General features: G+C 61.8%; 54 protein-coding genes (2 of these 54 cut by a window edge). 18 read left to right on the forward strand and 36 right to left on the reverse strand.

Features of this window, described 5'->3' with window-relative positions:
• On the reverse strand, positions 1-636 hold the 5' portion of the coding sequence (locus AACO21_RS11480) for a tetratricopeptide repeat protein (RefSeq protein ID WP_346192654.1). Its footprint begins 492 nt before the window's first position; only the first 636 of its 1,128 coding nucleotides appear in the window; it begins with the start codon at positions 634-636; its stop codon lies beyond the left edge, outside the window.
• Positions 637-740: 104 nt separating this feature from the next.
• Here AACO21_RS11480 and cysS point away from each other — a divergent pair, with 104 nt between their 5' ends.
• On the forward strand, positions 741-2,111 hold the full coding sequence (gene cysS / locus AACO21_RS11485) for a cysteine--tRNA ligase (RefSeq protein ID WP_346192655.1): 1,371 nt from the start codon (positions 741-743) through the stop codon (positions 2,109-2,111).
• A 69-nt stretch (positions 2,112-2,180) separates the two neighbouring features.
• Here cysS and AACO21_RS11490 read toward each other — a convergent pair whose 3' ends face one another.
• From AACO21_RS11490 to bfr (AACO21_RS11500), 3 genes are all read right to left on the reverse strand, one after another.
• Positions 2,181-2,384: a (2Fe-2S)-binding protein gene (locus AACO21_RS11490; RefSeq protein WP_346192656.1), complete on the reverse strand. Its 204-nt coding sequence runs from the start codon at positions 2,382-2,384 to the stop codon at positions 2,181-2,183.
• Positions 2,385-2,598: 214 nt separating this feature from the next.
• Positions 2,599-3,078 carry a bacterioferritin gene (gene bfr / locus AACO21_RS11495; RefSeq protein ID WP_346192657.1) on the reverse strand — a complete coding sequence of 160 codons (480 nt, stop codon included), beginning with the start codon at positions 3,076-3,078 and terminating at the stop codon, positions 2,599-2,601.
• 13 nt (positions 3,079-3,091) lie between these two features.
• Entirely contained in the window at positions 3,092-3,577 is a 486-nt protein-coding gene (gene bfr, locus AACO21_RS11500; protein WP_346192658.1) for a bacterioferritin, read from the reverse strand.
• 239 nt (positions 3,578-3,816) lie between these two features.
• Here bfr (AACO21_RS11500) and AACO21_RS11505 point away from each other — a divergent pair, with 239 nt between their 5' ends.
• Both AACO21_RS11505 and AACO21_RS11510 read left to right on the forward strand, forming a co-directional pair.
• Positions 3,817-6,351 carry a PAS domain S-box protein gene (locus AACO21_RS11505; RefSeq protein WP_346192659.1) on the forward strand — a complete coding sequence of 845 codons (2,535 nt, stop codon included), beginning with the start codon at positions 3,817-3,819 and terminating at the stop codon, positions 6,349-6,351.
• Entirely contained in the window at positions 6,341-8,557 is a 2,217-nt protein-coding gene (locus AACO21_RS11510) for an EAL domain-containing protein (RefSeq protein WP_346192660.1), read from the forward strand. The genes AACO21_RS11505 and AACO21_RS11510 overlap by 11 nt, the downstream gene beginning before the upstream one ends.
• Before the next feature lie 7 nt (positions 8,558-8,564).
• Here AACO21_RS11510 and AACO21_RS11515 read toward each other — a convergent pair whose 3' ends face one another.
• The 14 genes from AACO21_RS11515 to AACO21_RS11580 form a co-directional block, all read right to left on the reverse strand.
• Positions 8,565-8,807 (reverse strand): ferrous iron transport protein A, encoded by a 243-nt coding sequence (locus AACO21_RS11515; protein WP_346192661.1) that lies wholly within the window; start codon positions 8,805-8,807, stop codon positions 8,565-8,567.
• A 2-nt stretch (positions 8,808-8,809) separates the two neighbouring features.
• Complete coding sequence (feoB, locus tag AACO21_RS11520; RefSeq protein ID WP_346192662.1) at positions 8,810-10,744, reverse strand: ferrous iron transport protein B; 1,935 nt, start codon at positions 10,742-10,744, stop codon at positions 8,810-8,812.
• Between the two features lie 11 nt (positions 10,745-10,755).
• Entirely contained in the window at positions 10,756-11,250 is a 495-nt protein-coding gene (locus AACO21_RS11525; protein ID WP_346192663.1) for a TlpA disulfide reductase family protein, read from the reverse strand.
• 14 nt (positions 11,251-11,264) lie between these two features.
• Positions 11,265-13,400: a TonB-dependent receptor gene (locus AACO21_RS11530; RefSeq protein ID WP_346192664.1), complete on the reverse strand. Its 2,136-nt coding sequence runs from the start codon at positions 13,398-13,400 to the stop codon at positions 11,265-11,267.
• Positions 13,401-13,472: 72 nt separating this feature from the next.
• Positions 13,473-13,898, reverse strand: coding sequence for a biopolymer transporter ExbD (locus tag AACO21_RS11535; RefSeq protein WP_346192665.1), 426 nt, complete (start codon positions 13,896-13,898; stop codon positions 13,473-13,475).
• Between the two features lies 1 nt (position 13,899).
• Positions 13,900-14,634 (reverse strand): MotA/TolQ/ExbB proton channel family protein, encoded by a 735-nt coding sequence (locus AACO21_RS11540; RefSeq protein ID WP_346192666.1) that lies wholly within the window; start codon positions 14,632-14,634, stop codon positions 13,900-13,902.
• Between the two features lie 2 nt (positions 14,635-14,636).
• Positions 14,637-15,284, reverse strand: coding sequence for a TonB family protein (locus AACO21_RS11545; RefSeq protein WP_346192667.1), 648 nt, complete (start codon positions 15,282-15,284; stop codon positions 14,637-14,639).
• Between the two features lie 91 nt (positions 15,285-15,375).
• Positions 15,376-15,546 carry a hemin uptake protein HemP gene (locus tag AACO21_RS11550; RefSeq protein ID WP_346192668.1) on the reverse strand — a complete coding sequence of 57 codons (171 nt, stop codon included), beginning with the start codon at positions 15,544-15,546 and terminating at the stop codon, positions 15,376-15,378.
• A 75-nt stretch (positions 15,547-15,621) separates the two neighbouring features.
• Entirely contained in the window at positions 15,622-16,902 is a 1,281-nt protein-coding gene (locus AACO21_RS11555) for a DUF2325 domain-containing protein (protein WP_346192669.1), read from the reverse strand.
• Entirely contained in the window at positions 16,899-17,105 is a 207-nt protein-coding gene (locus AACO21_RS11560; protein WP_346192670.1) for a hypothetical protein, read from the reverse strand. Before AACO21_RS11560 ends, AACO21_RS11555 begins: the two co-directional genes overlap by 4 nt.
• Before the next feature lie 116 nt (positions 17,106-17,221).
• Entirely contained in the window at positions 17,222-18,001 is a 780-nt protein-coding gene (locus tag AACO21_RS11565; protein WP_346192671.1) for an EAL domain-containing protein, read from the reverse strand.
• Positions 18,002-18,007: 6 nt separating this feature from the next.
• Positions 18,008-18,625: a 30S ribosomal protein S4 gene (rpsD, locus tag AACO21_RS11570; protein ID WP_346192672.1), complete on the reverse strand. Its 618-nt coding sequence runs from the start codon at positions 18,623-18,625 to the stop codon at positions 18,008-18,010.
• Positions 18,626-18,645: 20 nt separating this feature from the next.
• Entirely contained in the window at positions 18,646-18,891 is a 246-nt protein-coding gene (locus AACO21_RS11575; protein WP_346192673.1) for a hypothetical protein, read from the reverse strand.
• A gap of 215 nt (positions 18,892-19,106) precedes the next feature.
• A complete protein-coding gene (locus AACO21_RS11580; protein WP_346192674.1) occupies positions 19,107-20,963 on the reverse strand; it encodes a DEAD/DEAH box helicase in 1,857 nt (618 codons plus the stop codon).
• 334 nt (positions 20,964-21,297) lie between these two features.
• Between AACO21_RS11580 and AACO21_RS11585 the strand changes: the two genes are divergently transcribed.
• Positions 21,298-24,210, forward strand: coding sequence for a response regulator (locus tag AACO21_RS11585; RefSeq protein ID WP_346192675.1), 2,913 nt, complete (start codon positions 21,298-21,300; stop codon positions 24,208-24,210).
• Here the strand turns inward: AACO21_RS11585 and AACO21_RS11590 are convergent.
• Genes AACO21_RS11590 through AACO21_RS11600 form a run of 3 tightly spaced genes read right to left on the reverse strand, consistent with a single transcriptional unit; the run spans position 24,176 to position 26,402 of the window.
• Positions 24,176-24,991 carry a ferritin-like domain-containing protein gene (locus tag AACO21_RS11590; protein ID WP_346192676.1) on the reverse strand — a complete coding sequence of 272 codons (816 nt, stop codon included), beginning with the start codon at positions 24,989-24,991 and terminating at the stop codon, positions 24,176-24,178. The two genes, AACO21_RS11585 and AACO21_RS11590, sit on opposite strands and share 35 nt — an antisense overlap.
• A gap of 6 nt (positions 24,992-24,997) precedes the next feature.
• On the reverse strand, positions 24,998-26,041 hold the full coding sequence (locus AACO21_RS11595) for an aldo/keto reductase (RefSeq protein ID WP_346192677.1): 1,044 nt from the start codon (positions 26,039-26,041) through the stop codon (positions 24,998-25,000).
• Between the two features lie 28 nt (positions 26,042-26,069).
• Positions 26,070-26,402 (reverse strand): hypothetical protein, encoded by a 333-nt coding sequence (locus AACO21_RS11600; RefSeq protein ID WP_346192678.1) that lies wholly within the window; start codon positions 26,400-26,402, stop codon positions 26,070-26,072.
• Positions 26,403-26,506: 104 nt separating this feature from the next.
• On the opposite strand from AACO21_RS11600, the gene AACO21_RS11605 reads away from it, so the two are divergent.
• The 3 genes from AACO21_RS11605 to AACO21_RS11615 are packed head-to-tail and all read left to right on the forward strand — an operon-like array spanning position 26,507 to position 28,326.
• Positions 26,507-27,145, forward strand: coding sequence for a DUF47 family protein (locus tag AACO21_RS11605; RefSeq protein ID WP_346192679.1), 639 nt, complete (start codon positions 26,507-26,509; stop codon positions 27,143-27,145).
• 11 nt (positions 27,146-27,156) lie between these two features.
• Entirely contained in the window at positions 27,157-28,164 is a 1,008-nt protein-coding gene (locus AACO21_RS11610; protein WP_346192680.1) for an inorganic phosphate transporter, read from the forward strand.
• Positions 28,165-28,176: 12 nt separating this feature from the next.
• Positions 28,177-28,326: a hypothetical protein gene (locus tag AACO21_RS11615; protein ID WP_346192681.1), complete on the forward strand. Its 150-nt coding sequence runs from the start codon at positions 28,177-28,179 to the stop codon at positions 28,324-28,326.
• Positions 28,327-28,329: 3 nt separating this feature from the next.
• Here AACO21_RS11615 and AACO21_RS11620 read toward each other — a convergent pair whose 3' ends face one another.
• Positions 28,330-28,551 carry a DUF465 domain-containing protein gene (locus AACO21_RS11620; protein WP_346192682.1) on the reverse strand — a complete coding sequence of 74 codons (222 nt, stop codon included), beginning with the start codon at positions 28,549-28,551 and terminating at the stop codon, positions 28,330-28,332.
• Between the two features lie 67 nt (positions 28,552-28,618).
• Here AACO21_RS11620 and AACO21_RS11625 point away from each other — a divergent pair, with 67 nt between their 5' ends.
• Together AACO21_RS11625 and greB are read left to right on the forward strand one after the other, a co-directional pair.
• Positions 28,619-28,927: a hypothetical protein gene (locus AACO21_RS11625; protein ID WP_346192683.1), complete on the forward strand. Its 309-nt coding sequence runs from the start codon at positions 28,619-28,621 to the stop codon at positions 28,925-28,927.
• Complete coding sequence (gene greB / locus AACO21_RS11630) at positions 28,927-29,484, forward strand: transcription elongation factor GreB (RefSeq protein ID WP_346192684.1); 558 nt, start codon at positions 28,927-28,929, stop codon at positions 29,482-29,484. The genes AACO21_RS11625 and greB overlap by 1 nt, the downstream gene beginning before the upstream one ends.
• A 33-nt stretch (positions 29,485-29,517) precedes the next feature.
• On the opposite strand, the gene AACO21_RS11635 is transcribed toward greB, so the two are convergent.
• Both AACO21_RS11635 and AACO21_RS11640 read right to left on the reverse strand, forming a co-directional pair.
• Entirely contained in the window at positions 29,518-30,402 is an 885-nt protein-coding gene (locus AACO21_RS11635) for a spermidine synthase-like protein (protein ID WP_346192685.1), read from the reverse strand.
• Positions 30,403-30,470: 68 nt separating this feature from the next.
• Positions 30,471-31,526 carry a sensor domain-containing diguanylate cyclase gene (locus tag AACO21_RS11640; RefSeq protein ID WP_346192686.1) on the reverse strand — a complete coding sequence of 352 codons (1,056 nt, stop codon included), beginning with the start codon at positions 31,524-31,526 and terminating at the stop codon, positions 30,471-30,473.
• A 136-nt stretch (positions 31,527-31,662) separates the two neighbouring features.
• Here AACO21_RS11640 and htpG point away from each other — a divergent pair, with 136 nt between their 5' ends.
• The gene (gene htpG, locus AACO21_RS11645; protein ID WP_346192687.1) at positions 31,663-33,585 is read left to right on the forward strand and encodes a molecular chaperone HtpG; all 1,923 of its coding nucleotides are present in this window, start codon (positions 31,663-31,665) and stop codon (positions 33,583-33,585) included.
• A gap of 139 nt (positions 33,586-33,724) precedes the next feature.
• Here htpG and AACO21_RS11650 read toward each other — a convergent pair whose 3' ends face one another.
• Entirely contained in the window at positions 33,725-36,901 is a 3,177-nt protein-coding gene (locus AACO21_RS11650; protein ID WP_346192688.1) for a cache domain-containing protein, read from the reverse strand.
• Positions 36,902-36,990: 89 nt separating this feature from the next.
• On the opposite strand from AACO21_RS11650, the gene AACO21_RS11655 reads away from it, so the two are divergent.
• The 3 genes from AACO21_RS11655 to AACO21_RS11665 all read left to right on the forward strand — a co-directional run bounded on the left by AACO21_RS11655 (position 36,991) and on the right by AACO21_RS11665 (position 39,970).
• Positions 36,991-37,239: a DUF3820 family protein gene (locus AACO21_RS11655; protein WP_346192689.1), complete on the forward strand. Its 249-nt coding sequence runs from the start codon at positions 36,991-36,993 to the stop codon at positions 37,237-37,239.
• Positions 37,240-37,296: 57 nt separating this feature from the next.
• Entirely contained in the window at positions 37,297-39,075 is a 1,779-nt protein-coding gene (locus AACO21_RS11660) for a GspE/PulE family protein (RefSeq protein ID WP_346192690.1), read from the forward strand.
• Positions 39,076-39,196: 121 nt separating this feature from the next.
• On the forward strand, positions 39,197-39,970 hold the full coding sequence (locus tag AACO21_RS11665) for an MBL fold metallo-hydrolase (protein ID WP_346192691.1): 774 nt from the start codon (positions 39,197-39,199) through the stop codon (positions 39,968-39,970).
• Between the two features lie 4 nt (positions 39,971-39,974).
• Here the strand turns inward: AACO21_RS11665 and AACO21_RS11670 are convergent, their stop codons facing one another.
• From AACO21_RS11670 to AACO21_RS11715, 10 genes are all read right to left on the reverse strand, one after another.
• Positions 39,975-40,406 carry a DUF1841 family protein gene (locus tag AACO21_RS11670; protein ID WP_346192692.1) on the reverse strand — a complete coding sequence of 144 codons (432 nt, stop codon included), beginning with the start codon at positions 40,404-40,406 and terminating at the stop codon, positions 39,975-39,977.
• The gene (locus tag AACO21_RS11675) at positions 40,399-41,415 is read right to left on the reverse strand and encodes an FIST C-terminal domain-containing protein (protein ID WP_346192693.1); all 1,017 of its coding nucleotides are present in this window, start codon (positions 41,413-41,415) and stop codon (positions 40,399-40,401) included. The genes AACO21_RS11670 and AACO21_RS11675 overlap by 8 nt, the downstream gene beginning before the upstream one ends.
• Positions 41,412-42,044, reverse strand: coding sequence for an endonuclease III (gene nth / locus AACO21_RS11680; RefSeq protein ID WP_346192694.1), 633 nt, complete (start codon positions 42,042-42,044; stop codon positions 41,412-41,414). Before nth ends, AACO21_RS11675 begins: the two co-directional genes overlap by 4 nt.
• Positions 42,045-42,052: 8 nt before the next feature.
• Positions 42,053-42,742, reverse strand: coding sequence for an electron transport complex subunit E (locus AACO21_RS11685; protein ID WP_346192695.1), 690 nt, complete (start codon positions 42,740-42,742; stop codon positions 42,053-42,055).
• Positions 42,739-43,398 (reverse strand): electron transport complex subunit RsxG, encoded by a 660-nt coding sequence (gene rsxG / locus AACO21_RS11690; protein ID WP_346192696.1) that lies wholly within the window; start codon positions 43,396-43,398, stop codon positions 42,739-42,741. The genes AACO21_RS11685 and rsxG overlap by 4 nt, the downstream gene beginning before the upstream one ends.
• Positions 43,395-44,423, reverse strand: coding sequence for an RnfABCDGE type electron transport complex subunit D (locus AACO21_RS11695; RefSeq protein WP_346192697.1), 1,029 nt, complete (start codon positions 44,421-44,423; stop codon positions 43,395-43,397). Before AACO21_RS11695 ends, rsxG begins: the two co-directional genes overlap by 4 nt.
• Entirely contained in the window at positions 44,420-46,135 is a 1,716-nt protein-coding gene (gene rsxC / locus AACO21_RS11700; RefSeq protein WP_346192698.1) for an electron transport complex subunit RsxC, read from the reverse strand. Before rsxC ends, AACO21_RS11695 begins: the two co-directional genes overlap by 4 nt.
• The gene (rsxB, locus tag AACO21_RS11705; RefSeq protein WP_346192725.1) at positions 46,135-46,710 is read right to left on the reverse strand and encodes an electron transport complex subunit RsxB; all 576 of its coding nucleotides are present in this window, start codon (positions 46,708-46,710) and stop codon (positions 46,135-46,137) included. The genes rsxC and rsxB overlap by 1 nt, the downstream gene beginning before the upstream one ends.
• Before the next feature lie 5 nt (positions 46,711-46,715).
• Entirely contained in the window at positions 46,716-47,300 is a 585-nt protein-coding gene (gene rsxA / locus AACO21_RS11710; RefSeq protein ID WP_346192699.1) for an electron transport complex subunit RsxA, read from the reverse strand.
• Positions 47,301-47,372: 72 nt separating this feature from the next.
• A complete protein-coding gene (locus AACO21_RS11715) occupies positions 47,373-48,416 on the reverse strand; it encodes a quinone-dependent dihydroorotate dehydrogenase (protein ID WP_346192700.1) in 1,044 nt (347 codons plus the stop codon).
• A 132-nt stretch (positions 48,417-48,548) separates the two neighbouring features.
• Between AACO21_RS11715 and AACO21_RS11720 the strand changes: the two genes are divergently transcribed.
• From AACO21_RS11720 to AACO21_RS11740, 5 genes are all read left to right on the forward strand, one after another.
• Entirely contained in the window at positions 48,549-49,034 is a 486-nt protein-coding gene (locus tag AACO21_RS11720; protein ID WP_346192701.1) for a hypothetical protein, read from the forward strand.
• Positions 49,035-49,097: 63 nt separating this feature from the next.
• Complete coding sequence (locus tag AACO21_RS11725) at positions 49,098-50,498, forward strand: TolC family protein (RefSeq protein ID WP_346192702.1); 1,401 nt, start codon at positions 49,098-49,100, stop codon at positions 50,496-50,498.
• A complete protein-coding gene (locus AACO21_RS11730) occupies positions 50,495-51,700 on the forward strand; it encodes an efflux RND transporter periplasmic adaptor subunit (RefSeq protein ID WP_346192703.1) in 1,206 nt (401 codons plus the stop codon). Before AACO21_RS11725 ends, AACO21_RS11730 begins: the two co-directional genes overlap by 4 nt.
• The gene (locus AACO21_RS11735) at positions 51,700-52,398 is read left to right on the forward strand and encodes an ABC transporter ATP-binding protein (protein ID WP_346192704.1); all 699 of its coding nucleotides are present in this window, start codon (positions 51,700-51,702) and stop codon (positions 52,396-52,398) included. The genes AACO21_RS11730 and AACO21_RS11735 overlap by 1 nt, the downstream gene beginning before the upstream one ends.
• 49 nt (positions 52,399-52,447) lie before the next feature.
• Positions 52,448-53,668 carry an ABC transporter permease gene (locus AACO21_RS11740; RefSeq protein ID WP_346192705.1) on the forward strand — a complete coding sequence of 407 codons (1,221 nt, stop codon included), beginning with the start codon at positions 52,448-52,450 and terminating at the stop codon, positions 53,666-53,668.
• A gap of 154 nt (positions 53,669-53,822) precedes the next feature.
• Here the strand turns inward: AACO21_RS11740 and AACO21_RS11745 are convergent, their stop codons facing one another.
• On the reverse strand, positions 53,823-55,344 hold the 3' portion of the coding sequence (locus tag AACO21_RS11745; protein WP_346192706.1) for a potassium transporter Kup. It continues 344 nt past the right edge of the window; the window shows 1,522 of its 1,866 coding nt (coding positions 345-1,866); its start codon lies beyond the right edge, outside the window; its stop codon occupies positions 53,823-53,825.

The following is a 55,344-nucleotide window of genomic DNA, read 5'->3' on the forward strand; positions in this document are numbered from 1 at the left end:
CGGTGTGGCTGCGGCAACCGGTGCCGCAGCGGCCGGCTTGGCGGCAACGGCCGGTGCTGTGGCGGCCGGTGCAGTCGGTTTGACGTTCGGCTTGCCGGAGGTGCTGATCAGATCGCGGATCAGGGCAAGCTTGTTCTGGGTGGCGGCATTGGCACCATCCAGCTGCAGTGCCTTGTCGTAGGCCTGGCTGGCGAGCTTGGCGTAGATGTCGCCAAGGTTTTCGTAAGCGATGGCATAAGACGGGTGAGTCCTTATTGCCATTTCCAGCGCCGTGCGCGCCTTGTCATACTGCTTTTGCTGCGCGTAGAGCACCGCGAGGTTGTTGTACGGCTCGGGGAGTTCCGGGAAGTCTTCGGTCAGTTTCGTGAACACGGCGATGGCTTCAGCCGGCTTGTTCATTTCGGTGAAGATCAGGCCCTTCAGGAAACGGCCTTGCGCATCCTTGGGTTTGCCGGAGAGGTAGGCGTCGACCTTTTCCATGGCCTGCGGCAGTTGGCCCTGTTTCATCAGGCGCTGCACTTCCGGCAGGTTGTCGGCGAAGGCGGGGGCGGTAAAGCCGATGGCCAGGCCGAGAGCCAGTGCGCGCATCGTCTTGTACTGCTGGAAACGGGGTTTGAGCAGGGAAGTTGAGGTCATCGCTGTGCTACAATTCTCGGGTTTTTACAAACAGCCGATTCTACCAAAAACCCTGCGCGATCCATAGGATCACCCCCCGGAACGGCGCCTTATTTTTCCTTGGTATGCTAAAAATTTACAATTCCCTGAAGCGGGAAAAACAAGCTTTTACACCCATCGAACCCAACAAGGTCCGCATGTACGTGTGCGGGATGACCGTTTATGACTATTGCCACCTCGGGCATGCCCGCGTGATGGTGGTATTCGACATGGTCTACCGTTGGCTGAAGGCATCCGGGTATGACGTGACCTACGTCCGTAACATCACGGATATCGACGACAAGATCATCAAGCGCGCAGCGGAAAATGGCGAAACCATCCTGCAACTGACGGATCGCTTCATTGCGGCCATGCATGAAGATGCAGACGCGCTGGGCGTGCTGCGGCCCGATCATGAGCCGCGTGCTACCGAATTTGTGCCGGAAATGCAGGAGATCATCGGCAAGCTGGAGGCCAACGGTCTGGCGTATCACGCGGCAGATGGCGACGTGAATTTTGCCGTGCGCAAGTTTGACGGTTACGGGAAGCTTTCCGGCAAGTCGCTGGATGACCTGCGCGCCGGTGAGCGGGTCGAGGTCGATTCTGCCAAGCAGGACCCACTCGATTTCGTGCTCTGGAAAAGCTCCAAACCCGGTGAGCCGTCCTGGCCATCGCGCTGGGGTGACGGTCGTCCGGGCTGGCACATCGAATGTTCGGCGATGAGTTCCAAGCTGCTCGGCAACCATTTCGATATCCATGGTGGCGGGCAGGATCTGCAGTTCCCGCATCACGAGAACGAGATTGCCCAATCTGAGGGGGCAAACTGCTGCACCTTCGTGAATTACTGGATGCACAACGGTTTTGTCCGGGTCGACAACGAAAAGATGTCGAAATCCCTGGGTAATTTCTTCACGATTCGTCAGGTGCTGGAAGAATACGATCCGGAAGTGGTCCGTTTCTTCATCCTGCGTGCGCAGTATCGCAGTCCGCTCAATTACTCCGATGCACATCTGGATGATGCCAAGCGCAGTCTGGACAGCCTGTATTTCGCGTTGCGCGATGTGCCGCCGGCAGCGGTGACCCTGGATTGGGATCAGCCTTATGCGGCCCGTTTTGCGGCTGCACTGAACGAGGATTTCGATTCGTCCGGCGCCATTGCCGTCCTGTTTGAGCTGGCTGCCGAAGTGAATCGCCAAAAGGATGCGCAACTGGCTGGGTTGCTGAAGGCGTTGGCCGGTGTGATTGGCCTGCTGGAGCGCGACCCTGTCGCTTATCTGCGTGCGGGTGCGGGCGCGGGGGGGCTGGATGAGGCTGCCATTGATGCCATGGTAACGGCACGGACTGAAGCCAAGAAGGCGCGGAATTTTGCGGAAGCCGACCGGATTCGTGACGCCCTGAAGGCGGAAGGCATTGTGCTGGACGACAGTCCGCAGGGAACTAGCTGGCGTCGGGCCTGATCGGGCCAGGATGAAAAAAAGGGCGGGAAGTGCAGACTTCCCGCCCTTTTTGTTTGTTGGGGGATGGCTTTAAGCGGTGAGTCGCGGTGCGCTGCCATGTCCCTGGCAACTGCCATGGGCTTTTTGCAGGCATTCCTTGGCACAGCTTGCACAGCGACCACAGTCGCGCGTCACGCCCAACTCCCGGCGCAGATCTTTGAGTGTCCGGGCGCCGCCCAGCGCGGCTTCATGAATCTGGCGGTCCGTGACGGCCTGGCAAACACAGACGTACATGCGATGACTCCAAATCGTGCTTAATGCGAATTGTTTGCATTCTATGTAAACGAGAATGACTGTCAATAGCATTTGCATCCATGATGATGAATCGGTATTCATCGAGATCGCCTGAGACGGAGTCGTACTGAGTTCGGTGAGGTCCTGCCCGGAAAATGGGCAAAAAAAACCGCAGCCGGGGCTGCGGTTTTGACAGGCTAGTGGGCCGGGGAGATCAGTCCCCGGATTCGATATGGGCCTGGAGATAGTTCGGGAGCGTCACGCTGTCGATGAGGCTATGCTGGGTCTCCAGCCAGTCAATCGCTTTTTCGCAGCCTTCCAGCAATTCTTCGAGCAGTTCGCGGCTGACGTAATCCTGTTGCTCTTCGCAAAAAGCGATGGCTTCCAGCAGCAGGGGACGGTGAATCTCCTGCTCGTATTTCAGGTCGCCTTCCAGGCATTCGACCACGTGTTCCCCGATGAGCAACTTGCCCAGATTCTGCAGGTTGGGCAAACCTTCCAGGAAAAGGATGCGCTCGATCAGTTCGTCGGCTTCCTTCATGACCCGGATCGATTGCTTGTACTGGTAGTCGTTGAGCTTCTCCAGGCCCCAGTTACGGAACATCCGGGCGTGCAGGAAATACTGGTTGATGGCGGTCAACTCGTTTTTGAGGACCTTATTCAGCATCTCGATGACTTTTTTGTTGCCTTTCATCGTGCGCTCCCGTTCAGGTGGGGCTGCCCGAGCCCATCTGGCTCTGCAGGTGGTTGGGAAGGCCGATCATCTCGATCAGGCGCAGCTGTTTTTCCAGGAAGTAGGCGTGATCCACCTCGGTGTCTTCCAGCTGGACTTGCAGCATGTCACGGCTCACGTAATCCTGGGCCTTTTCGCACGCGGCAATGGCTTTCTTGAGTTCGCCATCGACGTGGTATTCGAGACCGAGGTCCGACTTCAGCATGTCCGGCACGGTCTTGCCGACCTTGAGCGGGTTGCGTTTTTCGAGGTTCGGCTTGCCTTCGAGGAACAGGATGCGCTGGATCAGCGCACGGGCGTGCTGGCGCTCGTGTTCGGATTCGTGGATGGATTTGTCTGCGAGTTCATTCAGGCCCATGTCGGCATACATCTCGCCGTGAATCAGATACTGGTCGACGGCGGTCAATTCGCCTGCGAGGAGATCGTTGAGGATCTCGATGATTTTCTTGTCGCCTTTCATGGCTTTCTCCGTAATGAGGCATTGCCGGTCTGGCAACGGATAGCTGGATTCTAGGTGGTGCAGCGCGCGTTGACCAGCACTCGCCCGGGAGAATCACCGGGTTGCTTGCTCTGACTTTTGGCATAGTGCATGATCAAACTTGGCGAAACGTCATGGAGGCAGCATGGGTGCGGCAGTCTGGGCGGTGGCAAGGTGTGCGGGGCAGGCCGGTCACGGCTGTTCCCGCTGACGGCATGCCCATGGCCAATATCCCCGATCCGGTTTCGAGCCATGCCGCTTTGCTGCATGCCGCCATTCTCGATCATTCGGGTTACGGCATCATTGCGACCACGCCGGAAGGGGTGATCACGGTCTTCAACCGGGCTGCCGAGCGCATGCTGGGGTATCGGGCCGAGGAAGTGATCCATCAACTGACCCCGGCGCCCTTTCATGATCCGCAGGAAGTGGTGGCGCGGGCCGCCGAGTTTTCCGCAGAATTGGGTGTGACCATTGCACCGGGTTTTGAGGTGTTTGTCGCCCGGGCGCGGCGTGGGCTGCCCAATGAATATGAATGGAGCTACATCCGCAAGGATGGCAGCCGCTTCCGTATCCTGCTCTCGGTCACCGCCTTGCGTGATGAACAGGAGGTGCTCATCGGTTTTCTCGGGATGGTGGTCGATGTGACGGAGCGTCTGTGGGCGCGCCGTGAACTGGCCGAACGAGAAGCCCAGTATCGCCAGCTTTTCGAAGACAATCCGAATGCGATGTTGTTGTACGACATCGACTCGCTGTCCATCCTGGCGGTCAACGATGCGTTGTTGCAACTTTATGGATACACCGAGCCCGAGTTGATCGGCCAGCCTTTGCACCTGCTCTGGGCGCCGGATGAATGTGGCGAGTTGATGCGCCTGATCGGGTTGCTGCGCAACGATACCTCCGCCGCGACCTTTCATCAGCGCTGGCGGAATGTACGCAAGGGCGGGCAGGAGTTTCACGTCGAGACGACCTCGCGCCGACAGTCTGTTGGTGAGCGGCGTGCCCGTTTTGTACTCGTGCATGAAATCAGCGATACGGTTCGTGTGGAGCGTCTGGCCGAAGATCAGGCCCGCTTCCTGAACCAGTTGCTGGATGCCTTGCCGATGCCGGTTTTTTACAAGGATCGGGCGGGCAATTATCTCGGTGCCAATCCTGCCTATTTCAATCTGCTGGGGTTGTCACCCGAGCATTTCCTGGGCCGGACGGTCGACCAGATTGCAGGGCCGGAATTGGCGGCCATTTACCGCGCGGCGGATCAATTGGTCTTCGACCAGCCCGATGTCGCTCATGTCTATACCTCGCAGGTGAGGGATGGGGCCGGAGATTTGCGCGACGTGGTTTTCCACAAGGCCGCTTTCCGCGATCACCAGGGGCGGGTGGCCGGCTTGATCGGCATCCTGATCGACATCACCGAGCAGCGCCGGGCCGCACAAGCCCTGCGCGAGAGCGAGGCCCGCCTGATGCAGGTCTTGCATAACAGTCCGCTCCCGATTTTCGTCATCGATGATCAGCATCGGGTGGTGCTCTGGAACCTGGCCTGCGAGCGGGTGATCGGCATTCCCGCGGCAGAAATGCTGGGGACGCGCGATGCCTGGCGGGCTTTTTATGCCGAGCCGCGCCCCGTGATGGCGGACTTGATTGTCAGCGGCGGCGATGAAGGCAATGTGCGCGCCTTGTATGGCCTGCAGTGTGCCCGTTCTGCCCTGAACCCCGAGGCTTTTGAAGCGGAAGGTTTCTTTCCGACCCTGGCGGAGGGTGAAGGGCGTTGGTTGTATTTCAGCGCATCCCCCCTGCGCGATGCCGAAGGCAGCGTGGTCGGTGCCATCGAGACGCTGGTGGACATTACCGAGCGCAAGCGGGCCGAAGCCGAAGCCCGCCTGTTGACCGAGGATCTGGAGGCGCGGGTACTGGCGCGTACCAACGAACTGGCACGGGCAAACGAGGAATTGCGGCAGGCCATGGGGCAACTTGTCCAGGCCGAGAAACTGGCTTCTTTAGGGACCTTGGTTGCCGGTGTGGCCCACGAACTCAATACGCCGCTCGGCAACATGCGGACTGTTGCCAGCAGTTTTGAGCACCGTCTGCAGGCGTTTGCGGCTGCCCTGGCATCGAACAGCCTGCGTCGCTCCATGCTGGATGAATTTGTGGCGGCGGCGCGCGATGCGGCCGGGATCATTGAACGCAATGCGCAGCGGGCAACGGAACTGATCGGAGATTTCAAGCAGGTGGCGGTGGATCAGACGAGTACGCGCCGACGCGAGTTTGATCTGGCCAAGGTGATTGATGAAATTCACGGCGCCTTGCGCCCACGACTGCGCCAGACACCGCATCAGCTTGAGATGAGCGTCCCGAGCGGGATCATGATGGACAGCTACCCCGGCCCGCTTGAACAGGTTTTGCTGAATTTCTTCAATAATTCACTGATGCACGGCTTTGCCGCCGGCGAGGCCGGACTGATCAGCCTCCGCGCCGGCGTATTGGATGATGGGCGGGCTGAATTGGTGTATGCCGACAATGGTCAGGGCATGGATGAGGCGACGGCTGCCCGTGCCTTTGATCCGTTTTTCACGACGCGGTTGGGCAAGGGTGGGAGTGGCCTTGGGCTGTATATTGTTTTCAATCTGGTCACCGGGGTGCTGGGCGGTGAGGTCGTCATGGACAGCCGACCTGGAGAAGGAACACGTTTCCGCCTGGTGCTGCCGCGTGTGGCGCCGGTTCAGCGCGTGACGGATGGGGAAGGGGAAGCGCATGCAGGATGATGATCTGATTACCGTGCTGGATGATGAGGGGGAGGGGGCGCTCGCCCCGGTCGAGACGGGCTGGCCTGTACTGATCGTCGATGACGACGAGGAGGTTCATCTGGCGACCCGCTATGCGATGCAAACCTTCCGTTATCTGGATCGTGCCGTTGCCTTGACGCATGCCCATTCGGCCGCGGAGGCCCGGGCCATTCTGGCCAGTCGCCAGGATTTTGCCGTCGTCCTGCTCGATGTGGTGATGGAAACCCAGGATGCCGGCTTGCAGATGGTGCGCCACATTCGCGATGACCTGGGCATGTCGGAGGTGCGCATCATCCTGCGTACCGGGCAGCCGGGATATGCGATGGAACTGGAGGTGTTTACCAGTTATGACATCAACGATTACCGCACCAAGAGCGAACTGACCCAGACCCGTCTCTTCACCGCCGTGATCTCGGCGCTGCGCTCTTACCAGCAGATCCGGACCATTGCGGAAAACCGGCGCGGTCTGGAAAAGATCGTGCATGCTGCCTCGGACCTCATGGAGTTGCGGGCCCTGGGCAGTTTTGCCGAAGGTGTGCTGATCCAGCTGGCCGGCCTGTTGCGTTTGCCGGTCGACGGCATCGTTTGCGCCCAGCGGGGGGCGCCAACCGGTCCTGCCGATCCGCAAGGCCTGTACGTGATCGGTGCCGCCGGACGCCACGCTGATTTGGTGGCTTCCCCCTTGAGCCGTGTCGATGCGCCGGGCGTGGTGTCGGCGATCGAGCAGTGCATGCAGGCCAGGCAGCACCTGTTCGCGCCGGCCCTGACCGTGCTTTACATCCGGAGCGGTGAGAGCGAAGGGGCGGTCTATCTGCAAACGGATTCGCCGCTGGCAGCCACCGACCAGCAGTTGCTCGAAGTGTTTGCCGCCAATATTTCCTCCTGCTACGGCAATGTCCGCCTGGTCGAGCGCCTCAACTATGTGGCCTACCACGATGGCCTGACGGGCTTGCCCAATCGGAGCTGCTTCATTCGCGATCTGGATGCCGTGGCGCGCGCTGGCGAACAGGTTGTGATCGCGCTGCTCGATCTGCGCCACTTTGCCGATCTCAATGACGGTCTGGGCCACGATGTCGGAAATGCCTTGCTGAAAGGCGTGGCGGCCCGTCTCCTGGAGCGGCTGGGCGGCGCGTGTCGGGTGGCGCGGATCGGCGCCGATGTCTTCGGTGTGGTCGGGCCGGAGGCGGCAGTGAATCCGGAAAGCTTGTTCGAGGTCTTCGCGCAGCCGGTGGATGCGGCGGGTAATCACTTGCCGCTCTCGATTACCTTGGGCTTTTGCCGTGTGCTGGGCGAGGAGCGCTCGGGACTGGCCCTGCTCAAGTCGGCCAATATCGCCTTGAACCGCGCCAAGCGCAGCTTGAGCGAGAGCTACCAGTACTTCGTGCCGGAGATGGAGGACCGCTCACGCTGGCGTCTTGAAATCATCAACCGCCTGCGTACTGATTTTCGAGAGGGCCTGCTGGAGGTCTGGTTCCAGCCCAAGGTGCAGCTACGCGGCGGGGTTTGTGTCGGGGTCGAGGCCTTGCTCCGCTGGCCCGGTCCGGAAGGGGGCTTTGTGCAGCCGCCGGATGTGTTCATTCCGCTGGCGGAATACTCCGGGGTCATCGTTGATCTGGGGCGCTGGGTGCTCGATAGTGCGGCGGCCATTTATCCGGCCTTGCGCCAGTCGATTCCGGGTGAGCTGTCGATTGCCGTGAATATCAGCATGCCGCAGTTTCTGGGCGGCGGTTTTGTCGATGAGGTGCGCGAGGTCATGGTGCGCCATGGTTTGCCGCGCGGTGTGCTGGAACTGGAGGTGACCGAGAGCGTGGCCATGGAAGAGCCGAAGGCGGTCATCGGCAGCCTGGCCGCCTTGCGTGATGCGGGCGTGCGGGTGGCGATCGATGACTTTGGTACCGGCTACTCCTCGCTGGCGCATCTGCGCGAGTTGCCGATCGACTGTCTGAAAATCGATCGGGCCTTCATCAAGGATATTGCCGGCGGCGAGGGGGGCATGTTTGCCGAAACCATCGTCGCGCTGGGCAGCAAACTCGGTTTGACCATCGTGGCCGAAGGCATGGAGACAGAAGAGCAGGCGGGCTTCCTGCGTGGCCTCGGCTGTGGCGTCGCGCAGGGCTACCTGTATGCGCGGCCGATGCGCTTGCCGGATCTCCTGGCCTGGCTGGCCAGTCGTCCGCGCCACTGAGCCGGTTTCAGCGTTCGACCCAGATGTGACGGGCGATCTGGTGCTCAAGCGCCAGTTCGACCTCGTCGGCCAGGATCACGGTCATCGGCTTTTGCTGCAGGACAGTCAGCGGGCGGTGTTCGGCCAGGCCGTAGGCGGTGAGCTGTTCGCGCTGATGGGCATCGATCTCATCGCCGAGGGCGGCCAGACGGACGGTTTGACCGGGCTGGATGAAGGCCAGCGGCAGGCGGGCATCGTGTTTGGGGGGCATGCTCAGCTCCAGAGGGCCCGCAGGGCGAGGTTGAACAGGCCGCCAATCAGGAAAGCGAAGGGCACGATCAGGCCAACCATGGTGGCGGCCGTTTTCGCCCCTTGTTCCTTGACCATCATCATCAGGCTGGCGAAGCAGGGGATGAACAGAGTAATCGTGATCATGCCGACCACGGCCTGAATCGGGCTCAGGCTGCCGGCCATGGCGAAGAGGCCGGTTGCGCCGAAGTCGCGGCGCAGGAAACCCATCACGAAAGCGGCGGACGCCTCCTTGGGCAGGCCCAGCCAGCCGGTGACCAGCGGTTCGCCGGCTTCGATGATGGCGGGCAGCGCGCCGATCTTGTCGAGTGCAAACATGATGAAGGTCCCGAGCAGGAACAGCGGGATGACTTCGATCAGATACCACTTGAGTCGGCCGCCGGTCTTTTTCAGCACGTTGCCGAGGATCGGCAGGCGCATCGGCGGCATTTCGGTGACCAGCGGAATGCGCCGGCCTGGAATCAGTCGGGCGGCCAGGAAACCGGCCAGCAGCAGCACGCCGACCATGGCCAGGGCCCAGATCAGCACAGCCTGGAAAGACACGCCGCCCAGCATGCCGAGCACGACGCCCAACTGCGCTGAGCAGGGAATGGCCAGGGCAAGCAGGAAGCTGGTGATCAGGCGTTCGCGCGGTGAGTGCAGGATGCGGGTGGTCAGCGTGGCCATGGTCACGCAGCCGAGGCCGAGCACCATGGGCAGGACGGCCCGCCCATTCAGGCCAATCGCGGCAAAGAGGCGGTTGGCGATCACCGTCAGGCGCGGCAGGTAGCCGGAGTCTTCGAGGACGCCGAAGGCGAAGAAGAAGGTCGTGACGATGGGCAGAATGAGGGCAAGCGCATAGGTCATGCCCATGGTCCACAGACCGTATTGCCCGACCAGCATTTCGGCCAGCCAGGGGAGGTTGACCGTCGACTGCACGAAATCGGTGAAGGCCGGGTTGAGGATGCCTTCAAACAGGTCTTCCTCCATCAGGCCGACCAATGTGGTGGCGCCGAAAACACCGACGAATTCATAGACGGCAAACAATACGCCGAGCAGGATGGGCCAACCCCAGGCCGGATGCACGACATATTGGCCGATTCGTTGCGACAGGAGCGGGCTGCTCTTGGGGGCGCGCTGGATGACGCTGCCAGCCAGGGCATCAGCGGCCTGCGTCCGTTCGCGGGCCAGGCGCGGTGGCAAGGCCTGCGGGCCGGTGCCGGCGTGGGCCTGGCGCAAAGCCTGCAATTCGGCAAAGTGTTCGCCGGCCTGGGCGGCCAGCCACTGGCTGACTTCGTCGTCGCCACCGAGAAAGAGGATGGCCAGACCGCGTGCTGCCAGATGGGGATGCGGGGTCCGGCGCGTGATGGCGGCAGTGGTCTGCGCGATCAGGCTTTCGATTTCTGGATCGTATTGCAGCAGGGTGTCGGGGCGGCGGGCGGCTTCGATGGCCTGCGTCAGTTCGCCCATGCCCTCGCCGCCGGTAGCAACGGTGGTGACGACCGGAATATCCAGGGCTTGCCCGAGGGCATCGACATCGACGGTGACGCCGCGGGCGGCCGCCTCGTCGTGCATGTTCAGGGCGAGCACCATGGGCAGGCCGAGTTCGGCCAGCAGGGCGGTCAGGGTCAAGGTCCGGCGCAGATTCTTGGCATCGCCAACCTGCACCAGACAGCGTGTGGATTCGTTGAGCAGGGCGCGCATGGTGGCGCGCTCGTCATCGCTGCGCGAGGGCAGCGCCAGCACGCCCGGTGTGTCAAGCAGCACCGCTGTCTTGTCGAAGCGGGTATTGGCGCGGGTCACCTCGACCGTGGTGCCGGGATAGTTGGAAACGTTAACGTAGGCGCCGGTGAGGCGATGGAAGAGAACGGATTTGCCGACGTTGGGGTGGCCGACAAGAAGTAGTGCGTTGGGCGTCATGGTGAGTCGTGTCAGGTGGCCTGGCAGCGTTGTAGTGCTGTGCTGAGCCAGGTGGCGTCGACTTCGCCGGTGCGCTGAGCGCAGGGGCGACGGTCGCGATCGAGAAGAACGGTGTGGGGTAGCGCGCCGCTTCGGTTTCCAAAGCGTGCGAGCAGGCCCTGTGGCGTACTGGGTCCGTGGAGCAGAAGGGTTGGTGAACGCAGGGCAGCCTGCACATCAACGGGGCTGCCGGCTGTCTCCTGGGGGCGTTGCAGGGCAACGGCGATGAGACGCAGGCCGGTCTGACGGGCTGTGTCTGCCAGTAGCGGCAATTCGCGTACACAGGGGGGGCAATCGCTGCGCCAGAAATTGACCAGGGTGAGCCCCGGAGGCAGTGCTGCCAGGCGGATAAAACCCTCGCGACCCGGAAGTTCAAAATCCAGCGCGTTTTTGGCCTGTTCGGCGGCGTTGACCGTCGGACAAGCAAATGGCCCCGCCAGGAGGGCGAGGCCAAGGCTACGGAGCAAACGAAGGCTTGGTGTCACAGGGTGAACTTTACGCCACCATAGACAAAGCGACCACGGTTCGGGCCCCAGATGTGGGTGACATCGTAATTGCCGGCGCCGTCGATCCAGAGCATGCTTTCTTTGTCGGATTGTTTGAAATCGAACGCATTGTCGATACCGAGATAAGCTGACCATTGTTTGTTCAGCCGGTATTCGCCGCGCAGATCGATGACCCAGTAAGAAGGACTCTTGTCCATTTTCTTCGTGCCATCGAAGTTGTAGCGCTGATTATTGGCGTAATCGTAAAACTTGGCGAGATCCATCGGGCCGGTCCAGGTACCGCGCAACATGCCGGTCCAGGGGCCGCTCTCGTAGTCCAGGCGCAGATAGGCGCGTGTCTCCGGTCGGGCAAAAGCAAGCGTGCCTGCTTCGGAAAAGCGGTAGCTGAAACGCTCTGCGGCGACCGTGGCTTCCAGTTGCGGCGTCAGCTTATAGGTGACGGTCAGGTCACCTCCGACTACTGTGACGGGTTTCTGGGCCGACGTGAAACGGGTGATGGCCTCGCCGGTCAGCGGATCGGTGGCGCCCGAGTCGAGCAGGGCCATGTTTTTGATCCGGTTGTAGTTCAGCGAAGTCACCCAGGCCAGACGGTCGCCCGCGTAGGACAGGGCGTAGGAGGCGTTGTCGGCAGTTTCCGGTTTCTTGATCTCGCGGACGATGCGGGTGGTGTCAAGGATGCCGTGATCCTGCTCGAAGAACGAGGTCGGCGCCCGGTAACCATGACCAACGGCAAAGCGGCTGTTGAGTTCATGCGAATGGTGCCAGAGGGCGCTCAGACGCGGGCTGGTGATGCCGCCAAAGATGTTGTGTTCGTCATGACGTACAGAGCCGTTGAGTTCCAGGTCGCCGTCGAAGAGGGCTCGGTAAGCCTGAACGAAGGCACCCGGCGTGCGATAGACGTAGTTGTCGATCCCATCATTGATACGGCCGCTGGCATCGGTGCCCCGGCTGCGCAGGTCTTCGTAACGGTAGCTCAGGCCGGTGGTGACCAGGGTCTCTCCCAGAGGCTGCTGAGTGCTGGCTTCCAGGTAGTACTGGTCTTGCTCGGCACGATACGTTGCTTTTTCGTAGAAGGAGTCCTGCTTGTGGTTCGCGTAGCCAAAAGCCAGGCGCAGGCTGCCTTCGCCCAGCCGACGAGTGGCGCTGCTGACGATCTGCTTGCGGTCGGTAAAGATGATCTCGGACATGCCAGCCAGGCCATCGTTGTAGAACTTGCCGGCCTGACCATTGCTCAGGGTGTCGCTGCCGCTGCCGTCCGGGGTGACCCAGCCGCGGGCGTCAGGGGAGCCGTGCGGACCGGCGCGCCAGTTGAAAGGATTCCCGCTGCCATCTGCTTTGACGCCGCTGTAATCCTTGCCCATGGCGCCGCCCATGCGCTTTTCGTCGACCAAATCAAGGCGGCCTTTGACCTTGAAACCACCCAGGTCATCCACGAAGAAGCCCAGACCGGCGATGTTCCGCTTGAAGCCGGTGTATTCGGAAACGCCATTGCCGTCGGCGTCGACCGTATCGTGTGTGTTGTGCTGGAAATTGGCGGTCAGTGCGCCGCCTTCGAAGGCTTTGGCGCCAAAGAGGTCGGTGCTCCATTGGCCGTAGCGGCCAAATTGCTGGTTGGCGATGAACTCATCCTTGCTCGGGCGGCGGGTGACGATATTCACCGAGCCTGCGAGGGCTTCCGGTGCGATCAAGCTGGTGCCGGCGCCACGTGAGATGTCGATACGTTCGACTCCGCCCAGATTCACGCTGTCCAGACCATAGGCGGTCGACACAGAGGAAAAAATCGGAATGCCATCAATGAGCAGGGTGGTGTAGCGACCCGGCAGGTTGTTCAGCACCACGTTGCGTACGTTGCAGATCGAACATTCAGCCTGGACGGCAATCCCCGGGCGTTTGTCCAGGACTTCGGTCAACATCGTTGCGCCAGTTTTTTCGATTTCGCGGGCACCGATTGATTCGGTGGCGACGATTTCGTCGCGCAATTTCGCCTTGGCGGCAGCGCTGTTGCCCCCCGAAACCGTGACTTCACCGAGTTGTTTTTCCGCCGCCATCAAGGGGGCGGCGAAGGCGAGGAGCATGGCCGCCAGTAGGGGCGTAGGACGATACGCGTGCATGTGATCTCCCTGGTCTGCTTTTTTGTTTTCTGCTGTGTGATGCAGGCCGCCGGGGCGGCCTGCCGGAAGGTTTTAGTGCGCCCCATCTCCCGGCTGGGTGACGAAGCCGATTTTGGACAAACCGGCACGCCGGGCGGCACTCATGGTTTCGGCAACGGCTTCATAGCGCGTGGCACGATCGGCCTTGAGGTGCATTTCGACGTTGGCGTCCTGGTCGACCGCCGCCTTGAAGCGGGCTTCGAGCTGGCTACGGTCGACGGCGTCAGCACCGATGAAAACGGCGTTGTCGGCATTGATCGCCACCTGCAGCGTGGTCGGTTTCTGTTCGCTCGGCGTGCTGGCGGCGCGCGGCAGATCGACCTTCACCGAGTGCGTCATCAGGGGCGCGGTGATGATGAAGATGATGAGCAGGACGAGCATCACATCGACCAGCGGCGTCATGTTGATTTCGGCCGTCGGCATCTGGCTGCCGGCCGAGTTGAAGCTGCCCATGGCCATGTTATACAGCCTCCGCGGCGGCACGGGCGCGCATCGGGTGAATCTGGGCGCTGTTGGCGACGAAGGGTTTGCCGACGGTGAAGAAGGCGTGCAGATCGTGGGCAAAGGCATCCAGATCGGCCAGCACGACACGGTTGGCGCGGGTAAAGGCGTTGTAGGCAAAGACGGCAGGCAGGGCGACGGCGAGGCCGGCGGCAGTCATGATCAGCGCTTCGCCAACCGGACCGGCGACCTTTTCCAGCGCAGCCTGACCGGACAGGCCGATGGCGACCAGGGCGTGGTAAATCCCCCAAACGGTGCCGAAGAGGCCGACGAACGGTGCGGTGGCGCCCGTCGTGGCGAGCAGGGTCAGGCCGTTTTCCATGCCGGCCTGGGTGGTCGACAGCTGCTGGCGCAGGGCGCGTTCCATTTGCTCGGCCGGGTCGAAACGGGAAGCCAGGCGGCCGGTCACGGACTCACATTCGTGATTGCAGCAATTGGCCTGCTCGGCCAGTTGGGCGTAGGGGCTGTTGGCATCCGCATCACGCAGGCGCTCGATGCCTTCGGCCACGCTGGTGGCAGCCCAGAATTTGCCGATGGCACGGGCGGCACGCCGCATGGTCCACCAGTCCCAGGCCTTGGCCAGAATCAGGTACCAGCTGGCCATGGACATCAGGGCCAGAATGACGGCGACGGAATGCGAGACGGTGTCGCCGGCAGCCCAGAGGTGACTAATGCCGAATGCGTTTTCCTGCATGCTTACTGCTCCAATTTGAAAATGATGGGAACGAGGACCCAGCTCTGGACGGCGCTCTCGCCGCGTTTGGCCGGGATGAATTTCCAGGTGCGAACGGTTTTCTGCGCCGACTCATCGAGGCGCGGGCTGCCGGAAGAAGTCTTGATCTCGACCACGTCGGCGCTGCCTTGCGGCGTGACCGAAACGCGCAGGATGACCTTGCCTTCTTCGCCCATGCGGCGCGCCATCGGCGGATAGGCCGGGGCCGGGTTTTTCAGGTAGTCGGCATCGAAACGAGCCTGACTGACCGATTCGCTCGCGGCGGTGCTGGGGGCGGCAGGGGCCGGCTTGCTCTCGGCCGGCGCTGCAACAGGAGCGGCTGGTGCCGGAACGGTGCTTTGCGTGGTTTCCAGTGCCGGCGTGGCCTGCTTGGGCGTGCTGACCGGCTTCTGTGGCGTGGGCTTGGCCGGCTGGGGCTGCGGTTTGGGCTGCGGCTGCTTCATTTCAACCGGGGCCGGCAACATGTCGACGACCAGGGGCATTTCCATGATCTGGGGAACGACGGTTTTAGCGGTGACCACGATCAGGCCGACGGCAACATGCAGGCCAATCACTGCGCCCAGCAGACCGCTACGCTGGAAGGGGGAAGGACGGGAAAGCGCGTAGCTCATGAAAATCCAGAGTGTGGCTCGCGAAAAAAATCCCTGGCTGGCTGAGGTGAGCCTGGCTGGCTAAGGGCGCGAGAGGTGACAACGGAGAAACTTATTTGGTCAGGATCAGCTTGTTTTCGCGGGTGACGCGCAACAGGTAGCGCTGGCCTGCATGTTCGATCTCGATTGCGGTATTGCCGCGCAGGATGTCATTGCTATCAACGCGGGGACGCTCGGTATCGAGAGTGGGCAGAGGATGTGGGGTGTTAGGCAGAGGATTCATCAGTAAAAATGAATACAAACAAGAATTGATCTCATTTTGTTGTAAACGAGAATTGTTGTCAATAGAACAAAAGGGTTAATCTGCTTCGAGCGGTACGTCACAGACGCTCCGGATAATGCGTTCGAAGCTGCTCGTACCGGCGGCTTTCAGGTAGATGCAGGGTTTGCCGCTGCGTTTGCACTGCTCTTTGACGCGCCAGTAAGCGTTATGGCTGATGCAGCCCGCCTGGCAGATCACCAGGTCGGCAGCCGCCAGGGCCGCGTCGATCCGGTGCAGGCTTTCCTCGATTCCGCCATCGTGGTGCAGGAAGCGGCCACCATGCTGCTCCACCCGTTCGCGATAGGCGTCGACGCTGCCGCTTCGGCCACCGACGCAGAGGATGCAGCGTCCGTCGAGATGCGCAGGCTCCGGTGTGTGCCCCGGGCAAGGGGAAGGCGGAGAAAGTTGGGGGGGAAGAGGGCTTGGGCGTTGCTGGCTGGCAAGAAGGTTCTCAAGGGTCCTGACCTGCTGGGTCAGCGTGCTGGCACGTGCTTCGGCGTCGCGCATACGGCGGGCCAGTTGCTGGCGGTCTTTCAAATCCGGCAGCGTCTCACGCAGTCGGCTCAGTTCGCTGCTCAGGTTGGCGATCATGGCGTCCTTGCCGGTGCTCTCGATGCGCAGGGCCGTGATGCGGTCGGCCAGATTGCGGGTTTCCCGCGACTTTTCCTGACGCAGCACCGCATTTTCCTGGCGGCTTGCCTCGAGTTGCCGCTGCAATTCATCGCTGCGCTGTTGCAGGCGCCGCAGTGTGTCCAGATCGGCCCGGGCGCCACTGCCAATCTGGTGCTGCAGCATGTGGATATCGCCGTAGAGGGTGTGCTCCAGGGCGCTATCGCATGCCGGATGGGTCCAGATGCTCCAGAGCAGGCCGGGGATGTCCTGGCCTTTGCTGAGCGCAGCTTCCCATATGGCGGCCAGTTCGTCCGGGGTGCGCAGGGATTTTAGGTCCTGGATGTGACGTGCATAACGCTTTTCCAGCGCCTTGTGCAGCAGTTCGGCAAGGGGGGTACGCTCCTCGCAGGCACCGACTGCCGTGGTATGCAGGACAAAGTCGCTGGTGTCGCGAGGAAAATGCATGACCCGGGCCATGGTCTGGCGTAGAGCATCGACTTCAAAGCAGGTGCCGATCAGGGGACAATGGCATTTATGGGGCAGGGCCCAGAGCTTGCGGCGCTGATGCGTGCGTTTTTCCAAGGGTGCTGTAACAGGGAAGCGCGGTGCGGGGGGCGGGGGGAGGGCCGTGGCAGGGGGCGTGATGGCGGCGCTGCTTCCCGGAAAGAGGCCGTTCAGTCGTGCGAAAGGAAAGGGGGCGTTCATGCGGGGCGTCCTTCCGGGCGTGCATCCCGGCTCAGGCGCTGGCTGGCGCGCTCGCACAGATTGCGGGTGTCCGGGTCGATGCCTTCCAGATCGCCGAGGCGTTCGAGCAGGCGTGAGGCGTTGAGCGCCGAGTGGGGGCAGGCGGTCTCGGCGTGAATGAGCACAAGGCTCAGGGCGGCAGCCCAAAGTTCCGGGGCGGGCATGAGCGACTCCTTGGCAGACGTGGGGTCAGGTAGGGATGCCGGAGAGCAGCATCCAGAGGAGGCATCCGGCAAGCGTGGTATTCAGGAACAGACTGTGCATCGTGATGCTCCGGCAATCAGGCTGGGCACGGGCTTGCCAGGCTTTTCGCCTGACAGCCGCGCCGGATAAAACGGTCACGGAAAAGGAAGCCCTGAGCGAGGTCGAAGCCGTATTGGCGGGCCATGGCCAGGTGTTCCTGGGTTTCCACGCCTTCAAGAATGGTCGTCAGACCGAGGTCGACCGCCTGAGCCAGTGCCCAGGTCAGGATGGTGCGTTGCTTGGCCGAGAGTTCGCGGGCCAGCCAGGAACGGTCGAATTTCAGGAAGGTGGCATTCATCAGGGCCGCGTAGGAGACCAGGCCGCGTGACGACGAGAGATCGTCGATGGCCTGACGGATGCGCTGGCGATCCAGGTCGGCCATCATGCGTTCCGAGCGGTCGACGTCCTGCAGATGCAGGTTTTCGATGACTTCGACAACCAGGCGCTGACGCTGCTCGCCCAGCAGGGGCAGGAAGATGTTGTCGCCTTTCTCTGCCTCGCCGACGGCATAACTGTCCGGATCGAGATTGACGAAGAGCAGGCCGTGCGTCGGCGCTTCGGCCAGTTGCAGCCGCTTGGTTTCCAGTTCGGCATGCAGCAGCAGAAGCGGATTGTCGTGCAGGGCTTCGAACACGCGATCCGGTGGCAGGGCGCTGCCATCGGCTGCCACGAAGCGGGCCAAGGCTTCATGGCAGCGCGTTTCCCCGGTCTGGAGGCAGATCATCGGCTGGTATTCGACGCCAAAGCGCTGCCGGATCAGGCAATCCAGAATGGTGTGCGGGTGAATCTCGGGAAGCGCTTTCCGGGGTGTGGTCATGCTGGCTTACATCCGGGTGGCGTAGTACTCGACCACCTTCGGCAGGTCGAGCGGGAAGGCCGCGGCATCTCCTCCGGGCAGGTGACTCAGGGTGGCGGCCAGTTGATTGCCATCGAAAGCGATCCATTCCGGGCGCAACAGCGCCGGGTCGGCCAGATTCTGCTGGATGACCGGATGCTGGCGGGCGCTTTCGCGCGGGCCGAACTGGTCGCCAGCCTTGACCCGGATTGACGGAATGGTGACCCGTTTGCCGTTGAGCCGGATATGTCCGTGCGAAATGAGCTGGCGGGCGGCCGGAATGGTCGGTGCGAAGCCGGCGCGGAAAACCAGATTGTCGAGGCGGCGTTCGAGCAGTTCGACCAGTTTTTCACCCGTTGCGCCGCGATGCTTCTTGGCATCGGCAACGACGCGGCGCAACTGGCTTTCGGTCAGGCCGTAGTTGTAGCGCAACTTCTGTTTTTCCAGCAATTGCAGGCCATAACCGGATTTGCGGGCGGTCAGTTTGCGCGCGCCGTGTTGCCCGGGGGGCTGTGGGCGATCCTGCATCGATTTGCGGCTGAGGCCGGGCAGGTCGACGCCGAGGGCGCGGAGGACTTTGAGGCGGGGGCCGGTGTAGCGGGACATGGGAACACTCCTGGAAGCAATTAGTGAAGGGTGGCGACCAGCCGGTGGCTTGGGGTCTCGTCTGCGATCGCGGCGTGGAGGATGGTCCACTCCTCGCGCAGCAGGGGCAGGGAATGCCGGATGCAGGTCGGCAGTTGGCCGTCGGGCAGGTGGGCGAGGTCGTCCAGCGACTGACAGATCTGGGCGGCCAGTTCCGGGCTGCCCAGGCAGGAAAAGCGCGTCATCTGCGCCAGCAGGCGGGCAAGTGCGGTGGGGGTGTCGTTCATCAGCACAGCGACTCCGTATCCTGGAGAGGGCGGCGTCAGGAGAGTCGCCATCTCATGGTTGAGAAAGATGGCTGGCTGGCAAGGGTGCTGGCTGGCTGTTAATGAGAATTATTATTATTTGAGCGCATGGTGTCAAGCGGGATTGACGGGGTTGGCCCGATAGACGAAAAAAAAGCCACGCAAATGCGTGGCTTTGGGTGGGCGATGAGAATGACTCAGCGGTCGCCGTAAGGCTTTTTCTTGAACTTGCGTTCGCCGTCAAAGCGACGTTCCGGGCGATCGCCATTGAACTTGCGTTCGCCATCGCCGCGCGGGGCGAAGCTGCCGGCCGGGCGGCCTTCGTCTGGGCGCAGGTTGATCGGCACGCCACGGATGCGCGTACGCTTCAGCGCGTTGGCGGCTTCGGCCGGCATGCCGGCCGGCAATTCAACCGTGCTCGACTCGTCATAGAGGCCGATGCGACCGATAAAACGGCTTTCGATACCGGCTTCGTTGGCGATGGCACCGACGATGTCACGGACTTCAACACCGTTGTCCCGGCCCACGTCGATGCGGTAGCGCACCATGTCACCTGCCGGTGCGCCGCGCTGCGGGCGGTCTTCGCGACGCGGGCGTTCGCCACGGTCTTCGAAGCGCGGACGATCACCGCGTTGTTCGCCATCACGCTCGAAGCGGGGCTTGCGCTCACGGTCGCCGAAACCCGACGGTCGACGGTCGTTGTTGTCGAAATTGCGCGGCGGCGGGGGATCTTCGCCGCCAATCTGCAGCGGCTTGCCGGACTGGGCCATCATGGCGAGTGCTGCTGCGACTTCCTCGGCGCTGACGTTCTGCTCTTCGGCGATCTGGGAAACGATGTTGGCGAAGAAGTCCAGGCCTTCGGCGTTGAGCACCTCGGCGACTTTTTCCTTGAAGCTGGCAACGCGCTTGTTGGTGACGTCTGCACGCGAGGGCAGGGTCAGCGGCGCGATTGCCTGGCGCGTGGCGCGCTCAATGGTGCGCAGCATGCGTACTTCGCGCGGGGCGACGAAGAGGATGGCGTGGCCGTTACGGCCGGCGCGGCCGGTACGGCCGATGCGGTGCACGTAGGCTTCGGTGTCGTACGGAATGTCGTAGTTCACCACGTGGCTGATACGCGGCACGTCGATGCCGCGGGCGGCCACGTCGGTGGCGATGACGATGTCCAGCGTGCCCGACTTGAGCTGTTCGATGACGCGTTCGCGCATCTGCTGGTTCAGGTCGCCGTTCAGGGCGGCGGCGGCATAGCCGCGGGCGTTCAGCTTGTCGGCCAGTTCCACCGTGGCGGTCTTGGTGCGCACGAAGATGATGGCGGCGTCGAATTCGTCCTCGACTTCCAGGATGCGGGTCAGCGCATCCAGCTTGTGCATGCCGGAAACCTGCCAGTAAACCTGACGGATGGCGGCGACGGTGGCCGTGGCAGCCTTGATTTTCACTTCCTTCGGATCGGCCAGGTATTTCTGGGCAACGCGGCGGATCTGCTCCGGCATGGTGGCGGAGAAGAGGGCGGTCTGATGCTCTTCCGGGGTGTGTTCGAGAATCCACTCGACGTCGTCGATGAAGCCCATGCGCAGCATTTCGTCGGCTTCGTCCAGCACCAGGGTCTTCAGGTTGTCGAGATTGAGGGTCTTGCGTTCCAGGTGATCCATGACGCGACCCGGCGTGCCGACGATGACGTGGGCGCCGCGTGCCAGCTGCTTCAGCTGGATGGTATAGCTCTGGCCGCCGTAGATCGGCAGGACGTGGAAACCGGGCAGGTTCTTGGCGTAGCTTTGCAGGGCTTCGGCCACCTGGATGGCGAGTTCGCGCGTCGGGGTCAGGATCAGCGCCTGCGGCTTGTTGACCTTGATATCGATGGTTTCCATCAGCGGCAGCGCAAAGGCGGCAGTCTTGCCGGTGCCGGTCTGGGCCATGCCCAGAATGTCATGGCCATCGAGCAGGATGGGGATGCACTGGGCTTGAATCGGGGAGGGGGTTTCGTAACCGATTTCGGAGAGTGTCTTGAGGAGCGACTCGCTCAGGCCGAGATCGGCAAAGCTTTCGACGGTGGTCGACATGGTGTTGTTTCCTTTCCTCGTCGCGTGCACGGAATTGTGTTCCGGCGGACGTGCGGAATAAGTGCCCGAGTGGCGGGCGGCCTGGAGAACCCCGATGCAGCCTTACCGGGGAATGAATCAATGGGGTGAAACCTGCAAAAGCTGGAACTGCGCACAAAAAACCGGGGGCTGCTCAGTGGAACTGCGGGCGATGCAATCAACGCATTGATAACATTAGTTTACTCGATTTTGGGGCCGCCGTGAATCCGGGAGGTCCGCAGGTGGCAATTCCCCTGGGTCTGAGGCATCATCGATGCTGCCAAAATGGCACGCTCAAGCGGGGTAAATAAAAATAATGAAATTGCAGATCGGGAGAACGCTGCGCACCATGGGAGGGGTCTCCCTGCGCGCGCGAATGTCCTTGCTCGCCTCGGTGCCGCTGCTGGCTTTCCCGTTATTGGCGATCATTCTCTTCCTGTTTGCAAACAGCTATTTCGATCGCCTGATGCTGCACAAGGCGGATGCGGATTTGGTGCTGGCCAGGACACATTTGCAACACATGCAGCAAGAACTGGCCGAAGAGGTGGAAAGTCTGGCCGCATCTCAGCGTTTGCAGAAGCTGAAGACAGGGGTACATACGGATATCGGGCTGGGCGATGTGCTGCATTCACGGGCTGAAAACCTGAAATTCGATTTTCTTGCCGTGCTGGACGCCGAGGGGCATGTTGCCGGGGCGGCGCATGGGGTATCGGAAGGGGACTCGTATCCGTCCTTGCATGTGGCCGGCGAGGCACGTGCCAGTGCCCGCGCGTTGGTTGGCCTGGAGGTCCTTGATGTGGCGGCCATGGCGCGTTTGTCACCGAATCTGGTGAATAAGGCGCGGATTCAACTGGTGCCGACGGACAATGCAACGCCGACAGACCGAACGGAAGAGACGCGCGGCCTGTTCATCGTCAGTGCTGCGCCGATGAAGGATACGCAGGGAAAGGTACTGGGGACGGTGGTCGGCGGTCGCCTGCTCAACCGGACAACGGATTTTGTCGATTACCTGTCGCGTGCCATAGCGGCGGCCAGTCTGTTGAAGCGTGACGGCGAAGGCTGGGCAACCGTTTTTCTCGATGATGTACGGATTGCGACCAGCGTGGGCGGTGTTCACGTTCGCAAAGTGGGCACTCGGGTATCCCGGGAAGTGAAGGCATCCGTACTGGATCAGGGGGAGCGCTGGGTGCAGCGTGCATTTGTCGTCGACCAGTGGGCCTATTCCGCCTATGAACCCTTGCTGGATCTACGCGGACAACGGATTGGCATGCTGTACGTCGGTTTTCCGGAGGCGCCTTTCGTCGCCATGCGTTGGCAGGCGCTGACCTGGATTCTGCTTGGTATCGGCTTGGCGGTGTCTGTGGCGACCTGGCTGGCCTGGCGTCTGATGCAGTCCATCCTGAATCCGCTGGGTCGCCTGGAGGGGGCCATGCATGCCGTGTATCAGGGGCAGGTCGAGGCGCGGGTTGGTGCAGTCGAGGGCGATGATGAACTGGCCCGCATGTCGCGCCTCTTTGACCGCTTGCTCGATACCATCGATCAGCAGACGAGCGCCTTGCGTACCTGGGGGGAAGATCTCGACCATCGCGTTGCCGAGCGCACCGAAGATCTGGCGGAGGCCAATCTGGCACTTGCCAAGGCCCGCGATGCGGCCGAGCAGGCCAGTCGCTCGAAGAGCGCGTTCCTGGCCAACATGAGCCACGAAATCCGCACGCCGATGAATGCCATCGTCGGCCTGACGCATTTGTTGAGCCGGGAACTCACGCAACCCGCTCAAAAGGAGCGCCTGGCAAAAATCAACGATGCGGCCCACCACCTGCTGTCGGTGATCAACGACATTCTCGATATCTCGAAGATTGAGTCCGGCAAATTGCATCTGGAGTCGGCCAGCTTTGAAATCGAGCGGGTTTTTGAGGCTGTCTCGGGCATGGCGGTGGAGCGGGCGCATGCGCGGGGCCTGGAACTGGTCTTGGATATCGCGCCGGAGGTGAGCGGGGTTTTTCGCGGGGATGCTTTGCGTCTGCGCCAGATACTGCTCAATTTTGTCGGCAATGCGCTCAAGTTCACTGAGCGGGGCAGTATTGTGCTGCGGGCCCGTCAGTTGTCCTGCGAACGAGGCCAGGCGATGCTGCGTTTTGAGGTGGCGGATACCGGGATCGGCATTCCGGAGTCGGTCATGCCGCGTTTGTTCGAGGCATTCGAGCAGGCGGACAGTTCAACCACACGCAAATATGGCGGCACCGGGCTCGGTTTGGCGATCAGCCGTCGTCTGGCCCGCATGATGGGTGGCGAGATCGGTGTCGAGAGTGCGCCGGGTAAAGGCAGCACCTTCTGGTTTACGGCACGCCTCGGGCATGATGATTCGCGCCTGCCGGTTCGCCCGACGGTGGCGACCCTGCAGGGGAAGCGCGTGCTGGTGGTCGATGATCATCCGGAGGCGCGCCAGGTGCTGGTCGATCTGCTGGCCCGTCAGGGCATGCGGGTCAGCGAGTGCGATTCCGGCTATCTCGGCTTGCAGCGGATTGCCGAGGCTGATGCAGCCGGGACGCCTTTTGAAATTGTTCTGTTCGACTGGCGGATGCCAGGTATGGATGGTGTTGAGGCGGCCCGTCGTCTGGGGGCAATGCCTTTGCAACATCGGCCGCATTATCTGCTGGTGACGGCCTATGATGCCGATTTGATGGACGATACCTGGTCGGGTGCCGGGTTTCATGCAGTCCTGAGTAAGCCGGTGTCGGCGTCCAGTCTGTACGACACGCTGGTCGATGTCGTCGGGCGCCCAATGGCGCCTGCGTTTGCTGCCCTGCCCGGGATCAGTATCGAAGCGGCCTTGCGCGAAAGCCATGCAGGTGCTCGCATCCTGCTTGCCGAGGATAACGAGATCAACCGCGAAGTTGCGATGGAACTGCTGAGCAACGTCAATCTCGAGGTCGAGACTGCCGAGGATGGGGCGCAGGCCCTGGCCAAGGTGCAAGCCAAGACCTATGACCTGGTTTTGATGGATGTGCAGATGCCGGTCATGGATGGCCTTGAGGCCACCCGGCGCATCCGCGCCCTGCCCCAAGGGCAGGGCTTGCCCATCCTGGCCTTGTCCGCCAACGCCTTCGAGGAGGACGTCGAAGTGTGCAAGGCGGCCGGGATGGATGGGCATATTGCCAAGCCCGTCAATCCGGAGAAGCTGTACGAAACCCTGCTTACGTGGCTGTCTGCCGCTGCGGACGCGCGCTGATCAGGGTATTCAGTTCTGTTTCGCTGAAGCCGGCCGCCAGGCGGGCAGCGGTATTCATCGGCGCCTGTGGCCACGGCGCGTCGTAGCGTTCGAGCAGGGTGCGGTAGGTGATTTCGGCATCCAGACCGCGTTGACCGCAGAAAAAGCGGAACCAGCGGTCGCCCAGGCCGACATGGCCGATTTCGTCGCGCAGGATGATGTCGAGGGCGGCGGCACTTTCTGTGTCGCCGGCTTCGAGCAGACGGGCCTGAATGGGGGGCGTGGCGTCGAGGCCGCGTGCTTCGAGCAGCCGGGGAACCAGTGCCATGCGGGCGACGATGTCATCCGCCGTCTTTTCTGCCATGGCCCAGAGGCCGGCATGGGCCGGAAAATCACCGTAATCGTGGCCCATCGTCTGCAGGCGGCGGCGCAACAGCGTGAAGTGATCCGCTTCTTCCGCGGCGACGCCGATCCAGTCATCGTAATAGGCTTTGGTTTGCCCCGGGAAGCGGGCAGCGTGGTCGAGTGCCAGATTGATGGCTGAAAACTCGATGTGCACGATGGCGTGCAAAAGGCGGGCACGGCCTTCGGGGCTTTTCGGATTACGGGTCGGTACCTTGCGCGGGGAGACCAGTTCGGGCCTGGCCGGGATGCCGCACACCAACTCAGGCGGCTCGCCTGACTCATGGGTCAGCGTCCCGGCCTGCCAATCGGCGGCCAGGGCGGCGGTCAACCGGATTTTTTCATCGATATCCGGCGTGGCCAACGCGGCTGCCAGCCGGGGAAAAACGGAATCAGTCATGGTGGATCAAGGGGCCGGGTTCGGGCAGCGCAGATGAATGGCATCGATCTCGGCGAGGAGTTCATCCGGGATCGGCGTATCGAGTTTGGCAAGGATGCTTTCCAGTTGTGCCAGGGAGGAGCAACCGATGATGGTGCTGGCGACAAACCACCGCGAACGGACAAAGGCCAGGGCCAGCTGGGTTGGAGTCATGTCGTGGCGCTGGGCAAGTTCGACGTAGCTGGCGACAGCCGGGGCAACGCCCGGTTTGGCGTAGCGCTGACCAAAGAAAGGCCATGTCGTGAGGCGGCCCGGTGCTTGCGGATCAGCCAGGTATTTGCCGGTCAGGTGGCCGAATGCGAGGGGTGAATAGGCAAGCAGCCCGACCTGTTCGCGGTGGCAGACTTCGGTCAAGGTGCTTTCGAACGTCCGGTTGAGCAGGCTGTACGCGTTTTGTGTCGAGGCAATCCGTGGCAACCCCAGTTCATCGGCCAGGCGGACAAACTGCATGATGCCCCAGGGGTGCTCGTTGGAGACGCCAACGGCACGCACTTTGCCTTCCTTGACCAGCTCTGCCAGCGCTTCCAGTTGCTCGCGGATCGGCGTGGCGCCGCGCTCGGCCTTGGGGTCGAATTGCCATTGACCGAACATCGGCTGGTTGCGCTCGGGCCAGTGCAATTGATAGAGATCGATGTAGTCGGTACGCAGGCGTTTCAGGGAAGCTTCGACCGCTGCACGGATATTGGCGCGGTCCATGGCCAGCGGGCCGTTGCGCAGCCAGGTCAGGCTGCGGGCTGGTCCGGCGACTTTGGTGGCGATGATGACTTTGTCGCGCGGCTGGCGAGCCAGCCAGTTGCCGACGATGCTCTCGCTGGCGCCGCAGGTTTCGGCGCGGGCGGGCACGGCGTACATCTCAGCCGTGTCGATGAAATTGATGCCGGCGGCCAGCGCGCAATCGAGCTGGGCATGCGCATCGGCTTCCGAAGTCTGCTCGCCGAAGGTCATCGTACCCAGGCAAATGTCCGGAATGTTCAGGTTGCTGCTGCCCAGGGGGCGACGGGGATAAGCCATGTCGATACTCCGCAAAAACAGGCAAAAATCAGGGTTGACCGCAGAGCACGCCGTAAATCAGGACATGCCGTTCAAGAAATGTGTCGTAGCCCAGCGGCACGATGGCCAGATGATGATCGTCGGCGCCGGTTTCCCGTGTCTGCAGCCAGGCTGCCGCTGCGGCATGTGCTTCGTCAAAGCGGGCAAACCGGCAGGCCAGTCCCGCTTCGCGTACCGGCACCAGTCGCCCCTGTCGGGGGTCGAGCAAAGTATCGGTATCGAGTCGTTGTACCCCGTAGCCGACTGCTGGACGTGGCAGGGGCAGGGCGTCAATTTCGAAGGGGTCGCCAAATGCGTCGGCGGGAAAGCTGTTGCTGTGCATGCCACATTTTAACGGGAAGCACCGATTGGCGGGCTGTTGTCAGGGTGCAGCATGGGGGCGCGTGCTAGAATGTGAGGCTGTAACATAACTTAAACAGGACTGTCATGTTCGGACGGCTGATGCCCAAAGAGGGCAAGTATTTCGATCTTTTCAACGCACACGCGGAACTCATCACGAAGGGCGGTAAGGCCCTCTCCGGTTTGGTCGGCGCCTTGTCCAAGGGGTCGGACGATGTGGAAAAGTATTCTGCAGAAATCGATCTGCTGGAGCGTAAGGCTGATCAGATCACCCACAGCACCCTTGAGCAGTTGCATACCTCCTTCATCACCCCGTTCGACCGGGATGAGATCCATCAGCTGATCAACCAGATGGATGACATTCTGGACATCATCCAGGATGTGGCCGAATCGGTTTCCCTGTACGACATCCACAAGGTGCCGCTTGATATCGTCAATCTGGCCGATGTCACCGACCACTGTTGTGCCACGGTCGAAGCCGCCGTGAAACTCCTGCATTCGATGCAGAACGCCCCGGAAATCCTGAAGCGCTGCCACCAGATCGACGATCTGGAATCCGACGCCGACCGCATGCTGCGCGAGTCGATGTCCAAGCTCTTCCGCGAAGAACCCAATGTCCTTCAGGTCGTCAAGCTGAAGGAAATCTACGCTTTGCTGGAGGCTGTGAGCGACCGCTGCAAGGATGTTGCCAGCACCATTGAGGCCATTGTTCTCGAAAACTCCTGATCGAGTCCTCCATGGATACCCTGCAAATCAGCATGGGGGTGATCGTCACCCTCGTTATCGTGGCGCTGCTGTTCGATTTCATGAACGGCTTCCACGACGCGGCCAACTCGATCGCCACCATCGTGTCGACCCGGGTTCTGAAGCCGCATCAGGCGGTCATCTGGGCGGCCGCATTCAACTTCCTGGCGTACTTCCTGTTCCAGCTCAAAGTGGCGACGACCATCGGCAAGGGGACTATTGATCCCAGCATTGTCGATCACTACATCGTCTTTGGCGCCCTGGTCGGGGCGATTATCTGGAACATCATCACCTGGTACTACGGCATTCCCTCTTCCTCTTCTCACGCCCTGGTCGGCGGCTTGGTGGGGGCGGCGGTGTCGAAGGCCGGCTTTGGCGGCTTGATTGCCTCCGGCGTGCTGAAGATCATTGCCTTCATCTTTGTCGCCCCGCTGCTCGGTTTCCTTATCGGGGGCGCCCTGATGGTGATCGTGTCGTGGATTTGCCGGCATATGGCGCCACGTAAGGTGGACAAGCACTTCCGTCGCTTCCAGTTGCTCTCCGCTGCTGCTTATAGCCTGGGGCACGGGGGGAATGATGCCCAGAAAACGGTCGGGATTATCTGGATGCTGCTGCTGGCCGCCGGTATTTCTCATGCCGGCGATCCGATTCCGGGCTGGGTGGTGTTCTCGTGTTATGCAGCGATGGGCCTGGGGACCATGTTCGGTGGCTGGCGTATCGTGAAGACCATGGGCAATCGCATCACCAAGCTGAATCAGGCACGGGGTTTCTGTGCCAACTCCGGCGGTGCGATCACCCTGTTCTTGGCGACGGCCTTCGGTATTCCGGTATCGACGACGCATACGATTACCGGCGCCATTGCCGGGGTCGGTTCCACCCGCGGCGCGCGGCGCGTGCGTTGGGGCGTGGCCGGCGGTATCGTCTGGGCCTGGATTCTGACCATTCCGTGCAGTGCTGCCATGGCAGCCGTGGCGTGGTATTTCGGTCGTATGGTGCTCTAAGCCGGCACCCTCGTGCTGTTGAAATGGGCCGCCTTTCTGCTCCTGCTGTGCTGTCTGGCAGGGGTGGTCTGGCGGTTTCCTTTTTTGTGGGAACTGGGAATTGCCGGGGTGATCGGCGGTGTCTGGTGGCTTTTCTTCCGCGATCCGGGCGTGTCGCGTTGAATCTCAGGCCGGGATATCGGGGACGAGCGTCTGTTCCAGTTGCAGGATGCGGTCTTTCAAGGCCAGTTTGCGCTTCTTCAGCCGCCGGATCAGCAACTCGTCCGGGGGCGGTGTTTGCGCCAGATGCGTGATGACCTGATCCAGGTCCCGGTGTTCAACCTGTAATGCCTGCAGTTGTTGGCGGAGATGCTCGATTTCCGTGTCGCTGAGCGGATGAAGGGCCATGGGGACTTCCTGACGGCATGGGATGTTTTGTTAGAATACCCGAACAATCACAAACGAGGAGATAGCCATGCCGCATCACGTGATCGTGTCCTTCGGGCGCGACCAGGAATTTGAATACAAGCTGGCCGCTGCGCCGGCGGCAGAAGAAGCACGCAAGTGGTTCGATCATGAGTTCACCGCACTGGAATGCGATGTGGCGACGCCGACCGGCAAGATTCTGGCCGTTGATCGCATCCTGAGCGTGGCGAAGTACGCCGGGATTGACCGTTTCCGCAATCAGACTGCCTGGGCGGAGCAGTTCGCCAAATATGCAGCAGCCTTGCTTGGGCGCGATCTGATCCGCGTCGATGTCGATAGCTATACCATCGGCTATTGATGAACAAGGCGTTTGTCCGGGAGTCCGACGGGGACGATGATGAAGATCTGTCGCCGTCCCTGAAGCTGCCCCCGGGCACGCGCAACTACATTTCGCCAGCCGGCCATCGCCGGCTGCGCGACGAACTCGAATTCCTCGTCAAGACAGAACGGCCGCGCATTGTTGACGTGGTGGCTTGGGCTGCCTCGAATGGTGACCGTTCGGAAAACGGGGATTACATCTACGGCAAGCGTCGTCTGCGGGAAATCGATCGGCGCATCCGTTTTCTCTCCAAGCGTATCGACAATGCCGAAGTGGTCGATCCCCTGCGTCAGGGCGACAACGATCAGATTTTCTTCGGTGCGCGGGTCACCCTGGCCGATGAAGACGGGGTGGAAAACACCTACACCATCGTCGGTGTGGATGAGGCCGATGTGACGCGTGGCCGCATCAGCTGGGTGTCGCCCCTGGCGCGCGCCTTGATCAAGGCGCGGGAGGGCGAGAGCATCCGCTTTCAGAGCCCGGTCGGGGTGCGCGAGCTCGACATCCTTGAAGTCGTTTACGCCGAAATCGACTGAATCCGACGGTCGACCGTCGGCCAAGCCCGAAAATCAACGACCGCGAATAGCTTCCCGCCGGGCCAGCCCGAGTTTGGCTGCGCGTTCGATTTTCTGTACGAAAGCCGGGAAATCCAGCCCGAACTTGGCCCGTAACTCCTTGGCATGGTTATGCAACCACCGCCAGCGCGGTTCGAAATAGGGCGCGCGGAATGCCAGCAGAATGTGGTTGCCGTCCTCCGGCACCGAAAAAACGATGACCTGTTCGTCGAAGGCATCCATGGCCAGCCCGATCAGGCCCGCATAGCTTTCCTTTTCGCCTGCGAGGTTGATGACGAGGACGCCATTGCCGGAGAGCTTGCTGAAAATGCTGTCGAGAAAGGCGCGATTGGCCAGCGGCGGCGCGAATCCATGTTCGTCAAAGGCGTCGACGAGGACGACATCGAAGCCTTTCTCAACATCCTGCATGTACGCCGCACCGTCCGCTTCCAGAATGCGCAGGCGCGTATCGTCCGGTGGCAGTTGGAAAAGATCGCGAAAGGCGATCACATCCGGGCTGATTTCGACCGCCGTGAAGTCGACCGAAGGCAGGCGCGTCGCACAGAATTTCATCAAGGAGCCGCCGCCCAGGCCAATCAGTACGATCCGGCGCGGATGCGGCAGGAAGAGCAGGAAGCTCATCATCTGCTGTGTATAGGCGAGATCCAGCGCATTCGGATCCGCGAGGCGCATGGCGCTCTGCATCAGCCGGGTATTGAAATAGAGATAGCGCCGTTTGTCGTCCTCGACCACGAAGGGCTTTGCGTAGCTTTCATCGAGCAATTGCGCGCGCAGGACGCTTTCATTGCTCCAGGGCGGCTCGTGGAGCAGGACGGTGCCGCTTTCCAGTTCGAATGGGCTGGGCAGCGAGAACAGTTGAGGTGAGCGGGGCGGCGGCATGGGCGGGCATTGTACCCGTCCAGGCCGGCTTGCTGCTAAAACGGTGCTGCTACAGGCCAGTCAGGGGTTCAGGCGGCGCCGGGAGGCGCGGTGTAGAGCATGACCTGATTCCGACCGGCCCGCTTGGCGGCGAGCAGGGCTTGGTCGGCGCGCTCAATCAAGGTGGTCATTTCCAGTGTTTCGTCTGGATAGTGACTGGTTGCCAGACCCAGGCTGGCCGTGACGTTGATGGCCTCTTCGCCGGCGATGAAAGGGGCGAGCGTGATGGCCTTGAGCAGGCGCTGCGCTAAGGGCAGTGCTGCACTGGCATCGGTTTCCGGCAGGATGATCATGAACTCATCGCCGCCGTAGCGTCCGATCACGTCATAGGCACGGGTCAGGCTGCGCATGCGCTTGGCGAATTCGATCAGAACGGCATCGCCTGCAGGGTGCCCCAGATTGTCGTTGATGGCCTTGAAATGGTCGATATCGACCATGAGCAGGGAGAGCGGTCCCTTGTTGCGAAAGGCGCGCTGGACCTCGCGATCGAGCATTTGCATCGCCGCGCCGCGATTCCAGATGTTGAGCATGGGGTCGAGCAGGCTGGTGCGCCGGGCTTCGTCGAGTTCTTCGAGCATGGCTTTTTCAGCCTCGCTCAGTTCCCGGTTGGCAAATACGGTCTCCATCCAGTAACCCAGATCATTGAGCGCATCCCGGTCCTTGTCGGAGAAGGGGCGAGGCTGATGATCGATGATGCAGAGCGTGCCGATCCGGTGTCCGTCTGCGTTGTGCAGCGGACGTCCGGCGTAGAAGATCACGTGAGGGTCGCCGGTGACCAGCGGATTGTCGGCGAAGCGGGGATCTGCCGTGGCGTCTTCGACGACGAAGAGCGCATCGTCCATGATGGCATGGCCGCAGAAGGAGACATCGCGCCCGGTTTCGCGCACCGGTAGGCCGATACAGGACTTGAACCATTGCCGCTGGCTGTCGATCAGCGAGAGCAGGGCGATGGGGGTGTTGAACAGGCGCTGCGCCGTCCGGGTCACGCGGTCGATGGCTTCTTCGTCCGGGGTGGACAGGATCAGCATCCGGCGCAGCGAGGCGATGCGCTCGGATTCGTTATTGGGGATCGGGGCGGGCAACATGAGCGGTATCTTGAAGCGGCTATAGGGGGATGCTAACAAAAGTAATAGGTGAAAGACATGATTTTCAGGGCTTGAAATTACTGACAGGACCCCCATATGGTGTTTCACCTGTCTCTGCATAACTGGAGTTTCAAGCATGTCCGAGTCTGCAACCGCCAATCGTGAAACCCTCGGCTTCCAGACGGAAGTCAAGCAACTGCTGCACCTGATGATTCATTCCTTGTATTCGAACAAGGAAATTTTCCTGCGCGAACTGGTCTCCAACGCGTCCGACGCCTGTGACAAGCTACGTTTCGAGGCACTAAACAATGCTGCCCTTTACGGCGACGACGGCGAACTGAAAATCCGCGTCAGCGTCGACAAGACGGCCCGTACCATCACCATTTCCGATAACGGCATCGGTCTGACCCGGGATGACGCCATCGCGCACCTCGGTACCATCGCCAAGTCCGGCACCAAGGAATTCTTCTCCGCCCTGACCGGCGACCAGGCCAAGGATGCCCATCTGATCGGGCAGTTTGGCGTCGGCTTCTATTCCTCCTTCATCGTGGCCGACAAGGTCACGGTCATCTCCCGTCGGGCCGGCGTCAATGCCGATCAGGCCGTGCGCTGGGAGTCGGCCGGTGAAGGCGACTACAGCGTTGAGATGGTCGAGAAGGCCACGCGCGGCACGGATGTCATCCTGCATCTGCGCGATGGCGAAGACGATTTCCTCAATGGCTGGAAGCTGAAGTCCATCATCCGCAAGTATTCCGACCACATCACCCTGCCCATCGTGATGCAGAAGGAGGAGTGGAACCAGGAAAAAGGCGAGCAGGTCGCGACCGACGAGGACGAGACGGTCAACCAGGCCAATGCGCTCTGGGCCCGCAGCAAGTCCGAGGTCACCGATGACGAGTACAAGGCCTTCTACAAGCATGTCGGCCATGATTTCGAAGATCCGCTGGCCTGGACGCATGCCAAGGTCGAGGGCAAGCAGGAATACACCCAGCTGCTCTACATCCCGGCCCGCGCGCCGTTCGACATGTGGGACCGCAACGCCCGCCATGGCGTGAAGCTCTATGTGCGCCGCGTCTTCATCATGGACGATGCCGAAAAGCTGATGCCGCTCTATCTGCGCTTCGTGCGCGGGGTGGTCGATTCCGCCGATCTGCCGCTCAATGTGTCGCGCGAGATCCTGCAGGAGTCGAAAGACATCGACAACATCCGCAACGGCTGTACGCGCAAGGTCCTGTCGATGCTGGAAAGCCTGGCCAACAGCGACGAGGCTGCCGACAAAGAGAAGTACGCCCAGTTCTGGGAAGCCTTCGGTGCGGTGCTCAAGGAAGGCGTGGGCGAGGATTTTGCCAACAAGGACAAGATCGCCGGCCTGCTGCGTTTCGCCTCGACCCATGGCGATGGCGACAAGCAGATCGTCTCGCTGGCTGACTACATCGGCCGCATGAAGGAGGGTCAGGAAAAGATCTACTACGTCACCGCAGATACCTTCAACGCCGCCAAGAACAGCCCGCATCTGGAAATCTTCAAGAAGAAGGGCATCGAAGTCCTGCTCTTGTCCGATCGCGTCGATGAGTGGGTGGTCGGCCATCTGACCGAATTCGAGGGCAAGCAACTGCAGTCCGTGGCCAAGGGCGGCCTCGATCTGGGCAAGCTGGAAGATGAAGCCGAGAAGCAGGAAGCCGAAAAAGCGGCTGACGAATACAAGGACCTGCTGGAAAAAGTGAAGACCGCACTGGGCGAGAAGGTCAAGGATGTCCGTGTGACCTACCGTCTGACCGATTCGCCGTCCTGTCTGGTGGCCGACGAGCACGATCCGTCCGGCAACCTGGCCCGCCTGCTCAAGGCGGCCGGTCAGAAGGCGCCGAACGCCAAGCCCATTCTGGAAATCAACCCGCAGCATCCGGCCGTGATGCGTTTGAAGTACGAAGAAAACCGCTTCGACGACTGGGCTGCCCTGCTGTTCGAGCAGGCCACGCTGGCCGAAGGCGGTCAGCTGGACGATCCGGCAGGCTTCGTGAAGCGCATCAATGACTTGATGCTGGCGCTCTCAGGAAAGTAAGCCCGCAGGGTTTTGGGCCTTGGCGACGGTCGACCGTCGCCAAGGCAGAAAAACGCCAGGTCCGGTTAAACCGGCCTGGCGTTTTGCTTGGAGGCTTGCTGGTCCGCTTCGGGCAGGCTTGAGGCTGTTTGGGACGCGTTCAGTGCGCTGCCGGTTTCAGCCAGCGCAGCAGGGTGGCGTACAGCGTGTCCGGATCGACCGGCTTGGCGATGAAGTCATTCATCCCCGCATCGTCGCAGCGGTGCTTGTCTTCGGCGAAGGCGTTGGCGGTCATCGCGAGAATGGGGGTGCGTGCATAGCCGGGCAGGGCACGGATATGGCGCGTGGCCTCCAGGCCATCCATGACGGGCATCTGCATGTCCATCAGGATCAGGTCGTATTGCTTGGCGCGTACGGCATCCAGTGCAAGCTGGCCGTTCTCCGCCGTATCGGCCTGAAGACCGACATCGGCCAGCAGTTCGAGGGCCACTTCGCTGTTGATGGCGTCGTCCTCGACCAGCAGGATCCGGCAATGTCCGCAGGTATCGCGCAGCATCCGCTCGGTATCGGTCAGTGCTTGAGGGACGGTGGTCTCCACCGGCGTGGCCGCAATCGGCAGGCGCGCGGTGAACCAGAAGGTGCTGCCTCGGCCGGGCTGACTGTCGACACCGACGCTGCCGCCCATCAGTTCGGCCAGTTTGCGTGTGATGGCCAAGCCCAGGCCGGTCCCGCCATAGCGCCGGGTGGTCGTATTGTCGCCCTGCTCGAAGGGGGTAAACAGCTTGTCGCATACCTCGGGCGCAATACCGATGCCCGTATCCTGAACTTCGAAACGCAGCAGCAGGGCGTTGTTGTCTTCTGCTTCCGGGGTGACGCGTAGCGTGATCTCGCCTGTTTCCGTGAATTTCACGGCATTGGCGGTGTAATTGAGCAGGGCTTGCTGGAGGCGGGTCGGGTCGCCGATCAGCATCGGTAAATGCGTAGGGACCTCCGCGTGCAGGCGCAAGCCTTTCGTGCCGGCCTTTTCCTGGAGCATCGACAGGACATTGCTGGTGACGGCAGCGATCTGGAATGCGGTCTTGTCCAGCGTGAATTTGCCGGCTTCGATCTTCGAGAGATCGAGGACTGCATTGATGATGTCCAGCAAATGCTGGCCAGCCGCATCGATTTTATCGAGACGCTCGGATTGTTCCGGTTCAAGACCGGCACGCTTCATCAGGTGGGCCATGCCGGTGATGGCGTTGAGCGGCGTCCGGATCTCATGGCTCATGTTGGCCAGGAAGGCACTCTTGGCAATATTGGCGGCCTCGGCGGCCTCCTTGGCCTTGCGCAGGGTTTCTTCGGTCTGCTTGCGCGCGGTGATGTCAGTCACGAAGGCAATGATGCGGGCCTGTGAGACATCGCTGGCGGCCTGGTAATAGGTGATGACTTCGACCGGAATCAGCGTGCCGTTCTTGTGGCGTTGCATCGTCTCGATCTTGAGTTGGCCGGTGGCCCGGATGCGTGCACGGATGTCGGCATAGGCCGCTGCGTCATAGTTGGGATCAATCATCGAGAGGGATTGATTTTCCATCTCGGCTTGCTCGTAGCCCAGCAATTGCGCGGCGAACCGGTTCACATAGAGCAGTCGGCTGCTCTCGAAGTCGACCCAGTGGATGCCGATCCCGACACTGTCCATGGCGAACTGGGTATCGAGCAGGGCCTGGTTGAGCTTGGAGAGGGTCTGTGTGCGCTCCTCAACCAACAACTCCAGATGCTCACGGTGCTGAGCCAATTCTTCTTCCGTGTCTTTAAGCTGCGTGATGTCCAGGCAGTGGCCGACATAGCCGGCGAAGGTGCCGTCACGCGTGTAGCGCGGCAGGCCTTCGTCGATGATCCAGCGGTATTCCCCATCGTGGCGGCGCAGGCGGTAGGTCATGCTGAACGGCTGGCGCGCTTCGAAGGCGGCCAGATAGGTGTCCATGCAGGCGCGCTGATCCTCCGGGTGTACGCCTTCAAGCCAACCCTCGCCAAGCTCTTGTTCGACGGTCCGGCCGGTAAAGTTGAGCCAGGGGCGGTTGAAGTAGTGACACCCTTTGTCGATCCCCGCCATCCAGATCAAAGCCTGGCCGTTATCGGCCAGTGCCTGATAGTGCTCCTCGCTCCGCCGCAAGGTCTCTTCCTTGGCCTCCAGCTCACGGTGATAGCGGGCAAAAATCTGGCGGGACCAGCGGGAGAAAGCAAAGGAGGCTGCCAGGCCAAGACTGAGGGCGATCAATGCGGCCCAGCCGAGACTGCTCAGGTTTTCGTGTTCCGTGAGCTTGAGCTTCTCGCGCTCTTCCCGGATTTGTTGCTGGTAGTCATCGTCGAAAACGGTCGCAATCAGGACCCAACCCCAAGGGTCGTAGCGTTTGACGAGGGCGGTTTTCTGGGAGAGTTGGCCCGTTTTGCTGTCCTGCCACTGATACTCGACGAAGCCGCCGCCTTGCTGGCTCAATTCGAAAAAGCGTTGAACAGCTGCGCCCTCGACAGGCCCCATTTCTGAAAAATGCTTGCCTTCAAGACCGGGGGCGCTGGGGGAAATGAGGGAGCGTCCACTCTGGTCCAGTACGCCGATGTAGCCGCGCTCGCCAAAACGGATGGTGCGCAGGCGGGCCATGGCCTCCTGGCGTTGCATGGCGTCCCATTTATAGACGTAGTCACCGGTGCCGATCAGCCAGTCATACGGTGGAAAGGCGCGGACGTAGGAGAGTTTGTCGGACATCGCTTTCGGGTTGTCCGGAGAATACCAGCGATAGCTGACGAAACCCTCGCCGCGCGGCAGGCGGGAGGCCTCGATCAGGCTGCGCATGATGGGCTTGCCGGTGTCGTCCTGGTTGTCCAGCTTGATCGTGCCTTCAAGCTGAGGGGCCGTCGGCAACAGGATGAACTGGCCTTGGGTGTCGTCGATGAAGTAGTAGCCGCGATCCTCGAAAAAACGCGGCTGGCGCAACGCCTCGATGATGCTCCGCTTGATATCGTTGGCCGAGCGGCGTTGTGCGGTTTCGCGGGCGTAGATCGATTCAGCAATCTGGACGCCGACATCAACGTGTTCGGCCAGGTTTTTTTTGAGCAGTGCTTCGGTACGGGAGCGGGTAAACTCGATGTAGCTGAGTGCACTGTCGATTTCGGTATTCAGGCGGGCGCGAATCTGTTCGTGCGCCTGACTTTCCAGACGGTCCAGCGAAGTTTCGTAGCTGCGCAGATGCTGCCAGGAAAAAAAGCCGGCCAGTGCCACCGTCAGCAGCAGGGCGAGAAGCAGTGTGCCGATCAGGTGGATGCGGGGAACGGTTTTCTCGTTGGCGGTCAGGTGCAGCATTGTGTCAAATATGGAAAATTGATGCTTTCTATTACTTTCGGATGATAGCTCAGTTTGTGGATACCCGATAATTTATCCTTATCTTTCTCATGGTTATAGCTTCTGAAACTGCTGCTGCCTTCGGGGCATCCGCCGAATTGCAACGTTTGCTCGAGGTGCAGATGCCCTACGGCAAATATGCGGGACGCCTGATCGCCGATTTGCCCGGGCATTACCTGGGCTGGTTTGCCCGTGAAGGTTTTCCACGGGGTGAATTGGGGCGTTTGCTGGCCTTGATGTATGAAATTGATCACAACGATCTGCGTGCCCTGCTGTTTCCCTTGCGGCAAGGGCGATAACGCTTTTTTACCCCGGCGCTGCTGTGCGTCTCTGCGCCTTCGCGTACCATGCGCAGTATGAATAAAGCACATGAGCATCGTCTGGCGTTGCAGGAATTGCTCGCCATGCTGACCGAGGACGGGCTGATTTCGCCCGCCATGGCTGAGGGCCTTTTACGCGAGCGCCACCTCCTGAATCATCGTGCCCACCCGCTGGTCCATATTGCCAGTTGCAAGTGGCGCAGCCTGACCGAGCAACCCGGTTTATTGAGTCTCGAGGCCTTGACCGAGTGGCTGGCGCGCCGATCCGGGCTCGAATATCTGCATATTGACCCGCTGAAGATCGATTTCACCGGGGTGGCGGATGTGATGTCCAGTGCCTACGCCGGACGCTTCAACATTCTGCCGGTGCAGGTGACGCCGCGCGAGGTGGTGATTGCGACGGCAGAGCCTTTTCTGCGTGAGTGGGAGGACGAATTAAGGCCGATTCTGCGCAAGGACATCCGGCGGGTGATCGCCAATCCCGAGGATATTTCCCGCTATCTCGTGGAATTCTTCGCACTCGCCAAATCAGTCAAGAAGGCGGCGGCCAAAGGCGAGGTGACGGCCGGACTGTCGAGCTTCGAACAACTGGTCGAACTGGGCAAGGGGAACCGCCAGTACGATGCCAACGACCAGCACATCATCCATATTGTCGATTGGCTCTGGCAGTACGCGTTCGATCAGCGCGCCTCCGACATCCACATCGAGCCGCGCCGCGATATCGGTCTGGTGCGTTTCCGCATCGATGGGGTCTTGCATCAGGTGTACCAGATCCCGATGTCGGTCATGAACGCGATGACCAGCCGGATCAAGCTGCTCGGGCGCATGGATGTTATCGAGAAGCGACGCCCGCAGGACGGGCGCATCAAGACGCGCACGCCGGCCGGGCAGGAGGTGGAATTGCGCCTCTCGACCCTGCCGACCGCCTTTGGCGAAAAGCTGGTCATGCGGATTTTCGACCCCGAGGTGCTGGTGCGCGATTTCCGCTCGCTCGGTTTTTCGGAGGACGATCAGGCGCGCTGGCAGCAGATGACCCAGGCCCCGCACGGGATCGTGCTGGTTACCGGGCCGACCGGCTCCGGCAAGACCACGACCCTCTACACCACGCTCAAGCAGCTGGCGACGCCGGAGGTGAATGTCTGCACCATCGAGGATCCGATCGAAATGGTCGAGCCGGCCTTCAATCAGATGCAGGTGCAGCGCAGTATCGAACTGGGCTTTGCCGATGGGGTGCGGGCGCTCATGCGCCAGGATCCGGACATCATCATGATCGGCGAAATCCGCGATCTCGAAACGGCAGAAATGGCCATTCAGGCAGCGTTGACCGGTCACCTCGTGCTGTCGACCCTGCATACCAACGATGCGCCCTCGGCCGTCACCCGCCTGCTCGATCTGGGCGTGCCGCCTTACCTGATCAACTCGACCCTGCTCGGGGTCATGGCGCAGCGCCTGGTGCGTACGCTTTGTCCGCATTGCAAGAAGGCGGAGCCGGCGACGGAGGCGCAGCGGGAGGCATGGCGGGCCTTGGTTACGCCCTGGAAGGCCACGGAGCCGACGCATTTCTGGCAGCCGGTGGGGTGCCTGGAGTGTCGGATGACGGGTTACATCGGACGGGTCGGCCTGTACGAAATCCTGCTCAACAGCCCCGATGTGCGAAAACAGATCCGCGCGGACACCGAGATTGCGCGGGTGCGTGAGCAGGGCTTCCGCGAGGGCATGCGTCCGCTCAGGATTTCCGGTGCCTTGAAGGTGGCGCAGGGGCTGACGTCACTGGACGAAATCATCAAGGTGGCGCCGCCGGCCGATGAGCTTTAACGGGCTGACGCCATGCTGGCGCAGCGCTGAACTCGGGATTAGTACCGATGGCAGTGTCGACCGTAGTCAAAACGGTCTAGCCAAGGGATAATTCCGCCCTTACTGTTTTTGTGGGAATACCATGGCAGTCGAGCTCTACAACGACGGCAAGCACATCGTGCACGCCTTCTACGATCTGGTCGACGATACGGCCAGCGATGTCGTCCAGTCCAACCAGTTTCTGGTGGTGGATCATGGCCACGGTGCCCTGATCGATCCGGGCGGCAACATGACCTATACCGGTCTGTTGATGGACATGCAGAAGTATTTCTCGTCCAAGGATCTCGACTACATCCTGGCTTCCCATGCCGATCCGGACATCATTGCCTCGCTGAACAAGTGGTTCATTGCTTCGAATTGCAAGGTGATGATTTCGAGTCTGTGGGCCCGCTTCCTGCCGCATTTCACCTCCGGTCGCGACATTTCGGAGCGGATTTTGAGCATTCCCGATCAAGGTGCGCGGATTCGTCTGGGGCAGTCCCAGATCATCGCCTTGCCGGCGCATTTCATGCATGCCGAAGGGAATTTCCAGTTCTACGATCCGGTTGCGAAGATTCTCTTCTCCGGCGATCTGGGAACGTCGCTGGTGCCGCATGAGGTGGCGGCCGAGCCGGTGACCAACTTTGCGGCGCATGTGCCCTACATGCAGGCCTTTCACCGCCGCTACATTGTCTCGCGCAAGGTGTGCCGCTTCTGGGCGAATATGGTGCGCCAGCTCGATATCGACATGATCGTGCCGCAGCACGGCGCCCGCTTTGTCGGCAAGCAGGCCATCAACGACTTTATCGAATGGGTCGAGGGGATCGAGTGCGGCGTGGATCTGATGACCCAGGCCGGCTATCAGGTCCCGAAATAAGATCCTAGATCTGGCTGGCCTTGCGGCGCACGGCGTCGACGTAGGCCAGCGCATCCATCTGGGTGCCCTGACGCTGGGCTGCCCAGATGGTTTCTCCCAGGCATTCAAGCAGGACATGTTCCGCATCGTGCGGGTCCATGCGTGCGCGCAGGCTCTCAAAGGCCGCGCGGATGCCGGGCGGCTGATCGATGCTGACCTGCTCGTGAATGGCGAGATGCAGCGACAGATGCAGGAAGGGATTCATCTGGCCGCCTTCCGGTGACCATTCCTGTTCGACTGCACGTTCCGGATGACTCAGCAGGGCCTGGTATTCGGGATGTCGTGCGGCGAGTTCGGCCGCCGTGACTTCGGCGCCGGCCAGGGGTTGTTGCTGGGTGTATTTTTGCCAGGCATCGCAGAAAAAGCGACGGACCTGATCTCGGGTCGGATTAAACATGCTGGGTCGAGCAGAGCAGGAGATGGGTCGCGTTGTTGAACAGGCGATTCCCCTGAGGTTGATGAACGATCTGGCCGGTGCCATAGGCGCCGATCAGCGGCAGCCCCGGAAAGGCGGCGCAAGCCAGCGCATGGTCGCGATCCGTGTCGCCATAGAATACAGGGCCACGGCCAATGCAGGAAAAGAGCAGGGCGTAATCGGGCGTCGTTTTGTCCGCTTTCAGGCGGTCGACCGTCGCAGCGAGGTGAATTTCCATATCCCGCTCGGCACCGTGCGGCAGACGCATGGCCCAGCGCAGCGCGCTGCCGGGATCAAGCATGTCGCCCACCACCAGGCTGGCGCCGGGGCCGGCGGAGAGAATCGGGACGGCCGGCTCGCCGGGATCGGTCAGGGCAAACAACTGATGGAAAGGCGGTGCATCCTGGTGCATCGGCGGCAGATGGTCGCGCAGGCTTTCAAGTGCCGGCTGGCCGGCAACCCGGTAGAGATCGTAGGCCAGGCTGTCGTTCAGCGTGAGCGGCGGCGATAGCGGCAGCAGGCCGGGCGAGAGGCTGCGTCCCAACACGCTACCGGGGAGCCGTGTCTCGGCGCAGCCCTCTTCAACCTGGCGGCCATGCGCCCAGACCTCGCCATCGCCATCGAGCAGCCCGTCGCGGGCATCGGCCTCCCGCCAGTGGTAAGGAAAATGATTGCAGAACCCCAGGGTCACGCCGGGGGCGTGCGGCGTCCCGGTTGGAAAGACCATGGCGGCGACGGCGGGCTGGTCTACCTGCCACCCGTGCTCGGTCATCACGCCGTGGCTGGTACAACCGGCGATGTCCATGCAACCGGCCGTCCGTGCTGCAGCAAGGAGGGCCGGGCGGGTCTGGTGGCGAAAATGGCGGCTGAGAAAAAGCAGGACGCTGGCTGCCTGGTCGCAGTCTGCCGCCTGCAAGGCTTGCTTGATTGCCTGCTCGACCAGCTGCGGCGAGGGCGTGGCGGCGTGAGCCAGACCGGTCGCGATGTTCATGCTGTTTTGCCCTTGAAACGACACAGGTCGATCACGACGCAGCGCTCGCATTCCGGCTTGCGCGCCTTGCAGACGTAGCGGCCATGCAGGATCAGCCAGTGATGGGCATCTTTCTTGAAGCGCTCGGGGGTGACCTTGAGCAGTTTGTGCTCGACCTCAAGCACGGTCTTGCCGGGGGCCAGACCGGTCCGGTTGCCAAGGCGGAAAATGTGCGTGTCGACTGCAATGGTGGGCTGGCCGAAGGCGGTATTGAGGACCACGTTGGCGGTCTTGCGGCCCACCCCGGGCAGGGCTTCCAGCGCAGCACGATCCTGCGGCACTTCGCCGCCATGCTGTGCAAGCAGGATGCGGCAGGTGGCGATGACGTTCCGGGCTTTCGTCCGGTAGAGGCCGATGGTCTTGATGTAATCGGCGAGTCCCTCTTCACCGAGTGCGGCCATGGTGTCGGGCGTGGGGGCGACCGGGAAAAGGCGGGCTGTGGCTTTGTTGACCCCGACATCGGTGGCCTGGGCGGAGAGGATCACCGCAATCAGGAGCTGAAACGGGGTGGCGTAATGCAGCTCGGTCGTCGGGGCCGGATTGTGTTCGGCGAGCCGGCTGTAGAAGGCTTCGACCTGCGCCTTGTTCATGGTCTGCCTCAGTGGCAGCCGGCTTCGCTGACGGGCGCCGGGGTGGCCTGTTTGTCACGGGCGGCGGCACGGGCATCCATCCAGTTCTTCCAGGCAATCATGCAGCCGAGCAGGATGAAGGCACCCGGCGGCAGCAGTGCCAGCAGGAAGCCCGGATAGCTCTCCGGCAGCAACTGGATCGGCGACAGGCTGGGGAAAACCATGTCGATCCCGCCCAGCAGGGTTCCATTACCCAGCAATTCGCGCATGGCGCCCAGCAAGGCCAGGGTCCACAACATGCCGACACCCATGAAGACGCCATCAAAGGTCGACTGCAGCGGCGGGTTCTTGGCGGCAAAGGCTTCGACGCGGGCGAGCACGATGCAGTTGGTGACGATCAGCGGAATGAAGATGCCGAGGACGAGGTACAACTCGTGCAAATTGGCATTGAACAGCAGGTCGACCACCGTGACCAGGGCTGCGACGATCAGGATGAAGACCGGAATCCGGATTTCATGCGGGATCAGGTTGCGCAAGGAGGCCACTGCCACGTTGGAGAGCGCCATGACCAGGATGGTTGCCAGGGACAGCATGATGCCGTTCACGGCATTGGTGGTCACGGCGAGCAATGGGCACAGACCGAGGATCTGGGCGATGGAGGTGTTCTGCTTCCAGATGCCGTTGCCGGCAATGGTCCGGAATTCGTCACGGGTGATCATCGGGCGACTCCTTCGGCGAGCAGGGTGTTGCGATTGGCCTCGAACCAGCGGGCGGCTTTCAGGACGGCCTTGCTGACGGCGCGCGGGGTCACGGTGGCGCCGGCATAGTAGTCGAGCTGGCCGCCGTCCTTCTTGACCTTCCATGCCTTCTCGCTCAGGTCGTTGAGCGCCAGGCCGGCAAACTGGGTGATCCAGGGGCGGGCCTTGTTCTTGTCCTTCTTGACCTCGATGTAGTCGCCCAGGCCCGGTGTTTCCTTGTGCTGGGTGACGCGCACGCCAATGATCTGGCCGTCGGTACGCAGGGCGAGAATGAGGCGGATCTTGCCGGCATAGCCATCCGGGGCGGCGGCCTCCAGCACCACGGCCACCGGTTGAGCGCCCTTGCGGGCGATGTAGGCGGTCGACGCCTCGCTCAGCCCCAAATCGGCCGTTGGGGGGAGGGTACGCGTGTCGTTCAGGAGGGCATTGTCGTATTCGGCGGCCGGCAACACTTCATTGACCAGCTTCATCTTTTCTTCGGCGGCAGAGGCTTCGATGGCCGGCTTGGTCCACAAATACGCACCGGAAAGCAGGCCGGTGAAAATGATCACGAAGACGAACAGGATGGCGGCAGTACGCGCCGCCATGCCGCTGGCAGAAAATTCACGCGTGCTCATGCCTTGCCCCCCTTGTCCTTCATGCCGAAGATCGGCGGTTGGGTCAGGAAGTCAATGAGCGGGGCACAGAGGTTCATGAGCAGGACGGCGAAGGCGATCCCGTCCGGATAGCCGCCGAAAACGCGGATGATGTAAGCGAGCAAGCCCGCGCCGGCGCCAAAAATCAGTTTGCCGCGCGGCGTCGTGCAGCCCGAGACCGGGTCCGTCACGATGAAGAAGGCCCCCAGCATGCTGCCACCCGAGAGCAGGTGGAAGAGCGGGCTGGCGAACTGGGCCGGGTTATACAGCCAGAGTGCGCCGGAAATCAGGGTGATTGCGCCGATGAAGGCGGTGGGCAGATGCCAGGTAATCAACTTCTGCTGCCACAGCCAGAGGCCGCCGACGAGATAGCCCAAGGCCACCCATTCCCAGCCGCGGCCGGCGAAATTGCCGTAAATGTCCTGGTTGCGCAGCAGGCTGGCCACATCAACGCTGCCTTCGCCCATCTTCAGGGCGGTTTTCATCGCATCCAGCGGTGTTGCACCGGAGAGCGCATCCACGCGCGGGGCCTGGCCAAAAATAATCGCGAGCTGATCGGCAAACGGCAGGTGCAGGCCGACGCTCGGCCATTGCGACATCAGGGCCGGGAAGGAGACGATACAGGTGGCAAAGGCCACCATGGCCGGATTGAAGGGGTTTTGACCCAGGCCGCCGTAGAGGTGCTTGGCCACCACAATCGCGAAGACCGTGCCGACCACGATCAGCCACCAGGGCGCAAGCGGCGGGAAGGTGAGGGCGATCAGCCAGGCGGTGACGATGGCGGAACCGTCGCTGAGAAAGAGACCGAGGGGCTTGCCCTGGATGCGGAGCATCAGCGCTTCGGCTGCCAGGGCGGCGCATGTGGCGATCAGCAATTGGGTCAGGATGGCCGGGCCAACTTGCCAGACATAGGCGGCAATACCCGGCAGCAGTGCGAGGCAGACGCGGGTCATGACCCGGCTGACACTGGAGTCCTTGAGCAGGAAGGGAGCGGGCGCAAACATCATTCGGTTTTCTCGGCATCCGGGGTGCCTGCCGTGGTGCGGCGGGCCTCGATGGCAGCGACTTCACGCTGCTGATCCGGTGTCAGGTTGTCGGTATTCTTGGCTTGAGCCGCTTCACGCTGGGCTTTGGCGCGGGCCATGGCCGCTTCGATGGCCGCCTTTTTGGCTGCTTGGGCAGCGTCGACCGTCGGAGCCGGCGTGGCCTCGGGCGCGGCTGCCTCTGCGGCTACGCCCGATTCGGCGGTGGCGGCAGCGGCAGCCGCTTCGGCTGCTTTCTTGGCCGCTTGTGCGGCAGCTGCCTTGGCCAGCTTCTCGGCTTTCTCGGCTTTCTCGCGTTCTTCGCGGAATTGCTTGAATTCGAAGCGGTCCTTGGCTGTGTCGGCCGCTTTTTTCTCGCGCTCGCGCGCCCAGATTTCGCTCTTGGCAAAACGGAAATACTGGACCAGCGGAATGCGGGACGGACAGACGAAGGAGCAGCAGCCGCATTCGATGCAATCGAAGATGTGGTATTCCTGGGTCTTGCCGAAATTCTTGGCGCGCGAGAACCAGTACATCTCGAAGGGCTGCAATTCGTGCGGGCAGGCCTGGGCACAGGAACCGCAGCGGATACACGGCATTTCCACCGGCTTGGGCGGGAAGAGCGCGGGCGAGTGGGCGATCAGGCAGTTGGTTGCCTTGACCACCGGTACCGTGGCCTCCGGCACCAGGAAGCCCATCATCGGGCCGCCCATCACGATGCCGTCGGTGTCCGCCTTGGGATTGGCCAGCGCGAGGACTTCATCCATCGGCGTGCCGATCAGCACGTCGTAATTGCGCGGCTCGCCGACGTTGCCCGTGACCGTGACCAGACGGGAAACCACCGGTTCGCCATGCGCGATGGCGCGCCAGGCGGTATAGGCCGTGGCGACGTTGAAACATTGGACGCCGAGGTCGGTGGAGCGCTTGGAGGCCGGCACTTCCTTGCCGGTCAGCACGCGGATCAATTGCTTGGCGCCACCGGCCGGGTAGAGGGTGGGTACGGCGATGACGGCGAAGTCTTCACCGACGGCCTTGACGGCAGCCTGCATGGCTGCGACGGCTTCGGGCTTGTTGTCCTCGATGCCGATCAGCACTTTTTTCGGTTGCAGCAGGTCGCGGAAAATCCCGACGCCGCGGACCACTTCCTCGGCGCGTTCGCGCATCAGCAGGTCGTCGCAGGTGATGAAGGGTTCGCACTCGGCCCCGTTGATGACCAGTTCTTCCATCGGCACCGTACGGGAGGCGGTCAACTTGCCGTGGGTCGGGAAAACGGCACCGCCCAGACCGACCACGCCAGCCTGCTGCAGGCGCTCGCGTACGGCTTCAGGCGAAAGGCTGCGGTAGTCGACCGGCTCGCGGGGAATCCACTCGTCCTTGCCATCCGGTTCGATCACCACGCAGAGGGCATCGAGGCCGGAGGGGTGCGGCTGGACATGCATGGCGACTTCAAGCACGGTGCCGGAGGTCGGCGCGTGGACGGCGGACGAAATCCAGCCGTCAGCTTCCCCGATCAGCTGGCCTTTCAGGACGTGATCGCCCGCCTGGACAACCGGGCGCGGCGTGCCGCCGATACTTTGGTGCAGCGGGACGACCAGACGCGACGGCAGCGGCGCAACGGCAATCGGCAGGCCGACGGATTGGGTCTTGTTGGTGGGCGGTTTGACGCCCCCTTTGAATTTGAAGAGATTCATCAACATCAGGCGGCCTCTTGCTGCTTGCTGTCGTTGCCGGTGGCAGGCACGGCCTTGATTTCAACGACCGGGAATTTCCATTTCCAGGTGTCGATGGTTTCGGTAATGACTTCCATGCTGATGCACTCGACCGGGCAGGGCGGCAGGCAGAGCTCGCAGCCGGTGCACTGCTGGCTGATGATGGTATGCATCTGCTTGGCCGCGCCGACGATGGCGTCGACCGGGCAGGCCTGGATGCAGAGGGTGCAGCCGATGCAGGTGTTTTCGTCAATGATTGCAACGGCCTTCGGCTTTTCTTCGGCGTCCAGCGGTTTGACTTCGCGGCCGAGCAGGTCGGCCAGACGTTGCACGCCTTCCATGCCGCCCGGCGGGCACTTGTTGATTTCATCGCCGTTGGCGATGGCTTCGGCATAAGGCTTGCAGCCCGGGTAGCCACATTGGCCACATTGCGTCTGCGGCAGGATGGCTTCGATTTTCTCGACCAGCGGGTCGCCCTCAACCTTGAACTTGATCGAGGCAAAACCCAGTGCAGCCCCCAGAACGACGGCCCCGAGGGCCATCACGGCAATAGCGAGCAGGATATCCATTACTGGTACTTGTCCAGGCCGGCGAAGCCCATGAAGGCCAGGGCCATGAGACCGGCGGTGACCATGGCGATGGCCACGCCGCGGAAATAAACAGGCACATCTGCCCCTTCGATACGCTCGCGAATGCCGGCAAACAAGATCAGCACGAGCGAGAAACCGACGGCGCTGCCGGCGCCGAAGAGCAGGGAATCAACGAAGTTGTAGCCATTGGCGATGTTGAGCAGCGGTACGCCGAGCACGGCACAATTGGTGGTGATCAGCGGCAGATAAATGCCGAGCGTTTGCTGCAAGGCCGGGGATGTCTTGGCAATGACCATTTCGGTCAGCTGGACGATGGCGGCGATGGTGACGATGAAGGACAGCGTACGCAGATACTCCAGGCCGAAAGGCATCAGCAGGAAGTGATCGATGATGTAGCTGGCCCCCGTGGCCATGGTCAGCACGAAGGTCGTTGCGGCACCCATGCCGTAGGCGGTTTCCAGTTTCTTGGAAACGCCCATGAAGGGGCAAAGACCGAGGATCTTCACCAGCACGACGTTATTGACGAGCACCGCGCCGACGAGGATGAATAGATAATGACTCATGGATTTGACTGGCAATAAGCCGTGATTATCCGGCTTTGCCGGGGCGGCAACAACCGCGCCCGGCTTATGGGCTTATTTGTTTTTTCGCATCAGATTAGCAAGCGTATCCGCCACTTCGCTGACCAAGTCAGGGCCGCGGTAGATGAAGCCACTGTAAAACTGGACCAGGCTGGCGCCGGCACGGATTTTCTCGGCGGCATCTTCGCCGCCCAGAATGCCGCCAACCCCGATGATCGGCAGTTCGCCGGCCAGGGCAGCGGACAGCTTGCGGAGGACGACGGTCGACGGTTCGAAAACCGGCTTTCCTGACAGGCCCCCTGTTTCATCTGCATTGGGCAGGCCGGCCACCGCGTCGCGGGCGAGCGTCGTGTTGGTGGCGATCACGCCGTCGAAACGATGGCGCCGCAGGGCATCCGCGATGGCGGTGATCTGCAGGTCGTCGAGGTCCGGCGCGATTTTCAGGGTCATCGGCACATATTTGCCGTGCTTGTCAGCCAACTGAAGCTGGCGTGCCTTCAACTGGGAGAGCAGGTCGTCGAGCGCCTCGTCCTTCTGCAGTTCGCGCAGGTTTTTCGTGTTTGGCGAGGAAATATTCACCGTCACGTAGCTGGCGTCGTTGTAGACCTTATCTAGGCAGATCAGGTAGTCGTCGACCGCGTTTTCGATCGGGGTCGTGGCGTTCTTCCCGATGTTGATGCCGAGGATGCCGCCTTTTTTCGGGAATTCGGCCGCGCGGACGTTTTCCAGCAGGCGATCCACGCCAGCATTGTTGAAACCCATGCGGTTGATGATGCCCTGGGCTTCCGGGATGCGGAACAGGCGCGGACGCGGGTTGCCGTCCTGGGGGCGCGGGGTAATGGTGCCGATTTCGATGAAGCCGAAGCCCAGGCGGGCCAGGCCGTCGATGTGGTCGCCGTTTTTGTCCAACCCTGCGGCGAGGCCGACGGGGTTGGGGAACTTGAGGCCCATGACCTCGACGGGACAGGCGGCAACCGGCTTGGCCAGCAGTCCGGCAAGCCCGGCTGAATTGAGGAGGTCGATGCCACGCATACCGACGCCGTGCGCCGTTTCAGCATCGAGAGCGAAGAAAAATTTGCGGATGAGTGGATAGAGCATAGCCCGATATTTTACCTCACGGCAGGGAGGGCTGGCAGCCTCAAATGACTGGCTTGGCACTGTTTTTTACAGATTTGGCACTGCACGGGTGCTAAAATCGGCGCCATTCCAACCCGATTCCCGATTTCTCTGATGAGTGCTCCTCCCGATCTGCTCAAGGCCATCCGTGCCGGTCGTCTTGCCGATGTGTGTGCTGCCCTGGATGGCGGCGCCTCGCTGGCGGACGAGATGGAGGCGGGTTTGGCCATCGGGATGGCCTGCTTTCTCGGGCATGTCACCATCGTCCGCGAACTGGCAAAGCGGGGCGTGCGCGTGAATATGCCGGATAACGCTGCGCCGACGGCGCCGCTGGCCATGGCCGTGCGCGGCAACAAGGTCGATGTGGTCCGCACCTTGATTGAACTGGGGGCCGTGGTGCCGGCAGGCATGCAGACCGGGCTCAGCGAGCAGGAAGTGACCGTCGCCCAATGGATTGCCTTCCGTGACGGTCATGCCGCCCAGGAGGATGCTCAGGCGCATCATGCCGCCGTCGAGGAAATTCATCTGGAACGCCCCAGTCATCTGGATACCCAGGTGCTGGAAGCGGATGCCCTGCAAGCGGCACGTCGTTCGCGCTGAGCGTACTCAGCAACACTTTGTAACAGCGTTTCTCCAGGCAGAAACGTTAAACTGCCGGCTACCATGAAGCCGGATACTTTTTTCTTCCCTCTGTGCCTTGTCGCGTTGGCCGCTGCCTCGATGGCGCGGGCCGATCTGGCGGATCCCTTTGCCACGGCCGCGCGTGTGCCGCCCTTGCGCATGAGCGGCAGCCTGGGCGATGGCGCCGGTGCGGTTCAGTGCCCGAACGGGCTTTCCTCTGCCCCCTTGAATCTGATCGATGCGGTCGATCTGGCCCTGTGCACGCACCCGCAAACGCGCGAAGCCTGGGCTGCGGCACGGGCACAGGCGGCGGCGCTCGGTTCGGCCCAGGCCGCCTGGCTGCCTACACTGGATGGCAAGGCGCAACAGACGCGTGTGCTGACCCAGAACCGTGACTACGATCAGCGGACAGCGTCGCTGTCCCTTTCCTGGCTGTTGTTTGACGCCGGCCAGCGTTCGGCCAACCAGGCCAATGCCGAGGCATTGCTGAAGGCAGCCCTGGCAACGCAGGATGCGACGCTGCAGGCGGTCTTGCTGAGTGCGGTACAGGCCTTTTATACCGCCCACGCGACAGAGGCCGTGGTGGCTGCCGCGCGGGAGAGTGAGCGGGCAGCGCTCGAGAGCTTTCGGGCGGCGGACGCCCGTTATGGCGTGGGCGTGGCGACCCCGGCGGATCGCCTGCAAGCCCAGACAGCCTTGTCGCAGGCTACGCTGACCCGTATCCGGGCCGAAGGCGACGCCCGCAATGCACGGGGGGCGTTGGCCTACGCGTTGGGTTTGCCGGCCAATACGACGATTCAACTGGCCCCGACGGTCGACCTGCCGGAAGCGGCCATTTTCCAGCGGGAAGTCGATGCCCTGATCCGCGAAGCGCAACGTGTGCGTCCCGATCTGCAGGCGGCTGAAGCCCAGTTGCGGGCTGCTGAAGCGAGCGTCGATCTGGCGCGGGCGCAAGGTATGCCGACGGTTTCCCTGGGCGCGGGCCCGAACTGGCAGGATCTCGGCGGCGTGGTGACGCGCGGGGGGAACGTCGGCCTGACCCTGAACGTGCCGCTCTTTACCGGTTTTGACCGGACCTATCGCGTGCGTGCGGCCAGCGCCCAGGTCGATGTGCGTGCCGCCCAGCGGGATCGCTTGCGCCAGCAGGTCGCCCTGGATGTCTGGAAAGCCTACCAAAGCCTGGCGACGGCGACCCAGAGCCTGCAGACCACGGCGGATCTGCTGGCCAGCGCGCGCCAGTCCGAACAGGTGGCGCTGGGGCGCTACAAGGCGGGCGTGGGAACGGTGCTTGATCTGCTCGCCGCGCAAAGTGCCTTGGCCAGCGCGCGTCAGCAGCGCATCCAGGCGGAGCTGGACTGGAATCTCTATCGGGCCGCCTTGGCCCAGGCGGTCGGGGCGCTCGACGAGACGCTGCTGCCCGGACGACAAGAAGGACAACCATGAAACATCTCGGCAAATTCCTGATCGGCAGCGGCGTGCTCGTGGCGCTGGCCGCGGGCGGTGTCTGGTATGCCAAGCAGCGTGAGGCGGCTGACCCGGAAACCCGTTACAAATTCGCCACCCTGGAGCAGGGCGACGTGACCCAGACCGTTTCGGCCAACGGCACCCTCAACCCGCTCGTGCTGGTGAATGTGGGGACCCAGGTTTCGGGGACGGTACGCAAGCTGTATGTCGATTTCAACGACAAGGTGAAGGCCGGTCAGAAACTCCTGGAGCTCGATCAATCCCTGTTGCAGACGATTGCCCGTCAGAGCCAGGCCAATGTCGGTAACGTGCAGGCCAGCCACGATCTGGCCAAGGCCAACGAGGCCCGCATGAAGGCGCTGCTCGACAAGGAATATGTGTCCCGCCAGGACTACGATCAGGCCGCGCAGGCCCTGAAATCCGCGCAAGCGCAATTGGCCCAGGCGCGGGCTGCGGCAGACAAGGATCAGGTCAATCTGAGTTATTCGGTGATCACCTCGCCGGTCTCCGGCGTCGTGGTGGCCCGTCTGGTGGATGTGGGGCAGACCGTGGCGGCAAGTTTCCAGACCCCGACCCTGATCCAGATTGCCCAGGATCTCTCCAAGATGGCCATCGATACGAGCTTCGCCGAGGCCGATATCGGCAATATCCGTGAAGGCCAGAAGGCCCGCTTTACGGTCGACGCCTTCCCGAGCCGGCAATTCACCGGGCAGGTGCACCAGATTCGTCTGAATCCGACCAATCAGCAGAATGTGGTCACCTACAACGTGCGGATTGCGGTCGAAAACGAGGATCTGCACTTGCTGCCGGGCATGACGGCCTACGTCAATATCGGCGTCCAGAAGCGCGAAAAGGTGCTGCTGGTGCCCAATGCCGCCCTGCGTTTCAAGCCTGCGGACGGGGCTGTGAAGAAAACGGAAAATGCCGAAAAATCGGCGTCGACCGCCGGACAAGCCGGTGCGCCGGGCGGCGGCAAAGGCAAGAAGCGCGATGGCCAGAGCGGGACGGTCTATGTGGTTGAGGGCGAGGGCTTGAAGCCCGTGAGCGTCCAACTCGGCATCACCGACAACCGCAACACCGAGGTCGTCAGCAGCGAGCTGAAGGCCGGAGTTCGGGTCGTGACCGGTGAGAACAGCAACGGTGACAAGAAGCCGTCCTCGGTCGGCATGCGGATGTTCTGATGACGGAAGCGGTCATTCGCGTCGCCGGCCTCGGGAAATCCTACAACACGGCGGCCGGCGCATTCCCGGCCCTGAAAGGAGTGGATCTGACCGTCGGGCGGGGGGAGTACATTGCCATCATGGGCCCCTCCGGCTCGGGCAAGTCGACCTTCATGAACCTGCTCGGCTGTCTGGATACGCCGACCTGCGGCGATTATTTCCTGGCCGGACAGAATGTCGCGCAACTGGCGCCCGATGCGCTGGCGCATATCCGCAACCGGACGCTCGGCTTCGTCTTTCAGGGCTTCAATCTCCTGCCGCGCATGAGCCTGCAGGACAACGTGGCCCTGCCGCTGGTCTACGCCGGGGTCGATCAGCCAACCCGCCGCGCCCGGGCCCGTGACTTGCTGGCCCGGGTCGGCCTCGGACAGTATGCCGAATCCCTGCCCAACCGCATTTCCGGCGGCCAGCAGCAGCGTGTCGCGATTGCCCGGGCCCTCGTCAATACGCCGCAGCTGATTCTGGCCGACGAGCCGACCGGCAATCTGGACAGCCATACCAGCGAGGAAATCATGCGCCTGTTTGGTGATTTGAATGCAGAGGGGATCACCATCGTCCTGGTGACGCATGAGCCCGATATTGCCGATCACGCCAAGCGTCAGGTGCGTTTTCTCGATGGCCAGATCGTCAGTGACCGTCTGACCGGAGCGGCATCATGAGCCGCCGGATTGGGCCGCTTCCGGGCCGTCGACCGTCGGGAGGCACGCGATGATCCGTCCGATGCTCGGCGAAGCCTGGCTGGCCATGGGCGCCAATCGCCTGCGTACCGCCTTGACCATGCTGGGCATGGTCATCGGCGTTGGGGCCGTCGTGATCATGATGGCCATCGGCCAGGGCGCGCAGTACGCGGTGCAACAGACGATCAGCACCATGGGCTCCAATCTTTTCATCGTGCTGTCCGGTTCGTTCACCACCGCCGGTGTGCGCAGTGGCTCGGCCGGGGCGCCGACACTCAATGTCAGCGACGCCAATGCCATCGCTGAACTGGATGGGGTGGCCAATGTGGCGCCGACCCATCAGGGCTCGCGGCAACTGGTCTATGGTTCGCAGAACTGGAGTTCGCAGGTGATCGGGACAACGCCGGAATACCTCGATGCGCGGGCGTGGACCGTCGTCAAAGGCGCGGCCTTCGGTGACTCCGATGTGCGTTCGGCTACGCGGGTCGCCCTGATCGGCAAGACCGTGGCGGAAAACCTGTTTGCCGACGATGATCCGGTCGGCAAGACCATGCGCATCCAGCAGAACCCCTTTGTCGTGATTGGCGTGCTGGGCAGCAAGGGGCAGAACCTCGATGGCCGGGATCAGGACGATACGGTGATCATTCCGCTCACCACGGCGCAGCGCAAGGTGTTCGGCACGCCCTTTCTGGGCTCGGTGCGGATGATCATGGTGCAGGCTGATGCGGCCGACAATATGCAGAAAACCATGGACAGCGTGACGGCGCTGTTGCGTCAGCGACATCGCCTGCGCGATGGGCAGCCGGACGATTTCTTCATGCGCAATCTGTCGGCCGCAGCCGAGTCGGAGGCGGAAACCACGCGCACGATGTCCATCCTGCTCGGTGCGATTGCGTCGATTTCGCTGCTGGTGGGAGGGATCGGCATCATGAACATCATGCTGGTCTCGGTCACGGAGCGGACCCGCGAAATCGGCATCCGCATGGCGATTGGCGCACGGCAGCGCGATATCCTGACCCAGTTCCTGCTGGAGGCTGTGATGATCTCGTTTGCCGGTTGCCTGCTTGGCCTGCTGCTCGGCTTGGGCATCGCGCTGGCCATCAATGCCGTGACCGGCATGGTGGTGGTCATTTCCGGGAGTTCGGCCCTGGTTGCCTTTGCCGTTGCAGCGACGGTCGGCATCTTCTTCGGCTGGTATCCGGCCCGCAAGGCGGCGCGCCTCGATCCGATTGAAGCCCTGCGCTATCAATAAACGCTAAAAATCAGCAGCAAAAAAAAGCCCGCTGCGCGCAGCGGGCCGGAAGCAGGGCGCCACAGGGGCGCGTTGTCTGGTAGGGAGCAGTCTATGGGCTGAAGCGCGCCTTGGGAATGCGACATGGTGTCGCATTCCGGTGCGCCGTACGGCCTCAAATCACCAGCTGCGTGCCCAGCTCGACCACCCGGTTGGTCGGAATCTTGAAGAAGTCGCTGGCGCTGGTCGCATTTTTGGACATCACGGCAAACAGGCGGGCGCGCATGGGCGAAATCTTCTTGTTGAACGAGGGGATGATGGTTTCGCGCGACAGATAGAAGGTGGTTTCCATGATGTCGAAACGCTCGCCATGGCGCTTGCATTGCTCCAGCACACTCGGGATGTCCGGGCTCTCCATGAAACCGTAACGCACGATGACGCGCATGAAACCCTTGCCCATGCGGTGCAGGAAGATACGGTCGAAATCGTTTACGTAAGGCGCATCGGCTGTCTGCACGGTAACGAGCACCACGCGCTCATGCAGCACCTGATTGTGCTTCAGGTTGTGCAGCAAGGCAGCGGGCACGCCCTCCTTGGAGCTGGTCATGAACACGGCCGTCCCCTGAATGCGATGCACGCCATCGATGGCATTGATGAAATCTTCCATCGGGATGCTTTGCTTGGCCATTTCGGTGGAGACCAGCGTACGTCCACGTTTCCAGGTGGTCAGCACGGTAAAGGAAACCAGACCCATGGCCAGCGGGAACCAGCCGCCTTCCGGAATCTTGATGGCATTGGCTGCAAAGAAGGCAATGTCGACCGCGAGGAGCAGGAACACGGCAATCCCCGTGAGCAGCCGATTCCATTTCCAGATCAGGACCATCACGAAGGCGACCAGGATGGTGTCGATCAGCATCGTGCCGGTGACGGCGATGCCGTAGGCGGCCGCCAGGTTGGACGAGTTCTTGAAGCCGACCACGAGGGCCATCACGGCCAGGTAGAGCGTCCAGTTGGTGAAAGGGACGTAAATCTGGCCTTCTTCATTGCCGGAGGTGTGGATGATCTGCATGCGCGGCAGCAAACCCATCTGGATCGACTGGCGCGCCACTGAAAATGCGCCGGAGATCACGGCCTGCGAGGCGATCACGGTGGCCAGGGTGGCCAGGATGACCATCGGGATCAAGGCCCAGTCGGGGGCCAGGTGAAAGAAGGGGCTTTCGATGGCCTCCGGTTCGGCCAGCAGCAGGGCACCCTGGCCAAAATAGTTGAGGACCAGCGCCGGCATTACGAAGCTGAACCAGGCCAGACGAATCGGAAAGCGACCGAAGTGCCCCATGTCGGTATAGAGCGCCTCGCCCCCCGTGACCGAGAGGACGACCGAGCCCAGGGCCAGAAAGGCGAGGCCCGGGTGACTGGCGATGAAATGCACGGCATAGGCCGGATTCAGGGCGGCCAGCACACTCGGGTTATGGACGATTTCCAGTATGCCCAGCGTGCCCAGAATACCGAACCAGGCCACCATGACCGGTCCGAAAAACAGGCCGACGGTTCCTGTGCCGCGCTTCTGGATGAAAAACAGGCCGGTCAGGATGATCAGGGTGATCGGGATCACGTAGGGCTTGAGCGTCGGGGTGATGATTTCCAGCCCTTCGACGGCGGAGAGGACCGAGATGGCCGGGGTGATCATGCTGTCACCG

The sequence above is a fragment of the Dechloromonas sp. ZS-1 genome, assembly GCF_039649255.1.
Lineage (GTDB): Bacteria > Pseudomonadota > Gammaproteobacteria > Burkholderiales > Rhodocyclaceae > Azonexus.

What these genes read in the sequence shown, in the direction of transcription:
- AACO21_RS11515 (WP_346192661.1), bottom strand. Translation starts at nt 8,807, where the DNA reads ATGCCCCCCAAACACGATGCCCGCCTGCCGCTGGCCTTCATCCAGCCC.
- AACO21_RS11735 (WP_346192704.1), top strand. Translation starts at nt 51,700, where the DNA reads ATGACGGAAGCGGTCATTCGCGTCGCCGGCCTCGGGAAATCCTACAAC.
- AACO21_RS11740 (WP_346192705.1), top strand. Translation starts at nt 52,448, where the DNA reads ATGATCCGTCCGATGCTCGGCGAAGCCTGGCTGGCCATGGGCGCCAAT.
- rsxG (WP_346192696.1), bottom strand. Translation starts at nt 43,398, where the DNA reads ATGAGCACGCGTGAATTTTCTGCCAGCGGCATGGCGGCGCGTACTGCC.
- bfr (WP_346192657.1), bottom strand. Translation starts at nt 3,078, where the DNA reads ATGAAAGGCAACAAAAAAGTCATCGAGATGCTGAATAAGGTCCTCAAA.
- AACO21_RS11685 (WP_346192695.1), bottom strand. Translation starts at nt 42,742, where the DNA reads ATGATCACCCGTGACGAATTCCGGACCATTGCCGGCAACGGCATCTGG.
- AACO21_RS11720 (WP_346192701.1), top strand. Translation starts at nt 48,549, where the DNA reads ATGAGTGCTCCTCCCGATCTGCTCAAGGCCATCCGTGCCGGTCGTCTT.
- rsxC (WP_346192698.1), bottom strand. Translation starts at nt 46,135, where the DNA reads ATGTTGATGAATCTCTTCAAATTCAAAGGGGGCGTCAAACCGCCCACC.
- AACO21_RS11595 (WP_346192677.1), bottom strand. Translation starts at nt 26,041, where the DNA reads ATGGCTTATCCCCGTCGCCCCCTGGGCAGCAGCAACCTGAACATTCCG.
- rpsD (WP_346192672.1), bottom strand. Translation starts at nt 18,625, where the DNA reads ATGTCCCGCTACACCGGCCCCCGCCTCAAAGTCCTCCGCGCCCTCGGC.
- AACO21_RS11655 (WP_346192689.1), top strand. Translation starts at nt 36,991, where the DNA reads ATGGTTATAGCTTCTGAAACTGCTGCTGCCTTCGGGGCATCCGCCGAA.
- feoB (WP_346192662.1), bottom strand. Translation starts at nt 10,744, where the DNA reads ATGACGCCCAACGCACTACTTCTTGTCGGCCACCCCAACGTCGGCAAA.
- bfr (WP_346192658.1), bottom strand. Translation starts at nt 3,577, where the DNA reads ATGAAAGGCGACAAGAAAATCATCGAGATCCTCAACGATCTCCTCGCA.
- AACO21_RS11625 (WP_346192683.1), top strand. Translation starts at nt 28,619, where the DNA reads ATGCCGCATCACGTGATCGTGTCCTTCGGGCGCGACCAGGAATTTGAA.
- AACO21_RS11580 (WP_346192674.1), bottom strand. Translation starts at nt 20,963, where the DNA reads ATGTCGACCACCGTCGAAAGCTTTGCCGATCTCGGCCTGAGCGAGTCG.
- htpG (WP_346192687.1), top strand. Translation starts at nt 31,663, where the DNA reads ATGTCCGAGTCTGCAACCGCCAATCGTGAAACCCTCGGCTTCCAGACG.
- AACO21_RS11675 (WP_346192693.1), bottom strand. Translation starts at nt 41,415, where the DNA reads ATGAACATCGCGACCGGTCTGGCTCACGCCGCCACGCCCTCGCCGCAG.
- AACO21_RS11550 (WP_346192668.1), bottom strand. Translation starts at nt 15,546, where the DNA reads ATGAATCCTCTGCCTAACACCCCACATCCTCTGCCCACTCTCGATACC.
- nth (WP_346192694.1), bottom strand. Translation starts at nt 42,044, where the DNA reads ATGAACAAGGCGCAGGTCGAAGCCTTCTACAGCCGGCTCGCCGAACAC.
- AACO21_RS11545 (WP_346192667.1), bottom strand. Translation starts at nt 15,284, where the DNA reads ATGAGCTACGCGCTTTCCCGTCCTTCCCCCTTCCAGCGTAGCGGTCTG.
- AACO21_RS11715 (WP_346192700.1), bottom strand. Translation starts at nt 48,416, where the DNA reads ATGCTCTATCCACTCATCCGCAAATTTTTCTTCGCTCTCGATGCTGAA.
- AACO21_RS11725 (WP_346192702.1), top strand. Translation starts at nt 49,098, where the DNA reads ATGAAGCCGGATACTTTTTTCTTCCCTCTGTGCCTTGTCGCGTTGGCC.
- AACO21_RS11490 (WP_346192656.1), bottom strand. Translation starts at nt 2,384, where the DNA reads ATGTACGTCTGTGTTTGCCAGGCCGTCACGGACCGCCAGATTCATGAA.
- AACO21_RS11530 (WP_346192664.1), bottom strand. Translation starts at nt 13,400, where the DNA reads ATGCACGCGTATCGTCCTACGCCCCTACTGGCGGCCATGCTCCTCGCC.
- AACO21_RS11650 (WP_346192688.1), bottom strand. Translation starts at nt 36,901, where the DNA reads ATGCTGCACCTGACCGCCAACGAGAAAACCGTTCCCCGCATCCACCTG.
- AACO21_RS11730 (WP_346192703.1), top strand. Translation starts at nt 50,495, where the DNA reads ATGAAACATCTCGGCAAATTCCTGATCGGCAGCGGCGTGCTCGTGGCG.
- AACO21_RS11635 (WP_346192685.1), bottom strand. Translation starts at nt 30,402, where the DNA reads ATGCCGCCGCCCCGCTCACCTCAACTGTTCTCGCTGCCCAGCCCATTC.
- AACO21_RS11510 (WP_346192660.1), top strand. Translation starts at nt 6,341, where the DNA reads ATGCAGGATGATGATCTGATTACCGTGCTGGATGATGAGGGGGAGGGG.
- AACO21_RS11585 (WP_346192675.1), top strand. Translation starts at nt 21,298, where the DNA reads ATGAAATTGCAGATCGGGAGAACGCTGCGCACCATGGGAGGGGTCTCC.
- greB (WP_346192684.1), top strand. Translation starts at nt 28,927, where the DNA reads ATGAACAAGGCGTTTGTCCGGGAGTCCGACGGGGACGATGATGAAGAT.
- AACO21_RS11610 (WP_346192680.1), top strand. Translation starts at nt 27,157, where the DNA reads ATGGATACCCTGCAAATCAGCATGGGGGTGATCGTCACCCTCGTTATC.
- AACO21_RS11535 (WP_346192665.1), bottom strand. Translation starts at nt 13,898, where the DNA reads ATGGCCATGGGCAGCTTCAACTCGGCCGGCAGCCAGATGCCGACGGCC.
- rsxA (WP_346192699.1), bottom strand. Translation starts at nt 47,300, where the DNA reads ATGAGTCATTATCTATTCATCCTCGTCGGCGCGGTGCTCGTCAATAAC.
- AACO21_RS11695 (WP_346192697.1), bottom strand. Translation starts at nt 44,423, where the DNA reads ATGATGTTTGCGCCCGCTCCCTTCCTGCTCAAGGACTCCAGTGTCAGC.
- AACO21_RS11665 (WP_346192691.1), top strand. Translation starts at nt 39,197, where the DNA reads ATGGCAGTCGAGCTCTACAACGACGGCAAGCACATCGTGCACGCCTTC.
- AACO21_RS11600 (WP_346192678.1), bottom strand. Translation starts at nt 26,402, where the DNA reads ATGCACAGCAACAGCTTTCCCGCCGACGCATTTGGCGACCCCTTCGAA.
- AACO21_RS11505 (WP_346192659.1), top strand. Translation starts at nt 3,817, where the DNA reads ATGGCCAATATCCCCGATCCGGTTTCGAGCCATGCCGCTTTGCTGCAT.
- AACO21_RS11640 (WP_346192686.1), bottom strand. Translation starts at nt 31,526, where the DNA reads ATGTTGCCCGCCCCGATCCCCAATAACGAATCCGAGCGCATCGCCTCG.
- AACO21_RS11660 (WP_346192690.1), top strand. Translation starts at nt 37,297, where the DNA reads ATGAATAAAGCACATGAGCATCGTCTGGCGTTGCAGGAATTGCTCGCC.
- AACO21_RS11620 (WP_346192682.1), bottom strand. Translation starts at nt 28,551, where the DNA reads ATGGCCCTTCATCCGCTCAGCGACACGGAAATCGAGCATCTCCGCCAA.
- AACO21_RS11555 (WP_346192669.1), bottom strand. Translation starts at nt 16,902, where the DNA reads ATGAACGCCCCCTTTCCTTTCGCACGACTGAACGGCCTCTTTCCGGGA.
- AACO21_RS11670 (WP_346192692.1), bottom strand. Translation starts at nt 40,406, where the DNA reads ATGTTTAATCCGACCCGAGATCAGGTCCGTCGCTTTTTCTGCGATGCC.
- AACO21_RS11590 (WP_346192676.1), bottom strand. Translation starts at nt 24,991, where the DNA reads ATGACTGATTCCGTTTTTCCCCGGCTGGCAGCCGCGTTGGCCACGCCG.
- AACO21_RS11575 (WP_346192673.1), bottom strand. Translation starts at nt 18,891, where the DNA reads ATGAACGACACCCCCACCGCACTTGCCCGCCTGCTGGCGCAGATGACG.
- AACO21_RS11605 (WP_346192679.1), top strand. Translation starts at nt 26,507, where the DNA reads ATGTTCGGACGGCTGATGCCCAAAGAGGGCAAGTATTTCGATCTTTTC.
- cysS (WP_346192655.1), top strand. Translation starts at nt 741, where the DNA reads ATGCTAAAAATTTACAATTCCCTGAAGCGGGAAAAACAAGCTTTTACA.
- AACO21_RS11560 (WP_346192670.1), bottom strand. Translation starts at nt 17,105, where the DNA reads ATGCCCGCCCCGGAACTTTGGGCTGCCGCCCTGAGCCTTGTGCTCATT.
- AACO21_RS11565 (WP_346192671.1), bottom strand. Translation starts at nt 18,001, where the DNA reads ATGACCACACCCCGGAAAGCGCTTCCCGAGATTCACCCGCACACCATT.
- AACO21_RS11540 (WP_346192666.1), bottom strand. Translation starts at nt 14,634, where the DNA reads ATGCAGGAAAACGCATTCGGCATTAGTCACCTCTGGGCTGCCGGCGAC.